This is a genomic window from Desulfococcus sp., from assembly GCF_041737845.1.
Taxonomy (GTDB): Bacteria; Desulfobacterota; Desulfobacteria; order Desulfobacterales; family Desulfococcaceae; genus Desulfococcus.
On sequence record NZ_JBGSQX010000112.1, the window covers coordinates 1 to 51787 of the forward strand.

Consider the following 51787-nt stretch of genomic DNA (forward strand, 5'->3'; position numbering starts at 1 on the left):
GAGGCTCATCTGGTTCGATTCAGCCTGTGCTGCAGCCGGGAAGGGTGCCGGCGCCGGACCTTGCCGCCCTCAGCCCGTTTCGATGGAAGACGGGTTTATTGGGGCTGTGTCATCCTTGTTGTGATGGCCCTCCGGCAGAACGCCTACAATTCATGCGGCAACCGCCACTGCCCCAAATGCCGGGCCATGGCACGGGAACAATGGCTCGCAGCCAGAAAAGCTGAACTGCTGCCGGTCGGGTATTTCCACAATGTCTTCACGCTGCCCCACGATCTCAATCCCGTCCTGCTTTGCAACATGAAACCGATGCTTGAAATGCTGTTCACGGCCGTCAATGAGACGCTCCAGGCCTTTGCCGCGGACCCCCGGTGGCGGCTCGAAGGGCGCCTCGGCTTCATCGCGGTTCTCCACACGTGGAGCCGGACGCTCATGGATCATTTCCACCTTCACTGCCTGATACCCGGCGGCGTTCTTACATTTGACCGAACAGCGTGGCGGCCCGCCCGGAAAAAATTCCTGTTCCGAAAGGATTCCCTGGCAAAGGAATTCAAGAAACGCTACCTCCGGAAACTTGAAGACGCCTATCGAAACAACGAATTGATCTTTCCGGGGAATACCGCTGAAACAGGGACCTCGGAAGGGTTCAACAGGCTTGTCCGCAAATTGCGGTCTTCAAAATGGGTGGCGTACGCGAAACGCCCTTTTGCAGGCCCGGCGCAGGTTCTGGAATACCTGGGCCGGTACACCCACCGCGTGGCCATCTCCAACAATCGCATTCGATCCATAGACGATGGAAAGGTCACGTTTACCTACAGGGATCGAAAGGAGCGTGACGCCATCAAAGAGATGACCCTCGATGCGGATGAATTCATACGGCGGTTTCTTTTGCATGTGCTGCCGAAGGGGTTCATGAAAATCCGATACTTCGGCTACTTGTTCCACAGGGATAAAAAGGCGTCCATCGCATTGATCCGGAACCTCATCGATCCTGATGGGAATTATGGTTTCACGGAAAAGGAATCGGTTCAGGAGATCATGCTCCGCCTGATCGGCCTCGATATCACCCGCTGCCCCAGTTGCGGAAAGGGGCAAATGGTTCATGTCGTCGAAATTCCGAAAGGGTCGTCACCTGTGAACGAAACCCGGGGACGGTATTGCCGTTCTCCCTGATCGTGTCGTGTGTGAAAAACCGCCGCCATCGTGTCGCGATAAACGGCGACTATTGGCTTAAATGCCTGCCGGTTGAGCCAACGGGACAGGTGCGGCTTCATGCAGAATAACCTCTTGAAAATGCATAACAAACGCTACGAGACTCCTTAAAATGACGGGAAACATGTTTTTTAAGTGCTTCGAAGCAACGCCTTCATCTGAGATAATTCCATATTTTCCCTTGCAATTATCGCCTCGCCAATTATATAAAATCCATAAGAATAAACACAGCCGCTACCTATAACCCGCGGCTCAGTTCAACCACATTTTATCCGTCATCCCGCTTTTGTCATCGATCTATCGCCTGTTTTTGGCGGCCTGCCCTCCGTAACCAATGCCGCTTTGCGGGACGACGGATAAAATGCTATTTGTTGGGCAGGCCTATTCCATACGATAAAAAAACCCTTGAAATACTTTAAGTACTTCAGTATCATCCACCCAAATTAAGGAGGTGGATGATATGAGATTTCACAAAGTCGAGATTGATGATGATGTATTTCAGTATGTTAAGGAGAATTCAGAGCCTCTCGTAGACACTTTCAACTCAACTTTAAGGAGGTTGCTACTTGGCAATAGCCTAAAAGCTAAGAAACTAAGCAAGAGGGATCCTGAATCAACTACAAAAAATGGGCTTTTGCCGATTTTGCCAGGACAAACGCCGCAGGCATTACGGCATACTCTTGAAGTTGCCTATCTGGTTCAAAGTGGCGCATATGATAGATCTGATGCAACTCAATTTGTAGCAAAACAACACGGCGTTTTTCCACAAACTGTTCTTGATAAATATTGTAGGCAGCTCAATCTAAAGGCAAGGGAATTTGATCGGCTACTAGAGCAGCCAGGACTAATAGATTTAAAGCACACCCTAAAAGCTAAATTCCCTCAGTATAAACAGCTCATTGATGAAACGCTTTCATGATACGATAGGAGATTTGCTTTATGCATAGCCCCTACAAAAAATTCTATCAAGAAATACCGAGGATTTTGAAGTCAGGTCCCATGGCACATAGATCAATTGCCCGCGAATTAAAAAGAATACTTCCTATGTATTGTGACGATTCAATTCCATGCCCACATGTTAAAGACAATTCAGGACATCCTGAATGGAATCACTTGGCTCGGAGTGCAGAACAAGGTTTAAAAAGAAATGGCATAATATCTTATAACCATGGAATAAGAAAATGGGAATTGGCGTAAGACCTGTCTATCGGGATAGGGAGTAGCCTCACGGCTACTCCCTCCCACGCTACCGCATGAAAGGGTCAAGGTTCCGGCGGTTCGGCGGATCAGGCAGAACGAGGTCCTGAGAGAAACAAGCCGAGCGGGTCAAAACAGGCGTTTGGCATTGCGATGACGACCCACTTGATCTTGCTCATTCTCCACGCCCCTTTCCGGGAACATCCCTTCAGGAGGGCGTGGAGGTATGAAATACCCCGTTCCTGGGGTTCGTTGACACGCGTGCGCGGGTTCTTCCACTGTGCCCGGATGATGGTCAGCAGGGGTCGCCGCTTCGAGCGCCTCGGCGCACCCTTTAGAATACGTGCCGTCCCCGGCACACAAGAAACCGCTTGAGAGGAACTCGGCAAAAATCCGCTGCCGCCCCTCATCCTTTGAGCTATAACTTGTTAATATCAAATCAGATAACAACATAATGCTTGACGTTATTAGCGTGTTGCGTTATTATCCTATCCATGATAAAATCCTTTCGAGACAAAGAAACGGCAAAAATATTCAGCAGGCAAATTTCAACCAAGTTGCCACAGAATATTCAGCGTATTGCACGGAAAAAGCTGGTAATGCTTGATGCTGCAGCGCAATTGAATGATTTACGAACGCCGCCGGGCAACCGATTAGAGGCATTGGAAAGAGACCGGAAAGGTCAACATAGCATACGCATCAACGACCAATGGCGAATTTGTTTCACGTGGCGAGACGGTGATGCGTATGATACAGAAATAACAGATTATCATTAGGAGTTTATATGAACAAGCAGCTTCCCCCCATCCATCCTGGCGAAATTCTTATGGAGGAATTTTTAGCGCCCATGGGAATCAGTCAGTATCGTTTGGCAAAGGACATAAGTGTGCCCCCAAGACGCATAAATGAAATTGTGCATGGCAAAAGAGCCATTACCGCAGATACCGCTCTCCGGCTTGGACGCTTTTTCGGTATGTCACCCCAGTTTTGGTTACATCTTCAAACTCGATATGATCTTGAGGTAACCGAGGATTTTTTAGCTAACAGGCTTGACGATGAGGTTCATGCCTTTCAAGCTCAGACAGCCTAAAATGTGAAGAAGTTATATCGGGATCGGAAGCAGCCTCACGGCTACTTCCTCCCACGCCACCGCACGAAAGGGTCAAGGCCCCGGCGGTTCGGCGGGTCCGGCTTGCCCCGCGAAATTGCACACTCCTGTAAAACCATTCTCAAGCCACTGCATGCGTTGCGGCGCCCAGACCCTTTGGGAAAAAGGAGAGGACCATGGATATGTCCCTGTTCGAGAAGCTGGAAGCTCCGGAGCTGCGGGATCGCTTTTCTGCTGTGGCATTTCCGGGTCGTAGACGCGTTCTGGTCCATCAACATCGCGGACGCGTCAGGTCGTAAAGGCTTCGGGGTGGGATGACGGGCAAAGCGTTTTTGGTCATGAGTTGGGTTGATCCTCCCACTGCCTTGATCGGTGCCGGCTTGCTGACACAACCAATAACACTGCCTGCCAAGGACTGGAAACATGCTGCGACCTATTCGCAAGGGGGAATATCACGTGCTGCCGGAGTTGGCCGAGCATGTTTTCAGGCAGCTCCCGGGTGCCCTTTACACAACGTTTTTGCTCTCTGCATTGATGGTCCGGGTGCTCTGGGACCTCTTTCCTGCGGGAATCCTTCTCTCCTGGCTGACGGCAGTGTATGCCGTTTCCCTGCTGCGGCTCATTCTGTACCACTGGCACCGACTCCGTCCGGACAGTCGGTTCACCCCCGAACTCTGGCTGTACCTCTACTCCTCGGGTGCAGTACTTGCCGGGGTTACCTGGGGGATGGCACCTCTTCTTTTCTATTCCGGCACATCGCCACAGACGAATGTCTTCATCGCATTTGTCCTCGGCGGCCTGATCTCCGGGGCATCCAGTTCGATGGCCCCGTTGAAGACTACCATGCGAGTATTTACAGCGCTGCTTTGTCTGCCGATCGCGACGCTGTTCATCCTCCATGGAGACAGCCTGCACCTGGCCATGGGGTTGATGCTGCTCATTTATGGTGTTGCATACCTTGTGATTTCCGCCAACACGGCGCAAATGATTGTCGACTCCCTGACATTACGGCATGAGAATCTCCTTGAAATAGAAGAGCGCAAGAACGCCGAGACACAACTCCGGTTGATTCAGAAGGATCTTGAGAAAACCGTGGCCGAGCGAACCGTTGAGCTGAGGACTGCCAATGAGGAGCTGTCACGGGAGATCGACGAGCGGCTGCAGGCCGAATCGAGGTTGAGGGTGAGCGAGGAACGCTACCGCAGTCTGGTCGAGTCGTCGAGTGATTGGATATGGGAGGTGGACCGGGATGGGAGATACACCTATTCGAGTCCGAGTATTCTCGCCATGCTGGGATACACCCAGCAGGAAGTTCTGGGGCGCATGTTCTACGACTTCATGCCACTGGACGATGCGGAGCGAACGAAAGCAATCTTCAACTCGAGCAAGTCCAGTGGAAAGTCCTTCGAGCGGCTGGTCAGCTCCTGCCTTCACAAGGATGGGACGGAACGTATCATGGAAACCAATGGTGAGCCGGTTTTTGATGATTCGGGCACGCTCGCCGGATACCGCGGCATCGATCGCGACATCACCCTCCGGGTGAAGCATGAGGACGAAAAGAGGAAGGTTGAGCACCTGAAGTCACTGGGATTGCTGGCCGGCGGGATCGCTCATGATTTCAACAACCTGCTCATGGCTGTCTTTGGCAACATCGAACTGGCGCGGATGGAGATCGATGCCGGTTCGGGAGCCGGGCGGGCTCTGGCGAACTCGCTTGCGGCAATAGAGCAGGCCCGGAAATTGACCGGCCAATTGCTGACCTTCTCCAGGGGCGGCAGCCCTATCCTGGAAGCCACATCGGTTCGCGACCTGATATTCGATTCCTGCCGCTTCGCGCTCAGCGGCACAGACGTCAGGTGCGAATACGACATTCCTGACGACCTTTGGATGGCGGACATCGATCCGAATCAGATCTGGCGGGTACTCAACAACATTCTCACCAATGCCCGAGAGTCCATGCCGGGCGGCGGAACCCTGTGGGTAAAAGCGGAGAATGTCACGGTGGATGAGACATACTCGCCCGCGCTGGCGCCGGGTGACTTTGTCAAGGTGTCGGTCCGGGACCAGGGCGTGGGTGTCTCCAAGACTGACATCCCCCAGGTGTTCGATCCGTATTTCTCCACCAAGATCCGCAGTTCGCAAAAGGGGACCGGTATCGGGCTGGCCGTATGCCATTCGATCATCGAAAAGCACGGCGGGTACATCACGCTCGAATCCGAGCTCGGCCAGGGCACCACGGTGACATTCTTTTTACAGGCGCTGGGCGCGGAACATCCGCCGACGACCCGAACGGGGGATGAACCGGAAATGGGGCCGGCAGGCCATTCGATCTCGTGCTCCTCGATTTAACCATTCGTGGGGGGATGGGCGGCCGAGAAACCCTCGAGAAACTAAAAAATATGGATCCGGGCGTTGTTGCGGTGGTGACCCCTCAAGAACATCGCGCTGGCAAGACGCCCCGAGCTGTTGGGCGGCGGGTTGATCCGGTCGATGGGCGGCTGTTCGGCGGTCAAGACATTGCGTGGCCACGGCGGTCTGGAGAATTGCTGGGGCAGGTGAATAAGTCGATTGAAAGCAAAAAGGGACCGGGGGTCAGCTGGATGCCCGGTCCCATTTTTTTGTGCCCTGGGCAGGTTAATTCGGTGACACATATCTGCTTACAGTGTGGGGAACATCAACTGCATCTTCGCCGTCATTGCCGGACTCAGCTGTTTGAGCAGCTCGGCATTATACGAACCCGTCGGCATCGGCCGAATGCTCGGATCCATCATGATCTCACCGTCCGAGCGAGTTTCGTTCTGGGTGACTGGATCGACAAGGTAATTGGTCGTATTATCCGCTTGATATATACCCTCTGTGTTGACAATCTGCTGCGCCGCGACGGCATACTTGCGCGAGGTCCAGGCAGGTGTTCCCTCTTTGGCTGCCGGATCGACGTTGGTCGTAACGATGGAAATGGTGTAGTCGCTGTTGAGCTTGATATCAAACGTGCGAAACTGCTGCGGAAAATCATGGAACGATGAGGTTTCAACCTGCCAGAACCCATTTTCAGGAGCGTTGACCGGATCAGGTGATTCAAATGCCTTGACGGCATTCACATGCCGATGACCGGCAATCCACAGCAGCAGATTGGGATGGCGGTGAAGTTCTTCAAGCAATTCGGGCAGGTCTACCGCATTTTGCGGCTCATCGGGGTTGGCTGTATTATCAAACCACTCCATAAATGTACCTGTTTTCATAACGCAAATGGGCACGTGCGCCGCGATGATCATGAGTTGATCCTGATCATCACCGTCTGCAAGCTCCGCCTTAAGCCACTGCCAACGGGCTTCATCAAGAAAACCATGCCCATGGATGGCGGTGGATTGGTCGTCTTCCCTTTGGGTGTTATCCAGGACAATCACTTTGATGGGGATATTTGCTTTTGGAACGAAACTGTAACAGGCAAAACCGGATTCCTGTCCTGAGGGCACCCGATCAAAGCCGTGACCGACCGGTTCGGTCGAGGTGTTAAAAAACTCTTCAACCCACTCCGTTTTGGTTAGTGAATAGCGGTCCTGGTCGGCGACAACCCTGGGCGGCTCGCTGAAGTTTTCGACTTGACCGTATTTAATGATCTCCCCGTTCGGGGTGGCGCCATCAATGACGCCCATATAGTATTTGGTCTCTTCAGGGTCTTTGTAGCTGTAAATGTTGTTAGCACTGAAGAGGATATCGGACATGGCAATGACTTCGCCGCTGGTGCAGGATTCTCGCAAGCTCGGGTCGTTGCCGTCTTTGCCGTCCGGCGGGATGGAGCCAAGCCAGAAATGATCGTGATTGCCGATGGCTTGATACCAGGGAATCGACGGGTCGAGCCCCGCGGCTTTATAAGGTCTCTGATAATCGATGCTGTCGGCGCCCACATGAGCACCGGAACTGGGGTGGATGACCTTGCCGTCAATGACATCGATATACCACCGCAGTTCGTTGTGCTGGGTGCTGTTGCAGGTGTCCCCCAGAGAGATGCCGAAGTCGATGGGATTCCTTTGGTGCAGGGCGTTTACCGTTTGGATTGCCGCGTCGAGCACATGGGTTGTATACATCATGATGGGCGAATAGACCGATGTGGCGCCGGCCTCAAAACCATGTTGATCCAACGGTTGCAAATAGATCAACTGGGAAGGCGATTCTTTATCCGTGATATGGATGTCGGTGATGGTAAAAAATCTTAGCAGGGTCGCAGGCTGATTGCTTTCCGGAGGGACATACGTACCCATGATATCGACGCGCTGTTCGGAAACCAGCGGTCCGCCATAACTCCAGACGCCATATCCGTTTTGATCGTATTCTGAAATCCGGCTGAGAAATTCAGGTGCAATCGCCCCGGAGGTTGAGCCGGGCTCGATCGTCCTCTCGAGGGTCGTATAAACATTGGAATCAATCGGGTAACCCGGGACCTGGGTTACCCCGTTGCCATGATCGCCGCATCCAAGCATCCATGAACCCAAAGAAATAGATGCGACGGTGCCGGCGGTAATTCTTATAAAGTCACGGCGCGATACGCCGCTGCCCTGCTCTCTATTTCCGCCGTGTTTCGGTTCGTCTTTTATCATCACTACTCCTATTTTTTTCGCCAGACTTAAAGTCAATCTGTAATTATAGAGACGATATCAGCCTTCGTGCCTGCCCGTCCCATCTGCCACTCCTTTTTCCTATATCGGCCTGTTGGATCATAACTTGAGCGGAAAGATTGATGGTCTCGTAAGCGCTTCACGGGCTGTCCAATTTTTTTCGGTAGTTATGCATTCGGAATGCCTCGATTTTTCAGGCGCACTTCGGTACAATTATCCTGAGATGTCTGATCCACGCCGAATATACCCTTTGAACACCAGGAGAGAACCATGGATATGACCCTGTTCGAGGACATGGAGGCCCCGGCGCTGCGGGAATATATCGCGTTCCTGCTGTGGCATTACCGGGTGGTGGACGCGTTCTGGTTCATCAACATCTCGGATGAATTCGACCAGGCGACGGCCGAACGGATCAATGAACGCGTCTGGGGACAGGTCGGCGGCATGGGAGCGAAGGATCTCATCACCCGGTTCGACATCCGGGAAAAAGGGCTTGAGGGCTTTGTGAAGGCCTTGCGTTATTTTCCCTGGACGATCCTCGTGGGCTATGACATCGAGGTGAGCCCCGACGAGGTCCGGCTCTCCGTGCCGGTCTGCCCGACCCAGGAAGCCCGGAAAAAGCGCGGCTTGGGGGAGTATGTCTGCAAGGAGATGCACCGCCGGGAATTCGAGGGTTTTGCCCGGGTGGTCGACGACCGGATCCGGGTGGAATGCCTCTTCGCCCCGCCGGACCCCCATCCGGAGGGGATGTACTGCCGGTGGCGCTTTACCCTGGAGGATCAGTACACATGTCATTCAGATCCGCCGTCTCCTGAAGGAACCGCCGCCGGATGAACGCTGGGGGCCTTACCGCCGTTTCTGCCGATGCGGATGGCTCTCCACGCCAAGAAGTGTGGCGCTTTTCTGAAGGCTGCCGGTTGCCGCCGCCCTGAAGTCGTCGGCCGGGAAGAGGATGTCGCCCGTGGTCCGGTTCCGGGTGACGGCCTATCGATCGGGTTCCCTTGAGAGATGACTTCAAACTGCAACGCTGGCCAGAAAGCGCATGTTCTGGTATACTCAGATCTATCTTCACAGTCAGCCGCACCCTCAGCGCCCGGGAGAAGAAAGGTTGGATCATATTCGGCGCGTGTGGATCATCATCGCCGATCCCTATGCCTTGGTAGCCTTCACGGAAGGCGAATCATCGCAGCTCGGCCGGGTCGAAAAGACCGATATCATTGATGCCTTTTTTAGAAAGGAGGGCATCGCAATCATGGATATCCGTTTGTCGATGCGCATGACCTTAGGCAAACTCCTGGACGGCCGCCTTCAGGCCCTTCCTGCGCCGACTGCGCCGCAGAGGCCTTCCACACGCCGGCGGATGTCGCCTTGGACTACCCGATTGATCCCGAACACTTGCGCCCGTGTTTTCCGCTCGCCATCGAGGACACAGAGGCGCTCGACCCATTTTGGTAGACACCTTCAACCCAAACATAAGGAGATGTCAGCATGGAAGAAACAGGCTCCAATCCTCCGTCGCTTTCTTTATGGTGGCGCCGCAGTGTTGTGCTGGTCTTCGTCATCGGCATGGCGGTTCTGGGCTTCATGTCGGTTCAGGCCTACCGGCATGCCCCTCCGATTCCTGAACGGGTGGTAGACACCGGCGGCCGAACGGTTTTCACCCGTCAGGACATCGAAGGCGGGCAGCAGGTTTTCTTGAGATACGCCCTGATGCAGAACGGGTCGATCTGGGGTCACGGGGCCTACCTGGGACCGGATTTTTCCGCGCAATACCTCCACGAGCTTTCCATGGATGCCGGCGAGGTCTTAGCGCGGCGGGAATTCAACACGGAGCTGGCAAAGCTTGACAGCGGACAGCGCCTCCTGGTCGATGCCATGATCCCCGCTCTCCTCAAGGAAAACCGCTACGATCCCGCCACCGGCCGACTGACCTTCCTGGATGTCGAGGCCGCCTCCTTTCAGGAGCAACTCTCCCTCTGGGCCGATTATTTCAGCCGGCCGACGACCAGCATGGGGCTTCCGACCCGATACATCAGCGACCCAGAGGAGCTCCGCCAGTTGACGGCCTTTTTTGCCTGGACCGCGTGGGCCAGCGTCGCCAATCGCCCGGACAAGCCCTATTCCTATACCAACAACTTTCCCTATGACCCGACCGTGGGTAACCGCCTGACCAGCGACGCGGTGCTCTGGAGCGCCCTCAGCGTCGTCATGCTGCTGGGCGGGCTGGCCCTGGTGCTGGTGGCCTTCGGAAAGTTCGATTACCTCGGATGGAAGGGCGGTCCCGAGGGCGGCGTCCCGAATCTCCTGGCCGGAGAACCGACCGCCGGACAGAAGGCGACCATCAAATATTTCGTCATTGTGGCGCTGCTTTTCCTGGCCCAGGTCCTGATCGGCGGAGCCCTGGGGCATTATCGCGCCGATCCCGGCGATTTCTACGGCATCGACCTGGCCCAGTACCTGCCGAGCAACATTCTGAGGACCTGGCACCTCCAGCTGGCCATCTTCTGGATCGCCACCGCATACGTGGCCGGCGGTCTCCTGCTTGCCTCCTCCCTGAGCCAAAAGGAGCCCCGCAGGCATGCGGCGGGAATCCATCTGCTCTTCTGGGCACTGGTGGTGCTGGTGGTCGGCAGCCTCCTGGGAGAATTTCTCGGTATCCGGAAATTCTTCGGCCGCCTCTGGCCCTGGTTCGGGCACCAGGGATGGGAATTTCTCGAACTGGGGCGGTTCTGGCAGATCATCCTGGTTGTGGGTTTCACCTTCTGGCTGTGGCTCCTGTACAGGGGAACTACGCCGGCCTTGGAGGATCCGGAGCGCCGGGAGATCACCCAGCTCTTTCTATTGGCCGCCGCCGCGATTCCGATTTTTTACCTGCCGGCCTTCTTCTTCGGCACCACCTCCAACTTCGCGGTGGTCGACATGTGGCGCTTCTGGATCATCCACCTGTGGGTGGAGGGCTTTTTCGAACTGTTCGTCACCGTCCTGGTCGCGCTCACCTTCTACCAGATGGGGGTCGTGAGACGCATCACCGTGGTCAGGATCATCTATCTGGACGCCATCCTTTTCCTGTCGGGGGGCATCATCGGTACGGCGCATCATTGGTACTGGACGGGGCAGACCAATTTCACCATGGCCCTGGCCGCCATGTTCTCGGCCCTCGAGGTGGTGCCCCTCACCCTCCTGACCCTCGATGCATGGGATTTTATCAAACTTACCGGGACCGGTCATACGACGGGCGCCGAAAAGAAGGTCATCCACCACAAATGGGCCTTCTATTTTCTCATGGCGGTGGGGTTCTGGAATTTTGTGGGCGCCGGCATCTTCGGATTCCTCATCAACATGCCGGTGGTCAGTTATTTCGAGGCGGGCACCATCCTGACGCTGAATCACGGGCACGCCGCCCTTTTGGGCGCTTTTGGCATGCTGGCCATGGCGCTTCTGGTCATGGGCCTGCGCCATGTGCTGACGGACGAACAGTGGGTTCTGCCGGAAAAGCTGGTCAAGCTGTCCTTCTGGGGAATCAATACCGGCCTTGCCCTGATGGTCATCACCAACCTGTTTCCCGAGGGAATCCTGCAGATCCGGGATGTTCTGGACAACGGCTACTGGCATGCCAGGAGCCTTGAATTCATGGGGCAGGACCGCATCCGGATGATGGAATGGATCGGCATGCCCTCCCACATGATCCTGATCTTTCTGGGCGTCGTCCCCATGGTGGGCGCTTCGACGTTGACGTATCTGAGAATGCGGAAATCCTGAGTCCGCCGCCGTCGGGTTCCCTGAATTGCCGGCGACCCGACGGCTTCAGTGATATCGGCCGGCCGGAATTCTGGAGGTATACTTTGAGCGGTCACAATCTTCTCTTTATTCCCCTCACCCCAACCCTCTTCCGGTGGGAGAGGGGGGTAAGGAAAATCGCAGATGATGACCGTGAACGGTATATGTGGAAGTCGAATCGTGACGCCGTGGGCGAAATGACAATATGCGTGCCGCGGCAAATGCGCGGTTCCACGAAATTCCCCTCGCCGGGCTACGCCGGCCCGGCGTGGATCTACGCCATTCGCCTACCCCTGACTCAACAAGGCTTCGATACCGAAGAATGGCAGACGCAAGTCGGTGGATTGTGGCAGCCGGGAGAAAAGGCCCTCTACAGGATTGAACCCTCGAGTATTATGGCGTCGGTGCCGATGGGGATCCGGGTGATGGCCACCTCCCCGCCGAAGCAGACGTCCACGTCCTTTCCCGGGTCCCGACGCCGCTCGTGGATCGTCCCCTGATAGATCAACTGCCCGCCCTCCGCCCGGTAGCTGTAGGCATGGGGATGGGTGTCGAGGTCGCAGAACCGGTAGGCAGGAGCCCGGTCGCAGGCGATGGGATGGGGCAGGTTGACGTTCCAGAAGGTTTTTTCGAAATGGCCGTCGGCAAAGAGCATGCGGAGAATGGGCCCGGCATGGCACATGGTAGCCTCCCAGTCGATGGGCTGGCCCCTGGAGATATACTGGGAGACGGCAACCGACCGGCATCCCAGGATGGCTGCTTCCCGGGCCGCGGCCACCGTTCCGGAATTGTAGACATCCGAACCCAGATTGGCGCCGGGGTTGATGCCTGAAACGAGCCAGTCCGCATCCGGAACCAGGTGCTTCAGGGCGACCCGGGCGCAGTCCGCCGGCGTCGCATCCACCCACCAGCGATTTTCCCCTGCCCGGCCGAACGGGATCGGCGACCGCGCCGTCACCCGGTGGGCCACCCCCGACTGTTCGGTCCGGGGCGCCACCACGACGGGCGTGGCGAACTCCGAAATGATCCGGATCAGGGCCGCAAGACCCGGGGCTTCAAAGCCGTCGTCATTGGTGAGAACAATCTTCATGCGTGACATTCCTCCAGCAGGTTCAAGTAATTCCGTTTGATCCCCATCCCCATGAGAGCAAAACCATCCGAAAAAATCAAGACGACTTTTTTTAGGATGTATCGGAAAAATAAACATTAAAACTTGCCGCGCTGCAAAAAACAGACTATTATATTTAGTTTTTAAGCTAGTTATCATCCACATTCTTTTCATGAGGAGCGTTATGGTTGACCTGATCGAAAGTAAATTTCGGAGCATTTGCATCACCTCTTTACTGTTTTTCTGCCTGGCGGCCCTGCCGGCGGGAACAGTTTTTGCCGGAAGCGTCTCCCCCGGGGACCTGGACCGGGCGGCCAATGACCCCGGCAGCTCCGGCCTCGTCACCGTCCAGCGCCAGGGCGAACCGGCATCCGTCGAAATCGAGGAATACACGGAGATCGTCCTTCAGATCCACATGAACGACCCGGACACGCCGGCATCGGTGCTGGGGTGCGTGATCGTGCGGATGGACGCCGAAACCGAACCCTTTCCCGTGAGCGTTCCCCTCATTGAGGAGGCCTCCCCGGGTACCGTGCTTCCCATCGTTCAGCCGAACCAGACCGGCAGCGCCTGGGCCCGTTCGAAATGGGCGGCCGTCGTGGATGAGGACGGGTTTACCGCCACCTTCGAGACCGGGTCTCCGGGAGTCTACGCGGTCTACAACCCCGAACGGGAGGCGGCGGAGCCGCAGGGCGCGGCCTTGAAGTCCTTCACCACCGTGGCGCCCTCCCAGGAGGAAATCACGCTCATGGACGATCCGGGCGAGTGGGGCCTCCTCCTGCAAAACGGCCCATCCGAAACCAAGATTCCGCTCATTATCGTCCACGGCGACAACAGCTTCCGTCATAAAGGAGACCGGTGGGATGATTTTTTAGACTGGGTCTCCAGCAACCCGGAATTCGATTCCCGGTATGAAATCTGGCGGTTCCGTCACAACACCGAAACCGTCATCGGGTACAACGGCCAGACCGGCAATGCCAAGGAGCTGGGAGACGCCATCCTCAACCAGTTCGGGCCGGACCGGAAGATCATGCTCATGGCCCACAGCCGCGGTGGACTGGTGTGCCGGGCCTACATGAACCGTTACGGGGATGGAAACGAGGGCGACCGGGTCCTGGGGCTTGTGGCCCTGGCCACCCCCCACCATGGGTCGCCGGGGGCCGTCCCCGAGTGGGGCCTGGAAACAGTCAACGCCTCGTTCAAGGACACGGAGCTCGCCAAGGCGCTTTATGGAACATCATATGAGGCGGCGGCGGTCAACATTTCAAACGAGGGTACCATGGGGCTCGCCTGGGACAATTTCGACGGGCCGGAGAACGGTGCCCCCTATATCCAGTTCGATCTGGAATCGAATATCGGAAACAGCCATACCCTCTCGGTCCTGGACACCAATCTCAGCAATCCAACCCTGCCGGCCTCCCAGACCGATGACACGATCTATCTTCCCGACCGTGCCTCCGGGACATTGGAGGAACTCAACCAGGACGCCCGGTATTTCGGAAAGATCATCGCCTACGGCGGCTACGACACCGACCTCGGGGTCACCGACCAGTTGAAGTTCTCCTGGCTCGACATCTCCTTTCAGGACCACATCGGACTGGAAATCTTCACCCAGCTCATGGCCGACATGCAGTCCAAAAACGGCGACAACCCGGAACTTAAGAAGCTCTTCATGGCCAACGACGGCATGGTGCCGCTCCAGAGCGCCTTCCTGCTGAAAAAAGACCCGGGGGCCGAGCCCATGTACGAGACCAAGGAAGATACGGATTTGGGGTTGATCAAATCCATTGAGATCCACCTCAAGGATTTCACCTCCCGACTGAATTTTCGCAAATCCTATGTCTGCGAGGATTTCGACCACCTCCACCTGGTGGAGGGCAAGGGCGGAATCGCCTACGACAAATCAGACTACTGGGATCACGTCTCCCGCAGCATCGACGAACTGGCTTCCCTGTCCGAGGAGGAGGCCCGAAACTTTACGCCCCAGAGCGAGATCCTCTATGATATCGATGGGACGCCCTCCTTTTCGGAGGTCATCGAAGGTGATAACTGTTTCATCGGTGTCATGGGCGGCAGGAATGCCGTCGGGATGACCGGACTCCTGATCGCCGCAGCCGTTTGCCTGGGAATCCTCAGCGCCGCACGACGAAAGGAATGAGCCAAAACCCGATGGAAGGGTGACATGACGGCCGACCCCAACGTGCTTCTCATCCTGTCCCGAAATGCGGCCCGCTACGGAGGTCTGATCGACTCCGCGGGCCTCACGGGGCTTACGCGGCATGTCTCGGAGTGCGTCGATGATGCGCGGGACGCGGCCCGCCGCGCCACCATCGTCCTGGGGGACCCGCCGCTGGTGTCGGGCATCCTGGCGGATGCCCCCAACCTCCGGTGGATCCAATCCACCTTCGCCGGCGTGGACGCCCTCCTCCCCCTGCCCCGGGAGGGGATCCTCCTGACCCATGTCAAGGGGGTGTTCGGCCCCCTCATGAGCGAGTATGTCTTCGGCTATATTATCGCCCTCACGCGGAACCTCTTTGAGATGCGCGAAAACCAGATGCGCGGCGCCTGGTGCGAGATGCCCTACCGCAGCCTCAGCGGAAAACGCATCGGCATCTGCGGCACGGGGGACATCGGCCGCCACCTGTCCAGAACCGCCCGTCACTTCGGCATGGAGGTCTGGGGCTACCGGCGGAGCATCCGCCCCTGCCCGGATGTCGACCGCATCTTTTACCGGGACGATTTTGCGGTTTTTCTCGCAGGCGCCGATGTCGTGGTCATCACCCTTCCCCTCACCTCCGCCACCCGGGGGCTCTTCGATGCAAAAGCCTTTGCGGCCATGAAAGAGACGGCCGTCCTGATCAATGTCGGCCGGGGCCCCGTCGTCTCGGAAGCAGACCTGGCCCGGGCCATCCAGGGGGGCCGGATCCGGGGGGCCGTGCTGGATGTCTTTGAGACGGAGCCGCTGCCGCCGGACAGCCCCCTCTGGACCCTCCCGGGCGTTTTCATCACCCCCCACCAGGCGGCCTTCAGCTTTGCCGAGGACATTGCCGCCATCTTTCTGGAAAACTACCGCCGCTTCACGGCTGGGGACCCGCTGAAATATGTCGTGGATTCGGGCCGCGGATACTGACCGCCGCCGTCAGGGGGCGGCGGGGCCGACAAGAAGCCTCCGGCCGTCCGTCTGAAGCACCAGGGCGCCGTCAATGTCGGTGCGCAGAACGCGTGCGCCCACGGATCGGTACCGGGCCAGGACCTCGGGATGGGGACATCGGAACCGGTTGTCCCATCCTGCGGAAACCATCACGACCTCCGGCCGGACGCATTCCAGGAAGGGCGTCGAACTGGAGGTCCGGGAGCCGTGATGGGGCGCCACGAGCACACGGTGGTGAAGCCGGTCCCCCCACATCTTCACGAGATCCAGCTCCGCTGCCTTCTCGATGTCCCCGGTAAACAGGATCCCGACCCGGCCCGAACGGACCGCGATCACCAGGGAGCGGTTATTGGCCTTTCCGCGCCATTTCTCACGGTCCCGCAGGGCGTCATCCTCCAGCGCAAACCCGGGCGGCGGATAGAGGATCTCCATATCCACCCCGTTGATGCGGTGTTGGCGCGGCAGGTCATCGAACGCCGGGGCCGGGATGCCCCTGGCTTCAACGAGTTTCATAAAGTCCCTGAAATGATCCCCGTCGCCTTCGGCACCGCTCGTCCATATAGTTTTCACACGGAATTCCGCCACGATCGCAAACAGCCCGTTCAAGTGGTCGCTGTCGGGGTGGGTGAGCACCACCGCATCCAGGGTGAGGATTTTGCGTCGGCGGAGAAACGGCGCCACCACCCGCGCGCCCACGTCAAACCCGTCCCGGTCGTAATAGCCGCCCCCGTCGATCAGCATACGGTATCCCGCAGGAAATTCGACAAGGGCGGAGCCTCCCTGACCGACATCGATCAGCGTGACCCGGAGGTCCTCGCGGAAAAATCGGTCATGGGTCCAGTACAGCGCATCCCCCAGTCCGGCGATCAGAAGGAGGCCCCACACGATTGCAGCTCTTTTTCCGGCACCTTCGGGCCGGATTGCCCTGGACCTTTTCTGGCTTAGAAACACCAGGAAAGCCCATCCGGCGGCATAGTAAAGGCCGATCTCAAAGACCGTGGGCGTCACCGTCCGGAAGTATCCGAACGGCAGTTCCGAGAAAAGGGGCAGCACCTTCAGACCGGCATCCAGGAGCGCTCCGGAGACCTGGAGCCCGTACCCGCAAAGGTCCATGCTCACCGGAAAGAGAAAAACGGACAGGAGGCCGATGGGCAAGACAAGGCATCCCACGAGGGGGATATAGAAGAGATTGGCCAGGACGCCGATGAAGGATGCCTGGTTGAAATAGTACATGGTGAGCGGCAGGGTTCCCAGGATGGCCAGGAGCGAGACGGCCATGAAGGCCGCCGCCTTCTCTTTCAACCGGCCGAACCGGGCCTCATCCGACGGGGCCTGACGCGAAACGGCCCGCATGCCCGGGATAATGGCGATGACCGCCGCAAACGAGAGCTGGAAGGAGATGGCGAAAAGGGCCGGCGGAAACACCACGAGGACCGCCAGGGCTGCCAGGGCGATGTTGTTTTCACCGTCCGATGGACGCCCGAACCAGAGGGCGAGGCAGACCGCCCCGGCCATGCAGACCGCCCGCTGCGTCGATGGCGGCCACTGGGCCAGGGTGGCGTAGGCCAGGACGGGGATCAGGGACGCCATGGCCGCTGATTTTCGCTGCCAGCCGTGCCACAGGAGGGGCGGGACAAATGCGAAAAGCCGCATGAACGCCCCATAGAACAGGGCCAGGATCATGCCGATATGGAGCCCCGAGATCGCCAGCAGGTGGCTGATGCCCGCCCGGTTGAACTGCTCCCGCAGCCGCGGCCCGATCCCGCTCGTGTCGCCGATCAGGAGTGCCGACAGGACGGCGCCGGCATCCCCCGGGCATGCTTCGCCCATCCGGGCATGAATCCCGGACCGGAGCGCCGATCCCGCCGGACTCGCAAGCGCTGCCGACAGGGATCCCTTCGGCAGCGGGCGGGGCCTTTCCCATCCCTCGGGCGTCAGGACCGCAAGGCTGCCCTTGCGGACATAGGTGGCGCAGTGGATCTCCTGGAAGGCCATGAAGCGCCCGTAATCGAAGCCGCCGGGGTTCCGGAAGCTCCGGATCCTGCGGATCCGGCCTGAAAAACGAACCGCATCCCCCTGCCGGAGGAGCATCGCATCCCCGGTCCCGACGCTCACACGGATCCGCCCTGCCGCGGCTTTCCCCTCCTCGCCCAGGGATTCGACGGCCGCGATGAAGGAGATGCGGCTCCCGCGCGTCTCGGGCCAAGTCAACAGCCGGGCCTGGATGCATTCATGGGTGAGGTCCGCCTGGTGAACGATATGGCTGGATGGGAAGTGGGGGGAGACCCACTGCTGAATCGAAAGATAGCCCAGCAGAAGAAACAGAAGAAGCGGCGAAAAGAGGCCGGGGCCGACCGCGGCGACATCCCGGATGAGCCACAGGAGGCAGATCCCGGCCGCACCCCACGCATAAGCGCCGCCCCCGGGGAAGCGTTCTCCCATGAGAATTCCGGCCCCGAATGCGATCAGCAGCGGAACCGCCGGCCGGAGAAAGCGCCTCTCGTTCACCGGGTCCGCAGGGGGTTATTCCCGACGGATGGCCGCACCGAGGCCCGCCATCTTCTTCTCGATGGCTTCGTATCCGCGGTCCAGGTGATAAACCCGGTTGATGACCGTGGTGCCCTCCGCCACCAGCCCGGCCAGGATCAGCGAGGCGGATGCCCGGAGGTCGGTAGCCATGACCGGCGCGCCCGACAGCCTGGGCACGCCCTTGACCATGGCCGAATTGCCGGACACCGTGATGTCCGCACCCAGGCGGCGCAGCTCACTGACATGGATATATCGGTTTTCAAATATGGTTTCGGTGAAGAGGCTCAATCCCCTCGCCACCGACATGAGCACCATGAACTGGGCCTGCATGTCGGTGGGAAAGCCGGGATACGGCAGGGTTTTGATGTCGACGCTGGCGATTTCCTCCGGGCCTTTCACCCGAACGGACCGGCCGTGGATCGTCACCTCGGCCCCGACCTGGGCCAGCTTGTCGATCACGGCCCGGAGATGCTCCGGTTCGCATTGATGGAGGGTCACATCCCCGCGGGTCAGGGCCGCCGCCGCCATGAAGGTCCCTGCCTCGATGCGGTCGGGGATCACGGTCACCTCGACGGGGTTCAGGCCGGCGACGCCGTTGATGGTGATGACCGACGACCCCGCACCCTCGATGTCCGCCCCCATGCGGCTGAGGACATCGGCAAGAGCGATGATTTCAGGCTCCCGGGCCACATTCCGGAGCACCGTCGTCCCCTTGGCCAGGACGGCCGCCATCATCAGGTTTTCCGTCCCGGTCACCGTCGGCATGTCAAAATAGATGTCATCCCCCACCAGTCGGTCCGCCGATGCCTCCACATAGCCGTGTTCGAGCGTGATGGAAGCCCCCAGCTTCGCCAAGCCCTTGAGGTGGAGGTTGATGGGCCGCGCGCCGATGGCGCAGCCTCCGGGCAGGGACACCCGGGCCTTTCCGACCCGGGCCAGGAGCGGCCCCAGGACCAGAATGGAGGCCCGCATCTTCCGAACCAGGTCATAAGGCGCCTCGGATTTGCACAAACCGGCGGCTTTGATATGGACAGTGCTTCCCTCGGTGTCAACATCCGCGCACAGGTAGGCGAGCAGCTCCTTGATGCTTTCCACATCCTTCAGGTTCGGGACATTATGATAGGTGTTGCGGCCCTCGGTCAGCAGGGAGGTTGTCAGGATGGGCAGCGCGGCATTCTTTGCGCCGCTGATCGCGACCTCCCCTTTCAAGGCGCGCCCGCCCTCTACGATGATCTTATCCATGATGCTTGATCACTTTCTATGAGACTGCCAGGTAATGATGCCGGTCTGGGCCGCGCCTCGCCGGCGGACTCCCCATCCGCCCTCCTCGCGCCGCCTTCCCGGCGTCTGTATCGGCAATCTGTTCCATCCGGATCCGGATAAACAAAGAAGCGCTCCTCCACTGGAATTCTCCGGAGTGAGCGCTTCCTGCTATGCTATCGTTTATTCAGCTTCGGCGTGTTGACGGAGGCCGTGGATCCCGTGTGCCGGACAACTGTTCCTGCGCTTCCGTCAATTATGATCGTCGTGGCCGTGGCCTGCGCCTTTTCCCTGGGCCGTTTCAATGGCGGCTTTGAGAATGCAGTAGGTCAGGCCCATTCCAATGATCGCCAGCGCATACCAGAGGCCGCCCATGAATACGACATGGCCTCCGTCCCAAATCCACTCAAAAAATCCTGGAAACATACCTTCCTCCTATCAGGTCAGGAATTCAACTCTTTTTCCTGGGGAAAGACCGGCAGGTAACGATATGAAAGCGCCACCAGAATCACGCCGTAGGCAACCGGGAGAATCGTTGTGGCCACTTCCTGCCAGCTCGGATAGTACATGGCCCACGTATCGAAGGGCATGACCGGGACCGCCATCACCTGAAGCACCATCACCCAGCGGTTGACGCTGACACCGATGCAGCCGCAGATAATCGCCGTGACGAGAAGGAAAGAGCTTTTTCGGCCCTTTTCCGTGATCAGAATCAGGGCGGGGACGATACCGCCGATCACGATCTCGAGTACCAGGATCCAGATGCCGTAAAACGGGTTGTTGGAGTAGAAATCCATCAAGGTCTGGCCGGCCTGCGGAGCGGTCACGGTCGCCCAGTAATAGGTATCGGCGATCTTGGCGATGATGTAGGTGAAAATCATCCAGCCGGAGATCTTTGCCAGCAGCTCCACGCACTTGTCTCCCACCAGCTTCTTCCCCGTCACCTTCTCGATCAGCTTGGTGAGGCTGAGGGTGAAGCACGGGCCGTAGGCCGCCGCAGACCAGGTGAAGAGGAAGAATGTCCACGGCCAGATGAATGCGCCCTCGCGGACTGCGAAAGGACGGCCGAAAAGAACGCCTGCCACGCCGCCCAGGGAGCCCTGGTGGAAGAAAGAGAGAAAGGCGCCCGTGGCCGCGAACACCGCCATGATCTCGTGCATGTTGTGGGCCAGGTTGTGGAAGAACGGCACCTTGTTGAGCTGGCGGTTTTCAAGGACCAGGGGCAGGTATTCAATGCTCAGCACGGCGAAATAACAGCTCAGGCAGAAGGCCACTTCCGTCAGCATGGAATGGACGTTGGCATGCCAGAAGATGAACCATCCCCGGAGGGGCTGCCCGATATCGATGGCCAGGATCAGAAGGGCCGAACTGTAGCAGATGAAGCCGATGAGGACCGCGTAGTTGATGATATTCTTCAGTTCATCCTTGCCGACGATGTACTTCAGGAATCCGGTGAAGAATGCGCCGCCGCCCAGGGCTATCACTGCAAGATCGGCCCAGATCCAGAGGGCGAACCCGTAATAATCGTTCATGTTGGTCTGGTTCAGACCCTTCAGCCAGCACAGCAGCATGGCATACACGCCCCATAGAAGGACAGCGCCCACTATCCCGATAAACAAGGAAAATTTCCCCAAAGAACAGCGCTTGACGCCATGGGGGATTAACGCAGAATCCATAAGCTGTACTCCTCATTATGTGCAGTTTCTGTTTTCATTGCTCACCTCGGAAAACCCGATACGGACGACTAGTGCTTCGGGCCGACCTTGCCTTCGCCCTTCAGATAATTATCGCCGTTCTTCCTTACCCATTCGCGGCTCGAAAGGTAATAGACCTTGGGGTTGGTCCCGAGCCGTTCCAGGAGGCGGAAGGTATTGGGCGCAGTGGGACGACCGCTGTGCGCGTTGTCCGGCTTGACCATCTGATACACCTTGTGGTCGGGGTTGTTGAGATCCCCGAAGACGATGGCGCCCGCCGGGCATGCCTGGGTGCAGGAGGTCTGATATTCTTCCTCTGTGATCTCCCGGCGACCCTCCAGATGGGCTTTATCCATGGCGCGCTGGTACCGATGGAAACAGAAACTGCATTTTTCCACGACACCCCGCACGCGGACCGAAACATCGGGGCTCAGCATCTCTTCCATCCCCGCGGGCCAGACCGGATCCCACCAGTTGAAGTAGCGGGCGTGATACGGGCAGGCTCCCATGCAGTACCGGCATCCGAAACAGCGGGTATAGATCTGGCTGACGATGCCGGTGTCGGTGCTGTAGTCTGTTGCCGTGGCAGGGCAGACGGAGACGCACGGAGAATGTCCGTTGTGGCCCTCGCAGTGCATGCAGGGCCGCGGCAGGTAGCAGGTATCGCCTTCGGGAAACGGCTTTCCGTTGGTCAGCTTATACACCTTCATCCAGGTAATGCTGTCCCGCTTGTTCGTCTCGTCCTTCTTGAACGGCACGTTGTTTTCCGCCATGCATGCCACCATGCAGGAGCCGCACCCGGTGCACTTGTCCAGGTCTATGACCATTCCGTATTTCTTCGGTTGAGTATGTCCTTGTGATTTATTCATCAGAACCTCATCATCAGATTTCATTTATCAGGTACCGGACCCGCCGCCAAAGGCCGTCTGCCGTTCGGGGGCAGGGCGCCGATATCTGACCTCAGGCGATGGTCAAATTAGCCCTGATCCCCCATGCCGCATCCAAGCCGGAAACGGGGTCCTCCACCGGGCCGATAAGATCGTTTACATTGATCCCCTTGCCGCCGACGTACGATTCGATCTCCGCATGCCCCAGCCCCCGCGGCATGGCCACCACGCCGGGGACGATGCCTTCGGACAGGTGCACCCGGACCTTCACCGTGCCTTTGGGCGTCGTGAGATTGGCATAGACGCCCTCCTCGAGGCCGCATTTTCCACCGGTTTTGGTGTTCACCTCGACAAAGATATCTGTCCCCAGAAGGACGGTGTCATCCACGGTCTTGAGCACGAAGGGGGTGGTGGCAGTGGCGCCCCCGGCCAGACGGATGGCATCGTAGGGGATGAGCGCCAGCGGAAATTCGTCCGGCTTGCCTTCGATATGAACCACGGCATCTTCACCGCCCTCGATGGCACAGGCATCGGACATGAACGCGAACTTTCCGGAAGGCGTCTTGAAGGAGGCATCCCAGCCTTCGGGCTTGTATTCGGGATTGTGGATGAAACCGTTCTCAAGGAGCGGCTGCCAGTTGGCGCCCATGGTCTGCTCGAGGCATTCCTGATAGCTCTCCCAGGGGAAGGCATCGGCCACCGGGCCGCCCACCGCCTTGGCGATCATGAGAAGGGCGTCCCCGGTATGGCGGGTATTGCGCCGCGGCTGGACCACGGGCCGGCAGAGCCCGATGAGGGGCGTGTTCATCCCGGCCAGGACAGGAAAATCTTCATACCGCTCGAGATGGCCGTGGTTCGGCAGGATCAGGTCGGCCATCAAGGCTGTTTCATCCATGTGCGACGCGAAGCTGACGATGAAGGGTATCTTGGAAAGAACCGCTTTGGCGGCGCGGGCGTCCGGCAGGGTGTAGCAGGGATTGGCGCCTGAAACGAACAGGACTTCAACGGGAGATGCTTCGGCCTCGTTGATAACCGCGGGAAGGCGCGTCAGGATATATTTGGCGTGGGGATAACGCTCGCTGCCCGCCCCGTCGATTCGCGCGGCCGCCAGCCCCTTTTCGGCAATGCCGTCCAGCTTGGGTTCGGGCCATTTGACGTAATCGGGAAGCGGAACAGCCCATACCCCGCCTTTTTGATTGATGTTTCCCACAAGGGCATTCAGGGCGTGCACCGCCATGACCTCGTGGAGCGCACCGGGGGACAGCCCCTGGCCGCGGCCGCAGAGCGCCAGGGGATGCGATGCCTTGGCGAAGGCGGTGGCGATCTCGACGATGACGTCCGGATCGACCCTGGTGATGCCCGCAACCGCGTTCGGCGCGTAATGCTTCAGGACGATGGACTTGAATCCGTCGTGTTTCTTGCCGTCCTTTCCGACCCAATCTTCAAATCCGAACCCATAGCTGTCAGTGAAGTTTTTCTTGTAGAGGCCCTCTTTGATGATGACATGTGCGATCCCCAGCGCCAGGACGGCTTCTGTGCCGGCCTCGACGGGAATCCACTGATCCGCCTTGGCAGCGGAATTGGAGAGGCGGGCTTCCGCCTGAACGACCTTGGCCTTCTTGTCGAGCCAGAGCCCCTTGGCCTTGAACATGCGGACGGAGGATCCCCAGCCGTCCAGGATGCCGCTGCCCAGGCTGAGAATATAATCCGCGTTTTCGAGGTCGAATCCGACCGACGCATCGACCCCCTGCATGAGCTTCAGCGCAAGTTCATAGGTGTCTTCGAAACTGGGGGACCGCATAAAATTGGGGGAGCCATGGGCTTTCATCAACCGTTTGAACAGCTCGGGGACGGTTCCGTGATCCCTGTCCGTGATGCAGGCGAGGGCATCGGGCCGCCCTTTCTCCCTCAGGGTGCCGATCTTCTCTGCGATCTCTGCAACCGCAGCGTCCCATGATATTTTCTGCCATTTCCCTTCGCCCCGTTCGCCGACGCGCTTGAGCGGCGACCGAACCGCCGTGGGGCCGTAAAGGAGCTGGAGGCCCGAGAGGCAGTGGATGCATGCCTTTCCGTCGTTTCCGGGATACCCCTTCATGCCCTCAATCTTCACCGCCCGGTCCTCGACCTTCCGAACGGAGATGCCGCAGCCGCCCGCACAAAGGGTGCTGACCGAATTGACAATATTCACTTCACCGCGTTTTGGCACCGGCGTCCAGGGCCACATCTGCGTCCAGATCGAAAGATCATCCGTCAGTTTCCAGGGCAATGGCGACAGCGCCGTTCCGGCGGCGGCACCAATCCCAAGAGACAAGAAACTTCTTCTGTCTATTTTCATAGAGTTACCCCTTAAACCTGAATTTATTGGTGACACACAAAGCAGGCGCCTTTTTCGGTTTGAACGCTATTCTGCTGAACGCCGAGCTTGACATGGCACTCGGAGCAGTCATCCATCTTCATCCGGTCCCAGGTGTTCTTCTTGAATCCAGCGATGTTTTTGCCCCAGATATCCCGGCTGTATCCCGTGATGCGGTTTTCCTCGTACACCTTCAGGCTGGTTGACGTTCCGATATCGCCGTGGCAGGTTTTACAGTCCATTCCTGCGGATTTGACGTGGGCCGCATGGGAGAAGAAGACACAGTCAGGCTGCCTGGAATACACCAGCCAGGGGACCTCTCTGCCTGGCGTGACGTAGTCGTTGACAAAAGTGGCTTCGTCTTCGGTTTCCCCCTGAACCGTTTCGTGGCATTCGACGCACTGCGCGAGTTTCGGGACGCCGGCATAGCTGCCGTCTTCCCTGAAAAAGTGGCAGCTTTCACATCCTTCGCCCACCAGTTCGTTGTGCTGCTTGTGGTTGAAGTCAAAAGGCTGGTGTTTCTGGGAGTAAAGAAGTTTCGGGAAAATGACCCATCCGACAATCAGGCTTGCGACTAGTCCGACAATAAAAAAAAGAAGCGCGAACCCGCCCCCGTCGGAAACCGCTTGTGCTTTTTCCTTTAATTCACTCATGAACACTCCATCACGCTGTGGTTAACGATTCAACAACAACCTTACATTCAGGCCCCCCTGACAAAAGACACAAAATGGAAAGAATCCCAGAGCCTCTCTACCCATTGAGGACATTTTTGTCAAGGAGAAATCATGGTGAACCGTAGCTGTGAAGGCCCGGCAGAAGGTTTACGCCGAAATAGGTGAACAGAACCGCCGTGAATCCTACAATCGAGACAAAGGCGATCTTCCGGCCCCGCCATCCGCGCATGAGGCGGGCATGCAGGAGCGTGGCATAGATGAACCAGGTGATGAGCGACCATGTCTCTTTGGGGTCCCATCCCCAGTACCGTCCCCAGGCGGAATTGGCCCAGACGGCACCCGTGATGATGCCGATGGTAAGGAAGAGAAATCCGAACTGGACCATCTTGTGGGTCATATCGTCCATGACGCCGAGTTCGGGGAAGCGGGCGAGAAAGGAATCCGGTGATACGGCGGGCCTTTCCCTGAAAACGTACATCAGGCTGATGCCGAAGGCGATGGCAAAACCCGCGTATCCCAGAAAGCAGGTGACGACGTGGGCGATGAGCCAATTGCTTTTCAGGGCGGGGATGAGCGGCTGAATCCGGTCGCTGATGTTGGGTGACAGCGATGCGTACGCCATAGCCAGGAAGGCAAGGGGCATCACAAACGCCCCGACGATGCGGTTCTTGTATCGGTATTCCATGAACAGGTAGATGGCTGCGATGGCCCAGGCAAAAAAAACCAAAGATTCGTAGAGGTTCGACAGGGGGGCGTGCCCATAGCCAAGTTCGTAGGACTCCACCCACCGGAGCCCCACGCCCAGAATGTTTCCGACGATTCCGACGACCGCCGTCCAGGTCGCCAGCCTTCCGGAGACATCTTTCTTGAAAATCAGGAACACGATATACAGCAGGGCCGAAAGGCCGTACACGAACGTCGTGATTGACAGGATGTTTGAACTGTTCATAACGCTATCCTTACCGCCCCGATCGGGGCGTCATCATGGTTGCATTTCCCGCCGGGCGACCGGCGGCACATCAACATTGACGAGACCATCAATATTACATCATTGCATCAAGACGCGCCGTGATCATCGGCCGCCGCCAAGGCCGGCAAGCCGCCGGGCGACCTGCCGGACCGTCTCTTCCATGCCGGACCGGTTCCTGCCGGATGCGCCGTAAACGGTCACCGTCGTCTGCCGCCCCCTGCCCGCGACCTCGATGCAGAGCCGCTGATGGGACATGAAAAAGGTGACGATGCATCCCAGGATCATCAGCACAAAGCCGAGGTAGACCACCGGAACCCCGGGATCGCTGGTGACCTGAAGGCCGGTGTAATAGCGCTCCTCCGCGGCTTCCGTCACCGCCATGACGAACCGGGCCCCTTTCCGCATCTTGTCGAAACGGGAAAACCGCACCGGGAGCTTGATCTCGGTCTTCTCGCCATCGGGCGATACCAGTTCTCCCACGAGGGTCTCCCCCAGGTCCCGCTGCCCCATGAACAGGTAGGACGAGAGCATCTCCCTGGGCGTGAAGGTGCCGCCCCCCTCGGGCATCGCCAGGGGCTTCCCCAGAAAAACCTTCTCCTTGTACACCATGCCTGAAACGCTGCTGGTGAGGGAGAGTTCGATGCCCTTTTCGGCCTTTGCCTTCAGATCGCCCGGCATCTTGCCGTAGCTGGACTGGAAGATATTGATCCCTTGATATCTCAGGGGATCGTTGACGATGATCTCCTTCTTGAGGACCTCCTTGCCGTCTTCCAGAATGACCAGGCTCGAACGGAACTCCTTCGGAGCGCCCGTGTCGTAGAAGGAGACCTCGAAATCGTCGCAGCGGATGGCGAAATCGAGGGGCTTGTCCGCGGCGCCGCTTCTGAGATTCACTGCCTGAACGGTCTCGCCCTCCGGGATGGTGACAAAGCCGTCAAATCCGAAAATGGACCCGATGAGGCCGCCGATGAGCAGGCAGACCACGCTGAGATGGACGATGTAGACCCCCAGCCGCGTCCAACGCCCTTTTTCGGCGAAAATGCAGAATCCCGTGTCGGTCGTCTCGGTGCGGCTGTAAGTAAAGGACCGCGACATGGCTGCGGCATACCCATCTTTGAACTGATCGGGCGCGCCGTCCACGTCGAACGCCTCCCGGTTCGGGAGGCTTTGAAAGGCGGAGAGCCGGAAGGCGGGGGTTTTCACGAAGATCGTCTTCCACAGGGATGACAGGCGGTCGATGGAGCAGGCGACGATGTTGGCGGTCAGCAGCAGGAGAAGCGTCTGGAACCACCAGGAGCGGTACATGTCGAAAATGTCGAGCACGTAAAACACCCGGTAGAGCAACTCCCCGTATGCCCGGATGTAATCCTGCGGGTCGGCGTTCTGGGGCACCAGGGTCCCGATGATGGATGTCCCGGCAAGGGTCAACAGCACCGCCACCGTCAGTCGGATCGATATAAAAAACCGCCAGATGCGGTTGGATGCGCGATGGGCGTCGTCTTCGGTTTTCATTCACATTCCTTTCTTCACAAAAAATTAAACGCGTATCCATAACAAAACCGGGAGACAGAATCAACATCAATGAAAATAATTGCCAAATCTTGACAATTATGAAAACATTTGCATTATTATACTGCTTTTTCCGCAGGACGGCCGGCCGCAGGGTCGCCATGTGTCAACCCATACAGCAGGGAGTTTCAGCGCGAATGATCGAGGTGAAAAATCTGAGCAAATTCTTCGGACCCATCCCGGCGGTGAACCGCATCTCTTTCAGGGTTCAAAAAGGGGAAATACTGGGTTTCCTCGGCCCTAACGGCGCGGGAAAATCGACCAGCATGCGGATGATCACCGGATTCGTTCCGCCTTCCGAAGGCACCGCCGTCATCGGCGGGCACGACATCCAGACGGCGCCCGTCGCCGCCAGAAAAAAGATCGGCTACCTCCCGGAAAACGCGCCGGTCTACCCCGACATGACCGTATTCGGTTACCTCGATTTCTGCGCGCAGATCCGCGGATTCTCCGGGGCCGAAAGGAAACAGCGGGTCTGGGAGACCATCGAGAAGTGCTTCCTCACCGGCGTCGAGCACCAGACCGTCAGCACGCTGTCCAAAGGCTTCAAGCAGCGGGTCTGCTTCGCCCAGAGCATCCTCCATGACCCGGAATACCTGATCCTGGACGAACCCACCGACGGCCTGGATCCGAACCAGAAGCACGAGGTCCGCCTCATGATCCGCAGGATGAGCCCCGAAAAGGCCATTGTCCTGTCCACCCACATCCTGGATGAGGTGGATGCCATATGCAGCCGGGCCATCATCATCGCAAAAGGCGTCATCGTCGCGGACGATACCCCGGATAACCTGAGGGCGAAATCCCCGGTTCACGGCACCGTCTCCATCACCCTCGGCCCGGCCGATCCCGAAGCGCTTGTTGCCTGCGCTTCGGCCCTTCCAGGCATCAAAAACGTCACGATCATCGAAACCTCCGAGGCCGGCCTGAAAGCCCGAATCTTTCCCCGGGATTCCGATCCGCTCTTGACGGAACAGCTCGTGTCGGCCCTGTCCAGGAACCACTTCGATGTAAAATCCCTGTTCGTCGAACAGGGACGGCTCGACGAGGTCTTCCGGGACATCACCACCCCTTAGCGGCCGGCCCCGAACCCAAAATCAACCCCATCAGGTGCAACAATGAAATTCCAAGAGATTATCACCCATGTTTCCGCGATCTTCAAACGAGAGATCATGGCCTATTTCGGATCTCCGGTCGCATACGTCTTCATCGCCATCTTTCTGCTCCTCATCGGTTTTTTCACCTTCAACATCAGCAACTTCTTTGAAATGGGCCAGGCGGACCTCAGGGCCTTTTTCGAGTGGCATCCCTGGCTCTATATGTTTCTGGTGCCGGCGGTGGCCATGCGCCTCTGGGCCGAGGAGCTGCGCATGGGCACCATCGAGCTGGTGCTCACCTTGCCCATCACCCCGCAGGAGATCATCCTGGGCAAGTTCCTGGCGGCCTGGGCCTTCATCGGCGTCGCCCTCGCCCTCACCTTCCCCATGGTCATCACGGTTTTTTATCTGGGCGATCCCGATCTGGGGCCCATCATCAGCGGCTACATCGGCAGCTTCCTCATGGCCGGCGCCTTTCTGAGCGTGGGAAGCATGACCTCCGCCATGACCCGAAGCCAGGTGATCAGCTTCATCCTCGCGGTGGTCATCTGCCTCTTCTTCATTCTGGCCGGGTTCCCCCCCGTCACCGCCGTTCTGGCCGACTGGGCGCCGAGGTGGGTGATCGGGATCGTCTCCAGCCTCAGCTTTCTGTCCCACTTCGTTTCGATGCAACGGGGCGTCCTGGACCTCAGGGACATTCTCTATTTCTGCTCCGTCATCTGTTTCATGCTGTTTGCAAACGGCATCATCCTGCAACAAAAAAGAGCCTAGCGGGCAAAGCGCCGCATCGAATATGGGAGGCCAAGCATCATGACCCAACATCAACCTTCGTCCGGACGTGCCGGCAAATCCTTTTTTTCCGTGGGGGGGCTCCTCCTGGTGCTCATCATCCTGGTGCTCGTCAACGTGATTTTTTCCAGGGTGAACGTGAGATGGGACGCCACAAGGGACAAGCTCTACTCCCTGTCGGCGGGCACCCGGGAGATCCTGGCCAACCTCAAGCACGATACCGCGATCAAGCTCTTCTATACCCGCGACGACACCCGCACCCCGGTGCACATCAAAAACTACGCCAGACGCATGATGGATTTTCTGTCGGAATATGAAAAGTACGGCGCAGGCAGGCTCGCCATCGAGTACATCGATCCCGAGCCCGACTCCGAAGCGGAGGAGGAGGCCGCGAGGTACGGCATCAGCGGCGTCGACCTGCCCACGGGGGAGCGGATCTATTTCGGCCTGGCTGCCGTGGCCGCCGACCAGGAGGCGGCGATCCCCATGCTCGACCCGAACCGGGAAGAGCAGTTGGAGTACGACATCACCCGGACCATCGCTGCCGTTCAGTCGCCCGAAAAGCAGACCATCGGGATCATCACCTCCCTGTCGGTGTTCGGCATGCCCATGATGAACCTCCAGCAGGACGGCGGCATGGAGCCGTGGATGTTCGTCAGCGAACTCAGAAAGAACTTCGAGGTCCGGGAAATCAGCCCGACGGGGGACAAGATCGACGACAGCGTCGATCTCCTCATGATCATTCACCCCAAAGACCTGAATCCCGGCCTTCAGTATGCCGTCGATCAGTACGTCATGAAGGGGAAGAACCTCATGGTATTCGCCGATCCCTTTTCCGTGAGCGATCCCCCCCAATCCCCGGACAAAGCCTCATCGACCATGGAGACCCTGTTCAAGGCGTGGGGGATTGAGATGGACCTCGGCAAGGCGGTGACGGACTTCGACTTCGTCACCCGGCTGAGGGGCCAGGACAACCAGGTGGAGAGCAATCCCCTCTGGCTGTCTATCCCGTCCCAGTCCCTCAACCGGGAGAATATCATCACCGCCCAGCTGGAAAGCCTCCTGCTACCGGTGGCCGGAGCCGTCGCCAAGGCGCCGGGCAGCCCCCACGCCTACGAGACGCTGGTCCAATCCAGCGCCAATGCCGCCCTGTCCGACACGATGATGGTCCGCTTCGGCGCCGAGGGCCTGCGCCGGGACTTCAAGCCGGCCGGAAAGCCCTTCGACCTGGCGGCCCAGATCACCGGCACCTTCAAGAGCGCCTTTCCCGAAGGGAAGCCTGACACCGCCGGAGAGATCCCTGCGAACGGCACGGCCGGGAAGCCCTTCGAACGCCCCGGCCACCTCAAGGAAGGCAGCGGCCCCGCCGCCATCGTGATCGTCGGCGACGCGGACCTGCTCTTCGACAGCTATTACGTCAGCCATCAGAACTTCCTGGGCTTCAAGATCTCCCAGATGTTCAACGACAACCTCAATTTTGTCCTCAACAGCGACGAGATGCTCATCGGCAGCCGGGCCCTCATCGACATCCGCTCCCGGGGAAAATTCGAGCGCCCCTTCACACGGGTCCAGGAGCTGGAAAAGGCCGCCCAGGCCCGGTGGCTGGTCAGGGAGCAGGAGCTGATGGGCAAGGTCGAGGAAACCAACCAGAAGCTCGCCCAGATCGAACAGCAGAAAGACGCCTCCCAGCGGCTCATCGTCAGCGAGGCCCAGGAAGCCGAGATCCGGAAATTTCAGGAGGAGCGGCGGCGGATCAACCAGGAGCTGAAGACGGTCCGGCGCAACCTTAGGGCCGACATCGAATCCCTGGGCAACACCGTGAAATTCATCAATACCTTTCTGATGGTCTTCGTCGTGGCCGGGGCGGGGATCGTCTACGGCCTGAGGCTCCGGCGCATGAGCCGCCGCCAGGCCCCGAACCCATCGGAAAACAGGGACAGCGAATAGCCGTTTCCGGAGAAAGACAAGACAAGAGGGAACAAGATGAAGTCAAAAACATTTCTCATCCTGCTGGTCATCTGCGCGGTCCTTGCCGGCGCGAGCTGGTTCGTCCTTGAGCCCGGCCGGGAAAAAACCGATACCGGCAGCGGGCGCCTCCTGGCGGACCTGCCCGTGAACGACACCCTTCGCATCGACATTGCCGGCTCCGGCAGCGGCGTCGTTCTGGAAAAGAGCGATGCGGTCTGGGTCGTGAAGGACAAATTCGGCTATCCCGCCGATTTTCAGAAGCTGACGGACCTCGTGGTGAAACTGCGGGACCTGAAGATCGATCGCGCCTTCCCGGCATCCGAGGATATCCTGGACCGGCTTTCACTGCGCGCGCCCGACGCCCCGGCCAAAAATGCAGCCCTCCATACCGGGGGGACAAGGATCACGCTGAAGGGCCGGGACGGCAAGCCGCTGTCCGACATCATCATCGGAAAGGCCCGGGAGACCGATGCCGGACGGGGCGGAAATTTTGTGATGCCCGCCGGGGAGAATACGGTCTATGTGGTCGACCAGGAATTCAGCTTCCTGAAGGCGGACCCCGAAGAATGGATCGAAAAGCAGGTCCTGGACATCCCGCCTGAAATGGTGGCCCGGGTCGACCGGATCGATGTCAAGGGAAAGGCGCCGCTCTACACCGTCCGGCGTCCGGCAAAAGAGAAACCCGCTGAAATGGCGGACGCACCGAAAGACCAGACGGTCCTCCCGGCCAAGGTCAACCGGCTCATGGACGCCTTGGCGGCATTTCAGATCGATGATGTGATCGACCCCGGGACCCCCGCGGAAAAGACCGGGCTGGGGGACGGCCCCTGTTTTGCCTACGCGCTTTTCGACGGCACCGTCTACACCCTCTGCCTGGGCAACACCGTGGAAGGCAATCCGGACCGGACCTATCTCAAGGCAAGCGTCGGCTTCACCCCGCCCCCGCCCGCCGGGGATGAGGCGAGCGCAGCTGGGAAGGCCGCCCCCGGAGAGGCGCCTCCCGCCGGGGCCGATAAGACCCAGCCGAAAACGGATGCGGCGCCTGAAAAAACGGAGGATCCGGCCCGCGCCGCGGCGGAGCGGAACCAGAAAATCAGTCCCTGGATCTTTGCGGTCCCGAAATGGAAGGCCGACCAGTTCATTTCCGAAAAGGCGGATTTTTTCGAGGTCCCCGAGCCGGAGAAGAACGACTGAAGACTGAAGGCTGAAGGCAAAAAACGAACTCGCTGCCGTCTTCCTTCAGTCTTCAGCCTAACTCATGAAAAACGGGTCCACGTCGATCACCACCCGCACCTTCGAATGGCGGAAGAGGGCCGGCGCCGCGGCCGACACGGCCCGGACAAACCGGCGGAGGGGGGCGACCCGCCGGCCCTTGATCAGCATCTGCCAGCGGTGACGCCCCGCAATCCTCTGGATCGATGCCTCCACGGGCCCCAGGATCTCCACCCATTTTTCATAGGTCTCCTCCCCCCCACGGATCTCCCGGCAGACCCCGCCCAGGGACTCGGCCACCTCCCGCGCCGCCGCCTGCTCCACGCTGGAGATCTTGAACTGAATGATTCGGGACACGGGGGGGTAGGCCAGGGCTCTGCGGAAACCGATCTCGACCTTGTAAAACGCCTCGTAATCCTGCATCGCCGCGGCGACGATGCTGAAGTGATCCGGGGTGTACGTCTGGAGGATCACCCGCCCCGGCGCATCCCCGCGGCCGGCACGCCCCGCCACCTGGGCCAGAAGCTGGAAGGTACGCTCCCCGGCCCGGAAATCCGGAAAGCTGAGGGAAAGGTCCGCGCAGATGACCCCCACGAGGGTGATGTTGGGAAAGTCGTGGCCCTTGGCCACCATCTGGGTCCCCACCAGCACGTCCACGGCCCCCTTCCTGAGGCTTTTCAGAATCCTGACGACGGACCCCTTCCGGGTGGTCGTGTCCCGGTCCATCCTCGCGACGCGGGCCCCCGGAAAGAGCGCCGTGACCGCGGCCTCGACCTTCTCCGTACCCAGCCCCAGCAGCTTGATGTGGGACGGCCCGCATGCCGGGCAGTCGGACGGCACCGGCCTTGTATAGCCGCAGTAGTGGCAGCGGTAGACGCCTGCCAGGCGGTGATAGGTGAGGGTGATATCGCAATGGGCGCATCGGATGGCGTTGCCGCAGCTCGAACAGACGGGAAAGCTGGCAAACCCCCTGCGGTTCAGAAAGAGCAGCACCTGCTCGTTTTTTCCGAGGGCCGCCTTCATGGCGTCATGCAGGACCGGGGTGATATAGCGCCTCGCCCCCCGGGCGTCCTGGACCTTTTTGAGATCGACCACCGTGATCTCGGCAAGGGGGCGGGATTCGACCCGCTTTCGGATCCTGAGCTCCTTGAGCTTGCCGATGCGGGCGTTGTAACAGGAGTGGACGGAGGGCGTCGCGGACCCCAGGACCACGACCGCCGCCGAGAGCTTTGCGCGAACCACGGCGATGTCCCTCGCATTGTAGAGGAGGTCCGCCCCCTGCTTGTAGGAGGTGTCGTGCTCTTCGTCCACGATGATCAGGCCGGCGTTGTCGAGGGGCGCAAACACGGCCGACCGCGCACCGATGACCACGGCGGCCTCCCGGTTCAGGATCCTGAGCCACTGGTCATACCGTTCACCGGATGAAAGGCCGCTGTGCAGCACCGCCACGGCGTCACCGAAGCGGGCGCGGAACCGCCGCTCCATCTGTGAGATCAGGGCGATCTCCGGCACCAGCACCAGCACCGAAAGGCCCGTCTCGATCACCTTCCGGGCGAGGTGCAGGTACACCTCGGTCTTTCCGCTGCCGGTAACGCCGGCCAGGAGGTAGGGGCAAAACCCCTTCCCGATGGCGGCGCCGACCTCGGCGGCCACCGCCGCCTGCTCCGAATTGAGAACCCGGGGTTCGTCCGGCGGGATCGGCTCGCCGAAGGGGTCCCGGTACATGCGCTTTTCATAGACGCGGACCAGGCCCTGATCCGCCATGGCCCGGATCAGCCGGGGCGCCGTCGGGACAAGCCCCGCAAGTTCGCCGACCGGCATTTCGCGGCGGGCCTCGATCATCGACAGGATCTCCCGCCTCGCCCGGGACAGGGAAGGCGGCGCGGGCTGGTCGCCCATTGCCGCGAACCGCTCCATCCGGAGGCGGGTCGCCCCGCCCTGGAGGCGTCTCTCCCGGCAGAGCCACCCCCGATCCTCGAGATCCTGGATCAGGGCCGCGGGGACGCGCCGGTCCGCCCGCCCCGCCAGGTCCCTCAGGCGGATCGGCCCCGATCTCAGGCGGGTCATCACCTCCCGCGCCAGGGGAGAAAGGTGCGTGAACTCCACATCCGCGGCCGCAAGCCCTTCGGGGGTGGCCGCCACGGTGACAAGATCTACAACATTCAACCCGCCGGGCAGGGCGCTCTGGATCACCTCGCCCAGGGGGTGCATGTAATATTCGGAGACCCATTTGAAGAAAGGGATCATCCCGGGGGGGAACAGGGGGACCGGGTCCAGGACATCCAGTATCCGCTTGACGGCATAGGCTCCGCGGCAGTCCGTCTCTCCCAGCACATATCCCGTGACCCGCCGCCGGCCCATGGGCACCAGCACCCGCTTCCCCGGCATGACGGAAGAAGCCAGGGACTCGGGGACGCCGTAGGTGTAGGTCTGATCCAGCGGAAGGGCGACGGCGACATCGACATGGCAAGAATAGGTTGTCATGCTATATAAATTATGTTATACGGCTGGTGGATGACGGGGGATTTCTATTGACACTTCCCCCTCCATTTTCTACGTTCGCCGGAGCGGATTCCCCATGCGACATCGGTGACATTCTGTGATACCCCGTGGCCTCTGACCCTGTGACCCGGAACGTGAGATGCGAAAGATACCGACGATTCAATCCGGATTCATCCCCCCGTCACCTCAGCACGCCTTCCCGTCCGCACAGGGGGCCCCGCCCCCGCCGGAGGGAGCTGGATTTCATCGATCCATGAATAAGCGCGGCGCCCCCGGGCGGCACGTGAACCCATACCGTAACCCATCACCGAAGGAGACAACATGAATATCCTGAGACAGCAAACCCTTATCCTTATTCTCATCGCGGCACTGATGGTCGTGCCTTTCGGCTCGTCCGCCCTGGCGGAGGACACCTTTACCGAGACGGAGGAGACGACCGGCGGCCAGATGGCCGTGGACCTCCTGCTGATGCGGCCCGCCGGCATCGCCGCCACCCTGGTGGGCTCGGTCGTCTTTGTTCTCGCGCTTCCCTTTACGCTCATCAGCGGGGATACGCAACATTCTCTTGACAAACTCATCAAAGAACCGGGAAAATATACGTTCGACCGCCCGCTGGGCTATTTCTGAACGATTCTCAATCACCGGTAAGGAGGTTTCCGTGCCCGTATTCATTGCCGATCACCCCCTCATCAAACACAAGCTGGGGCTCATCCGAAAGAACGACATCTCGACCAAGGACTTCAGGGATCTCGCCTCGGAAATCGCCCGGCTGCTGACCTACGAGGCGACCAAGGACCTGGAAACGGAACGGATCACCATCGACGGCTGGGCCGGCCCCGTGGCGGTCGAGACGATCAAGGGGAAGAAGATCACCATCGTTCCCATCCTGCGGGCCGGCATCGGCATGATGAACGGCGTCATCGACATGATCCCCTCCGCCAAGGTCAGCGTGGTCGGCCTTTACCGGAACGAGGAAACCCTGGCGCCCGTGCGCTACTACGTCAAGCTGACCAGCAACATGCAGGAGCGGATCGCGCTGATTCTGGACCCCATGCTGGCCACGGGCGGAACCCTCATCGCCACCATCGATCTCCTGAAAGAGGCCGGCTGCCGGCACATCAAGGGGCTCTTCCTCGTGGCAGCGCCGGAGGGCATCCGGCGTCTGGAAGAAGCCCATCCGGACGTCGAGATCTATGTGGCGGCCGTCGACGAAAAATTAAATGATGTCGGATATATACTGCCAGGTCTGGGGGATGCCGGAGATAAAATCTTCGGCACCAAATAACGGCTCATCCCATCCGTCATCCCATCTGAGATGATCACCCGCACGCTGAGGACGCCAGCGCGGCCGAAATTTCCCGGCCGATGCGGCGGGCCGCCTCCCGGGGGTCCGCCGCATCCCGGATGGGCCGCCCGATGACCAGGTAGTCGGCCCCCACGGCAACGGCATCCGCGGGCGTGGTGACGCGCCTCTGGTCATCGGATGCGCCGTCCGCGGGCCGTATTCCGGGCGTCACCGCCAGGAAATCCTTTCCGAAAGCCGCCTTGACGGCGGCCGCCTCCCGGCCCGAACAGACGATCCCGACACATCCCGCGTCCCGGGCCATCGCCGCCCGCCTCATGACCAGCCGGGTCACATCGGCCGCAAAGCCCGCCTCAAACCCGGCCTCGGCAATATCCCTGGGGGTGACGCTGGTCAGGACGGTCACCCCCAGGACGCCCACCTTTCCACCGCTCCCCGCCACGGCCGCATCGAGCATCCCCCGGCTTTCCCCGCAATGGACCGTCGCGAAATCGACATCCAGGTCCGCCACCCGGCGCATGGCCCGCGACACCGTGGCCGGTATGTCGTGGAGCTTCAGGTCCAAAAATACCCGCGCTCCCTCGGACCGAATGAAGCGGACGATCTCCGGGCCCGCCTCGATAAAGAGTTCCAGGCCCACCTTGAACATGCCCACCTCTCCCGACAGCAGTGTCACAAGGGTTTTTGCTTCCGCCGCCGACGGGACATCCAGGGGGAAAATGATATAATCCTTTGCAGTTCTCATGGTCTCCTTTTCTTAGCCTTCCACCTTCACAATCACGAGGGTGACATCGTCCGATTGGGCCTCGCCCCCCCGGAATGCATCCAGGTCCGAAACAACCCCTGCCAGAATTTCCGCGGCGGTGTTGTCGCGACGGGACCGGATCGACGCCTTGAACCGCGCCTTCCCGAACATCTCCCCAGGGGCGTTCCGGCTCTCCCAGATGCCGTCCGTGCCGACGGCGATGATCCGGCCGGCCTTGAGGCCCATCAGGCGGTTCGCCGCCCAGGCCATGTGCGCGTCAACGCCCAGGGCCGCGCCAACGCCCTTCAGCTCGAAAAAGGCGTCCGACTCCGGATCGTACACCACCCCGGGATCATGGCCGGCACGGACCCAGTCCAGGGTGTCGGCCCCCTCCCCCATCTCCATGAAAAACAGGGTGACAAACTGCCCGGTGTCGTCGGTGTCCCGGCACAGCAGGCGGTTGACGTCCCCGATCATTTGCGCAAGGGATCCGGGCTGGGTCACCCTACCTTTCAGGAATGCCCTGGTTGTGGCCATGAGCAGGGCCGCCGAGATCCCGTGGCCGGACACGTCCCCAACCGCGATGCCCAGCCCCGGGGGGCCGCCCCGGTTCAGGGCGATAAAATCATAGAAATCCCCGCCGGTCTCGTCGCAATACCGGCTTATGGCCGCGATGTCGAAGCCGGAAAGGCGGGGCGGATGCTTCGGGAGGAGGCTCTGCTGGACGCTGCTGGCCACCTCGATCCCCTGCTTGAGGCGTATCCGCTCTTCCAGAGCCGGAACCATCCGGTTGAACGCCCGGCCCAGTTCGCCGATCTCGTCCCGTGAGCGGATGTCGATCCGGGTGGTGAAATCGCCGGTCGCGAGCCTCCGGGAGCCGTCGAGCAATTTCCGGATATTTTTCGTGACATACCGGGAAAGGACGAAGGAAAGAAGGAAAACGCCGAAGAGGACCACCGATATCATCGTTCCCGTCTTCTTCATCTCCTCGATGAGGCGGTCCTGGACATAGCGCTCCATCTCCTCGGCCTCCGCGATCAGGTCCGATTTGGGAACGATCAGGAGCAGCGACGTCCCTTCCGCGCTGATCACGCTGTAGGCCATGAGGGTCGTTTGCCCCTCATGGGGGACCTCACTGATGCCCGAACGCCGCTTCATGAGATCATCGATCACCGGGTCCAGGGCGCCGGGCGTGTCGGAGGAGAGCCATCGGACCGTGTCGAGGTAGCGCCACCCCTCGTGCCGCGCCTGGTTCACGCTTTCGCTCGCAAGGACCTGAATGCCGGTGCGATCGACCTCCGGCCCGGCTTCCGACCGGGGCTCCGCCCGCACCAGGAGGGAGGTCACATGCTCGGAGAGCCTCCGGATATGCTGATTTTCGTGCAGCAGGGTGCTGACCGGCACCATCACCGCCACGGCACCCAGAAACACCCCCCCCGCCCCCTGGATGGGCGCAGCCACGGGAATCACGATCTCGCGGGTCAGGGGATCGACGATCGGCATGCTCCAGACGACCGCATCCATCCGCTTGACCTGCCGGTACCAGGGCATGTCGCGGCCGTCATCTATCGAAACGGCCGCCGGCCCGGGGTAGACGGACTGCACCCCGCTTTCCAGCACCATCACCTGCCAGAGGAAGAGGCCGGGAAATTCCCGATCGAAAGCCTCCCAGACGGCCGCCATCCCCCGGGTTTGGCCGACCAGTTGATCCCGCTTTGCCGGATCCATATCGGGCGGCAGGGTCCAGCGGGGAACCCCATGGGAAACGATGAGGGGCTCGCATTCGCCGTCCGGCCCGAGACGGCAGTAGGTCGTCGGTTTCCGGACGGCCGGAACGCCGCCGTACCCGCCCGCATCGGGGGAAGTCGGGGCCGCTGGGCCGGAGATCCGATTCTCCAGTTCCGTCGACTGAACCTCGAGCGCCATTTCGATGAGCTGCCCCTCCCGTTTGAGGACCCGGGCGTGGTCCTCGACCAGACGCTTCAAGGCCTGGGTCGACTGCCGATAAAGCGCGTTTCCCGCCTGGTCCGCCAGCTCGCCCGCAAGCGAATGGAACAGGCGGGCCGCATTCCAGCGCAGGATGATCATGGGCAGCGTGGAGATCGCCAGTAGAACCGCGAGTATCTTCCATCGGATTCGCATGGTGGCCTGAATTCAGTTTCCGGACCCGGTTTCGGATCCGTTTTGGCGTTCGTATTCAAGTCGGGGATCGGATGCCGGTTCGCCGCCGGGCGAAAGGCCGATGATGCCGCGCTTGCCAAGCTCCCGGATAAACAGGGTGACGGAGACCTCCGCCTCCTTGGGATGAAGCTGGTACCTCTCGGAAAATTCCCGGATGATCCCCGCAACGGTCCGGCGGCCGTCGATCATGCCAAAGGCGGCGCTCCCCATTTCGTCGAGCTGGAGTTTCCGGATGACGGGCGTTTCCCGGCCCGATGCCAGATATCGCGCAATCCCGGCAATCCAGGGGCGGGGCCGCAGGGGATAGGACAGGAGGACGACGCCCGCCGCGACGGTCTCCTCGGAGATCCCCGGATGCTTCACGGGACGGCAATTCAGCGCTTCCGTCCGGCTGACGGACAGCGGGTGCTTCTTTTTCCCGAACGCTCGGATCATTTTTCCCCCCAGTGCGACGGCATCTTAGCCTACTCCCCCGCCGGCGTCAAGGCGGAGGGGCCGGTCCCTCACCGCCCGGCGGCAGGCAGTGAAACGAGCCGCACAGGTCGTCCAGGACATTTCCCGGCGGCAGCGCCCCAGCCTCGATCTGAACGGCCAGGATCTTGTTTTCTCCAGGCAGACGCCATGCCTTTCCCATTCGGGCCTGACGGCGCAAGACCGCCTGAATGAGGCGCTGAAGCGCCCGCGGGGGGGCATGCCCGTCCATCCACCGGACGGCTTCCGCACCGGCGGCGGGGTCGCGTTCAAACCTGTCAGAGGGAACGGTGAATCGGGTCGATGCAAAGGCTTGAAGGGTGGTGTTCCGGAGCAGGACCGATGCAGGCCCCCACCGGCATAGCCTCACGGTTGCGGCCCCGGCGCGGAAGACGAGTTCAAAGGCGCCGGGCATGAACCGGTGGCGCACGAGCCGGAGCGCCTCGGGAAGTTCGGCCCGGATGTCATATACCGCCCACAGGATGCGGCCGCCGCAGGCCCCGTCCCTGAACGAGGCCAGGACCCCCGGGGGGAGGGTCGCGTGGACGGCGGATCCGACGCGGTGAAAATGGAGCAGAAAAACCCTTCGGGTCTGTCGGGAGCCGAGAAGAAGTCCTTCGCCGCCCCCGGCGCGTCCGCCCCAGGCAAACGCCCGGGCGCCCTCGACATCCGCCTCTTCAAAACGCCCATCGAGGGCCTGCCGCCAGGGGTCCGGCAATGCGGCGCCGCGCAGGGTACGGCGGAAATTCCCGGGGAGCCCCTTTCGGATCCGGGAGATCCCCGGCCGAAACGCGTCTCGAGACCTCGCCGGTTCCCACTTGAGGGTCAGCACGGGGCTTGCGTCCTTCTCGAACACGAGGGAATCGGCCGCAATGCCGGAGGGGTGCCAGCTCACCGGAACGGACAGGCGGACCCCGTTCCACCCCACCTCTCTCCAGAGTTCCATCGGGATCGCATTGCTCTCCAATCGATGCCTCCTTGCTCCACGGCCGATCCGGCGGTCATCGCGGAAGGAGCCGCTCCCAGTCCGGGGCTTTCCGATCCGGGGGCGCCTTGGGTTCTGCCTTCGCGCGGCTCTCGCGGCCATGCCGGATCTCCGCCGCCATTTCATCGGACAGGGTCATCTTCACCGAATTGCCGATCTTCTCCTCCTCGTCCTGGCTGTTGTGCTGCAGAATCAGGCTGACCCGCCTGCCGTCCGGGTCCTTGAAGCTCCATTTCCAGGCGATGACCACGTGAAACGGGTCTCCCTTCCACTCGGTCGGTTCCCCGAACCGCTGTTTGTATCGTTCGAACAGCATCCTGAAGAATTTTTGGGAACCGTCCTCGTATTTGAGCTTGATGCGGACGATCCGGTTCCGGGCCGCACAGGCACCGTAATTGATGCTGCCGCTGTCGAACCCCTCCCCGGGGACGATATTCACCTCCATCAAACACCCCGTCTGTCGGACCGGGGCGGCGGTATCCATCTGCAGCCGGTCCGCGACGGCGTCGATGGGCGCCCCGAGGACGAATCCGCCCAATGCCCGGGGGGCCTCGACCGCCCCTGCCCATGGGGCCAGAAGATGGATCATGACGATCCCTGCGATGACCTGAATTTTCATGGCGCCTCCTCGAGTTCTTGCCCAATCCCCGGATGCGGATGATGCCCGCAGGCTTCCGGGGCAGGTGATGCCGCATCCGGCTCCGCCGGTCCGCATATTCAAACAATAGGCATCGCCTCGCGCCTTGCAAAAAAAGACGACATCTTTTGCGGGATGGCCCCGGCCGGCGCCCTAATACAGCTCCCCGATCTGCGGCGTCCCCTCGCCCACCCGCATCAGGAGGCTCATGTGGGCCTTCATCCTCCCCATCCGCATCTGAACGAGGCGCTCCACGATCAGAAAACCTTTCTCCGGATATCGAATCAGAATTTTCCGAAAGCTGTGGCGGTCCAGAATCAGCAGCTCCGACAGGTCAAGGGACTGGGCCGCCAGGGGCCACTCGTATTCGGCCAGAAGGGACATGTAACCGAAAAAACCACCGGGTGAAAGGAGCTGAAGATCCACCCTTCGCCCTTCCGCATCATTCATCAGAAGCCGGACCGAACCGGACAGGATGATAAAAGCCTCATGGGCCGATTGCCCCTGATGGAAAACGAATTCATCCTTTCGATATTTCCTTCGCCGCGCCATGTAGGCATAGAGCTTGGTGATCTCGAAGGGGATATCCTGGAATATGGAAAGCCGCCGCAGGGCTTCAAGGTTTTCAACCAGCTCGGAGCGCCGGGGCGAGTCGTCCGCCGCGTCACCCCTGTCCGTGAAAAAGCTCATAAAAGGCTCCTCTTGCGTTCATCAACGCCTCGAATCTTCCCGATTCCACGATCTCTCCGTTTTTCAATACCATGATCCGGTCGTAGGCGGGGGTCATGTCCAGGCGGTGGAGCACGGCGATAACGGTGGTTTTCCCGCCGAGATCGGTCTCCAGATACCGCTGAATCCTTCCCTGGGACAGGTTGTCGAGACTGGCCGTCGCCTCGTCCAGGATGAGAATCGGGGTCTCCTTCAGAAAGGCCCGGGCAATGGCGATCTTCTGTTGCTGGCCCCCCGAGAGGCGGTCGCCCTTGCTCCCGACCGCAAAATCGAGGCCGAGATCCATGACCTCGTCCAGGAGCCCGGATGCCTGAAGGTGGCCGACCACCATTTCCCCCAGGGCCGAATTTTCGGCGGGGTCATCGGACCGGGGGGTGCCGAAAACGATATTTTCCAGGACGCTCCGGGAAAATAGATATTCCGTGGGGCAATAGAGCATATGGCCTTCGCCCGTCACCTGACGCGGCGGCCCGGGATTCTCCCCCCGGATGAACCGCTCGGTGGCCCTTCGGCAATAGGCGATGTCCATGCCTGCGACCTCGCGGATGAACCGATGCCGGGCCGCCAGGATCCTTGCTTCGAAATGGCCGGAGACCGCTGTCATTTTGTGGCGGGCCGGGGTGTAGAGAAGGGCCAGACGCAGGAGCAGCCTCCGGTCGGCGGGATCCGACGGCCGCCCGCCTGCGGCCTCGATGCGGGACACGAGGTCCCGGTAGGCGTCGAACCGATCCGGCGCAATGGGGCTGCTGTTAAAGAAGAAGGCATCGTCCTGGAGCCCCCGAAGCAGATGAACCGTCTCCCGGGCCAGGTCCCACCCCAGCCGAAGGAGGGGCTCATCGAGGCCCTCCTCCTCCAGGAACCGGACGAACCTGGGGGTCTCCGTAATGTTTTCCAGGATGAATTCATCCGCCGCCGCATCCCCGAACAGGAGATTGCGGTAGAGGGTCACATGCCGGAGGAACCGGTTGACGTCGTAGAACTCCACCGCGTCGGCCTGCGACGCCAGGAGCTTTTCATGGACAATGCGACGCATTTCAAATATTTTTTCCATCAGGCTGTGGTGTCGGCCCCTGGAGATCACGGTGTTGAGCCCCCACCGGATGACATCGTCCGCCAATCCCACCTTCTGAACCATGTCGAGCAATTCTCCCCGATCCGGGAAATCGGTCGCCCCGCGGCGCGCATCGTAGAGGGCCAGGGCCTGAAAACCATAGAGCAGATTCTCCCGGATGCTCCCGTCGAAGATGAACGGATGCTGAGCCACAAAGCCGATATTCCGGGCGACATCGGTCTTGGACAAGGCCGATAGGTCCCGGCCGTCAATGAGGATCCGCCCCCGGCGGTGGCGGTACAACTGGCCGACCAGCATGGCCAGGGTGCTCTTGCCGCTGCCCGAAAAACCGACGAGGGCCATCTTCTCCCCCGGCGCCAGATCGAAATGGATATTTTTCAACAGGTCCATCTGCCCCTCGATGGTATACCCGAGCTGACTGACCTGAATCCGGCCCTCCAGGTGATACGCCGCCCGGTTCTCCGGAGACTCCGAAAATTCGGGGGCCGCGTCAAAATAGCCCATGACCCGGCGGTACCGGACGCGGGCGTCCTGAAGCTCCTGGTAATATTCGATCAGCTCCTTCCAGGGGTCGTAGACCTTTTCATAGGCCGACAGGAACGCGATCAGGGAAAACCTTCCGTGAATGGCCAGGTAGCCGCCCACCAGAAACAGGATGAAGGGGCCGAAATTCTGGAAGAGGTTGTTGGTGAACTTGATGCCCAGTTTCAGCACGGAGAGACGGTTCATCAGGGAAAACAGCCTGCGGAAATCCCGCCCGGTCTTTTCCCCTTCGAGACGGTAGCCCGCGTTTCCCTGAACCTCGTGGATCCCTGAAATCGCCTCGCCGATGCTGTTGGAGGCAGACCGGACGGTGTCGACCCGCCCAGTGTTGTGCCGGTTGTAGCGTCGCTGGAGCACGGGGACGAAGATCAGCTCCAGCGGGTAAAGGGCCATGCTGATGCCCCCCAGCATCGGATCGAGCCAGATCATGTACCCCGCAAAGGCCAGAAGCGTCAGGATGCCGGTGACGGGGACAACCACGGCGCCTCCGATGAAATGCCCGACCACGCTGAGTTCGCCGGTCATCGCCGTGATGACCGTGCCGGGCGGCGTCCGCCTGAAAAAGTCCAGGGGCAGCTGCAGGATATGGGCATACAGTTTGGTTCGGATCTCCAAGAGAATCTTCTGGCCCAGGTAGTTCTGGAGGACGCCTGCGGCATATTTCAGCAGGCCGGCCAGCAAAACGGCCCCCAGATAGAGGCCGCAGTAGAGCATCAGGCGGTCCGTCTGTTTCAGGTGGATGGCGATATTGACGATCCGTTTCTGCATCTCCAGGGGAAACACCCGGAAAAAGAGGCCGGCTGTAATCATCAGCAGCAGACATGCCTGGAGCAGCCGATGCCGGTGGAATACCCAGTAAAAAAGGGGCTTTTGGGTTATCAACTTCAGGACCTCCCGAAAATGCGGGCGTTGGTGCCGAGGATCTAATGAGATAAATACAATAAATCAGCCTTCCGGTCAATTCGCTTTTTCGGGCTGCCGCCCCGGGAAAAGTCCGGCGCGCTCCCCGCGTTGATTTATGGGGCCCGGATGATTACTATGGCGCTGGAACACCGCCACTCAACAACAGCCCCGATCGCGGAGGGTCAACGGAAAGGTGAGGGATTCATGACTCAAGAGGATTATTATCAGGTTCTGGGCGTCGGACCCGACGCAGCCGCCAGGGAGATCAAAGAGGGATATCGAAAACTGGCCTTCCAATACCATCCCGATCGAAACAAGGACAACCCGGATTCCTCCGAAAGGATGAAGCGGATCAACGAAGCCTACGCCGTCCTCTCGGACCCCTCCAAAAAGGGCGCCTACGACGATCTGCGGCGCAGGTTCGGGTCCGGCGCCCACCAGCACTTCCGGCAGAACTACTCCGACCAGGACATCTTCAAGGGATCGGACATCAACCAGATTTTCGAAGAGATGGCCCGGTCCTTCGGCCTCCGGGGGGTTGACGCCATCTTCAAGGACTTCTACGGGCAGGGCTACCAGACCTTTCAGTTCAAGGGCTCCGGCATCCGCGGGGGCGGCTTCTTCTTTTTCGGCGGCCCCGGAGGCCCCCGGGCGGGCCGCGTCCCCCACAGCCGCACCATGGGGGTCATCGATCAGATCGCCCGGCAGCTCCTCGAAAAAAAAATGCGGCCCGGAACAGGGGGCGCCCGGGGGCCGGATGCGGAGGAGACGATCCTCCTCTCGCCTGAAACGGCCCGGGACGGCGGTCCGTTCGCCTATCACATCAAGGCGCAGAACAAGAAGCTGGTGGTCAAGATCCCGCCGGGAACCCGGGAGGGGCAACGGATCCGGCTCGCCGGCATGGGGCGGCCTTCCTTTGCCGGAAGCCCTCCGGGCGATCTTTACCTCAAGGTCAAGATCCGGAAGCCCCTCCTGGACAAGGTCAAGGGCTTTCTCGCCAGACTGACGTCATGACGGTTCCGTAAAAATCCGATATCTGCGTTACGCGCATCCCCCGCCACTGCGGCGTACCAGGAGTGCGCCGCGTTCCCGGGGATTTGCAGGCCTGGCTCTCGAACTCCCCGCGAAACGGGCACATCAGGTTTGGCGGGGATTCGTGCTCGGCACCGTCAGAGCATCGGGGCCCATCCCCAGCGGCGCGGTGCCGCCCCCGGACCCGTCCCCCGAAAGGTCTGCCAGGGCCTTCAGCATGGCCTCGCCGTCGGGGTCGACATCGCAGAGGCGGAGCACCCGCGCCAGGCTCCGCTGCTGGTCGCAGGCTTCCCGGAGGTCCCGTTCGTGGCGCTGCCGATCCCGCCCCCCGGAAAACCGCACGAGCAGATGAAGCGCCTTGAGATTGCGGGGATCCTCCTCCAGGAGGCGCTCGGCACGCGCCGTCAGGTCCGCGGCCCGGTCCGCAAACCGGTCGAAAAGGATCGCCCCGGCCTCCTCGTCAAACCGGACGCCGTCGGCCTCGAGCCAATCCCGCAGAAACCCCTCCAGCGCTTCCGGCGGCCGCGGCGCCCCGGCCGGAGAAGATCCCATGAGGTCGCCTGCCGGATCCGGACGGCACCGGTCGCAGGCATCGCACCGCCACTCCGCATCCACGGCGTGGACGCTCCGGATCAGGGCCGCTTGGCGGCACAGGCGCGCCCTCATGAAGCTTTTCAGGTTCCAGAGCCTGCGGTACCGCATCCTTTTCAGGTTTTCGGATACATAGTGAAGCGTCGGGGAAAGGTATGCCGCGACCCGGTGAAATAGGCCGGGGTGCCGCTCATATGCGGCAAAGGGGGCATCGGCATGGGCCTCCCTCAGCCAGGCAGCCGCTTCGAACCCCTCCCCCATGATCTCGAAGGAGGGATAGACCCGGCTTTCCGGCGTATCCGACGGTGGTTCGGGGGCACCCGCAGTCGGGGGGCCGGCATGGGAGACGTCATGCTTTTTCAGGAACCGCAGCAGCCGGAGGGCCAGGGCCGTCCCGGCGATCTCCGGCTTGAACCCGTAGATCTTGAATGCCGGGGGGGATTCCCGGTAGTCCACGAAAAAGATATCGATCACCCCGAGCAGGGAGAGCCGGTGGAGGGCCGTCTCGGTTCGGCCGCCGTCGCCGTCGGGCAAGGGAATCCTGGCCGGCGGATCTCCGGATGCGCTGATTGTCAGCAGGCCGTCCAGGGTCCGCAGGATGTCCGAAAAGGCCTCCCGGATGGCCGGGTGGGACCGCTGGATGAGGTGGTGCTGCTTGCCGTAGTCGCAGAGGGCCCCCCGCCCGAAGGCGCAGACCTGCCCGCTGCATCGGGGAATCCGGGTTTGCCGCGCGTCGAGGTCCGCCTCGCAGTCGTCGGAAGGCAGGTCCGCCAGCCGGATGCAGTGCAGACGGCGACGACCGCGCCCGGCGTCTCCGGTTTTGTAAAGCCAGTCGGTCACCCGATCCCCCATGCCGGTATGGATCAGGATGTGGCGGCTTCCCGAATCCCCGAAGCGGCGCTGGGCCACGGCAACATCGGCGGGCGCAGCGCGGCCGGCCGGGGCCAGCTCAAGGCATGGGGCGTAGGGATCCCGGTATTGGGGAAAGGCCTCGGCGGCAGGGTCCACGACTCCCTCCCGGGCCAGAAGCGCCGGGATATCCCGCCACAGAAGCTGTTCATAGGCCGCCTCCTTTTCCTCGGGGCTACGGACCACCGCCGCCTGGTGGCTGACACGCTCCCGGTAAACATTTCGCCGGAGGGGCGGGCTCCGATCCTCCAGGTCGAGCATCGCCCGGACATCCCGGCCGATCCATTTCCCGGAAGCCGCCGTCACCGCCAGCACGGCAAGGCGGGGGTTTCCGCGCCTCAGATCCTCGATCATCCTTGGGATTCGCTGGTATGCGGAGCGGAAGCTTCCGCCCCATTCCGATATGGCGTGGGCCTCGTCGATGATGAGGCCCCCCGGGGGCGACCCTTTGATGATCCGGCTCAAGTCCTCACGAAATGTCCGGCTGATGAGGCTCTCGGGTGAAACATAGAGCAGGCGGAGCCTGTCGACCCAGAGTTCCGTGTAGACGATGTGGGTGCCGTCATCGGAAAACCGGGGCGTCATCCTCAGGGATGTCTGCCCCCGCCGATCCAGGGAGTTGAGGGGGCTGACCATGATGTGGCATTCGGCCCTCGAGGCGGAAGGCATCTGAAAGGAGAATGCCCCGGCCGCCGGGGGCAGTTGAAAGAAGAGGCGATCCCCGCGCAGGATCTCCACCGTTTCGACGGGGGCGTCCTCGGCCCCGGCCCGGCGGATCCATCGCCCGAAGGTCCCAAGCCGGTCATGGGCGGCCGCCGCCTCGAAGCGGAACAGGAGGCGGTCGGGGGCCAGCTCATTCTGAATCGCGTGTTGAATATGGATCAGCAATCATCGCCTCCTCGGGTCTCGGGCCGTGTCAGTGTTCGGGGATATCCCAGCGGGCGCTGTTGCCGGGGATGACTCGAAGCATCGCACGAAAGGCACCATACCGAAAAACGCGGCGGCGATCAACGCCCCAGAGAACGCGCCTGCAAAAATGCCCCGTGAATTCATCAAAGGGCGACTGTCCAGATGGGGTGTGCATGGAGCGGAGCCCCCCTGGTTGGCGCATTTTCTCCCCAAAATCTCATTTTTTCTTGACGTTCCACCGAGGCAGTCTCATATTTTAAGATGAATTTTACGGAATATGAGACATTCCGGCTTCTCGATCGGCCATGAGAGGCCCCGCCGCAGGTGTGGATCACCGACGGAATGCGCCGCTCCGCCCGCCGATTGACCGTTTCCGCCCCGAGACACGGCGGCGGATCGGACCGACACCAGATCCTTCCTTCGCGCAGGCGAAACCCCTTTGCCCGTGCTCAAGCATCCATGAAGGAGACCCGACATGCCCAGAACCCCCATAGACATCCCCGGACGGATTGATTACCTTTCCATCCTCGACCAGGACGGAAAGGTCGACGCGGCCCTGGACCCCCATCTCCCGGACGACCTTATGATGCGGCTTTACGACGCCATGGTCCTGGGCCGGGAATTCGACGGCCGGATGCTGAACCTCCAGCGGCAGGGCCGTATCGGCACCTTTCCCCCCATCACCGGCCAGGAGGCCGCCCATCTCGGGGCCGCGGCCGTCCTGGAGCCCTCCGACTGGATGGTGCCCTCCTTCCGGGAGACGGCCGCGGAGCTGTGGCGGGGGAGGTCCATGGAGAGCGTTCTTATGGCCTTCAACGGATACAACGAGGGCTGGCAGGTGGAGGAGGGCCGGAACGACCTGCCCAACTCGGTCCCCGTAGGGTCCCAGACCCTCCACGCCGTGGGCATCGCCTGGGCCATGAAATACCGGAAAGAAAAGCACGTGGCCATGACCTTCTTCGGCGACGGCGCCACCTCCGAAGGAGACGTCCACGAGGCCTTCAACTTCGCCGGGGTCTTTCAGGCCCCGGTCATCTTTGTCTGCCAGAACAACCAGTGGGCCATCTCCATCCCGAGATCCCGGCAGACCCTCTCCAAGACCATCGCCCAGAAGGCCCTGGCCTACGGCATCGAAGGCATCCAGGTCGACGGAAACGACATCCTGGCCGTCTATGCCGCCGCAAGCGAGGCGGCGGCGCGGGCCCGGGCCGGCGACGGCCCCACCCTCATCGAGTGCGTCACCTACCGCCTCATGATGCATACCACCGCGGACGATCCCAAGCGGTACCGCACGGACGAAGAGGTGGCGTCGTGGCGGAAGAAGGACCCCATCCCGCGCTTTCAAACCTACCTCAAGGCGAAAAACCTGCTCACGGACGACGGCATCGCCGCCGTCGAACAATCGGTCAAGGAACGGATCCAGGCCGCGGTGGACGAGGCCGAGCGGCGGATGGACGGAACGCCGGATCCCCTGCATATGTTCGAACATGTTTACGAGGCCATGCCCCCCCACCTGCGCATCCAGCGCGACGCAGCGGCGCGGTGGCTGGACGAATCCGCGGAGGAGGTCTGATATGGCGAAAATGACGATGGTGCAGGCCCTCAACCTGGCCCTGCGCCAGGAAATGGAAAGGGATGACGGGGTGATCGTCCTGGGCGAGGACGTGGGCGTGGACGGCGGGGTCTTCCGGGTCACCGAAGGCCTGCATGAACGGTTCGGAGAGATGCGCGTGGTGGATACGCCCCTGGCCGAGACCGGCATCGTCGGGATGTCCATCGGCATGGCGGTCTACGGGCTCAAGCCGGTGTGCGAGATCCAGTTTTCCGGGTTCGCCTACCAGAATTTTCACCAGATCGAAAACCACGCCTCCCGCCTCCGATGGCGGTCCCAGGGGCGGTTCCACGTCCCCATGGTGCTCCGGGCGCCATACGGCGGCGGCGTCCGGGCACTGGAGCACCACTCCGAGAGCCGGGAAGCCTTCTGGGCTCACATCCCGGGGCTCAAGATGGTGATCCCCTCCGGCCCCCGGAACGCCAGAGCATTGCTGGTGAGCGCCATCCGGGACCCGGATCCGGTCATCTTCTACGAGGCCAAGGCGCTCTACCGGGCGTTTCGGGAGGAGGTGCCGGAGGAAGAAGAAACCCTCCCCCTGGGCGTCTCCCGGATCGCCCGGGAGGGGAACGACCTGACCCTCATCGCCTACGGGGCCATGCTGCGCCCCGCCCTGGAAGCGGCGGAGCGGCTGGAGCAGAAGCGGGGCGTCTCCGCCGAGGTCATCGACCTCCTGACCATCTCGCCCCTGGACGACACCCTCTTCGTTGCATCCGTGAAAAAGACCGGGCATGCCATGATCGTCCACGAGGCGCCCATGAGCTTCGGCCCCGGGGCCGAGATCGTTGCCCGCCTGGTGGAAAAAGCCTTCTACCACCTGGAGGTGCCGGTCGGACGGGTCACCGGCTACGACGTGGTCATTCCCATGTTCAGCCGAGAGAAGCACTATATTCCGAGCGTCGAGCGCATTGCCCACGAGGCGGAAAAACTCCTGGACACCTGATGGTTTTGTAAAAAGTCGATTTTGAGACGGTTTCGTAAAAAGGTCGCGATCAAGGCTTGCGGATCCCGAGAAATGAGGCGTATTCAAAGTACGCCGCAGTGACGAGGGATAGGCGTAACGCAGATATCGGCCTTTTTACGGAACCGTCAAACCTGATTTGGAGGGAAATCATGATCCAAGCGTTCAAGCTCCCCGACCTGGGAGAGGGCATTCATGAAGGGGAAGTAACGGCCGTGACGGTCTCCGTGGGAGACAGCGTCCGGGAAGGGGAGATCATCCTCGAGATCGAAACCGACAAAGCCGCCGTGGAGATCCCCTCCCCCATCACCGGAACCGTCACGGAGATCCTCGTCAAGCCCGGGGACGTAGTCAACGTCGGCGACGTGCTCCTGAACTTCGACACGGGCGAGGCCGCAGCCGCAGCACTGGAAACCGACGAAAAACCGGCGGCGGAGACCAAAGACAAAGGCGGAGCGCCTTCCCCGCCCGCCCAGTCGCCCCCCGAGACGCCCGGGAAGCAGCCGGTGCCCGCATCGCCCGCCACCCGGAGGCTTGCGC

At 60.5% G+C, this 51787-nt stretch carries 40 protein-coding genes; 20 read left to right on the forward strand and 20 right to left on the reverse strand.

Annotation, left to right across the window (positions count from 1 at the left end; all coding sequences use genetic code 11):
* The 6 genes from ACEW8N_RS12710 to ACEW8N_RS12735 form a co-directional block, all read left to right on the forward strand.
* A partial coding sequence (locus tag ACEW8N_RS12710; protein WP_373500202.1) for an IS91 family transposase occupies positions 1-1170 on the forward strand: 1170 nt, incomplete at its 5' end.
* A 499-nt stretch (positions 1171-1669) separates the two neighbouring features.
* Positions 1670-2128, forward strand: a complete 459-nt coding sequence (locus ACEW8N_RS12715) for a hypothetical protein (RefSeq protein ID WP_373500203.1) — start codon at positions 1670-1672, stop codon at positions 2126-2128.
* Positions 2129-2148: 20 nt separating this feature from the next.
* Positions 2149-2406 (forward strand): hypothetical protein, encoded by a 258-nt coding sequence (locus tag ACEW8N_RS12720; RefSeq protein WP_373500204.1) that lies wholly within the window; start codon positions 2149-2151, stop codon positions 2404-2406.
* A gap of 494 nt (positions 2407-2900) precedes the next feature.
* A complete protein-coding gene (locus tag ACEW8N_RS12725; RefSeq protein ID WP_373500205.1) occupies positions 2901-3182 on the forward strand; it encodes a type II toxin-antitoxin system RelE/ParE family toxin in 282 nt (93 codons plus the stop codon).
* Between the two features lie 8 nt (positions 3183-3190).
* Entirely contained in the window at positions 3191-3496 is a 306-nt protein-coding gene (locus tag ACEW8N_RS12730) for a HigA family addiction module antitoxin (RefSeq protein ID WP_373500206.1), read from the forward strand.
* A 441-nt stretch (positions 3497-3937) separates the two neighbouring features.
* A complete protein-coding gene (locus tag ACEW8N_RS12735; RefSeq protein WP_373500207.1) occupies positions 3938-5863 on the forward strand; it encodes an ATP-binding protein in 1926 nt (641 codons plus the stop codon).
* 308 nt (positions 5864-6171) lie between these two features.
* On the opposite strand, the gene ACEW8N_RS12740 is transcribed toward ACEW8N_RS12735, so the two are convergent.
* Complete coding sequence (locus tag ACEW8N_RS12740; RefSeq protein ID WP_373500208.1) at positions 6172-8109, reverse strand: TIGR03768 family metallophosphoesterase; 1938 nt, start codon at positions 8107-8109, stop codon at positions 6172-6174.
* Positions 8110-8397: 288 nt separating this feature from the next.
* Here ACEW8N_RS12740 and ACEW8N_RS12745 point away from each other — a divergent pair, with 288 nt between their 5' ends.
* Together ACEW8N_RS12745 and ACEW8N_RS12750 are read left to right on the forward strand one after the other, a co-directional pair.
* Positions 8398-8961, forward strand: a complete 564-nt coding sequence (locus ACEW8N_RS12745) for a DUF6125 family protein (RefSeq protein ID WP_373500209.1) — start codon at positions 8398-8400, stop codon at positions 8959-8961.
* Positions 8962-9615: 654 nt separating this feature from the next.
* The gene (locus tag ACEW8N_RS12750; RefSeq protein WP_373500210.1) at positions 9616-11886 is read left to right on the forward strand and encodes a nitric-oxide reductase large subunit; all 2271 of its coding nucleotides are present in this window, start codon (positions 9616-9618) and stop codon (positions 11884-11886) included.
* 388 nt (positions 11887-12274) lie between these two features.
* Here ACEW8N_RS12750 and surE read toward each other — a convergent pair whose 3' ends face one another.
* A complete protein-coding gene (surE, locus tag ACEW8N_RS12755; RefSeq protein ID WP_373500211.1) occupies positions 12275-12994 on the reverse strand; it encodes a 5'/3'-nucleotidase SurE in 720 nt (239 codons plus the stop codon).
* A 202-nt stretch (positions 12995-13196) separates the two neighbouring features.
* Between surE and ACEW8N_RS12760 the strand changes: the two genes are divergently transcribed.
* Entirely contained in the window at positions 13197-15170 is a 1974-nt protein-coding gene (locus tag ACEW8N_RS12760) for an esterase/lipase family protein (protein ID WP_373500212.1), read from the forward strand.
* A 24-nt stretch (positions 15171-15194) separates the two neighbouring features.
* Positions 15195-16142, forward strand: coding sequence for a D-2-hydroxyacid dehydrogenase (locus ACEW8N_RS12765; RefSeq protein ID WP_373500213.1), 948 nt, complete (start codon positions 15195-15197; stop codon positions 16140-16142).
* 9 nt (positions 16143-16151) lie between these two features.
* Here ACEW8N_RS12765 and ACEW8N_RS12770 read toward each other — a convergent pair whose 3' ends face one another.
* The 9 genes from ACEW8N_RS12770 to ACEW8N_RS12810 all read right to left on the reverse strand — a co-directional run bounded on the left by ACEW8N_RS12770 (position 16152) and on the right by ACEW8N_RS12810 (position 28042).
* Entirely contained in the window at positions 16152-18605 is a 2454-nt protein-coding gene (locus ACEW8N_RS12770) for a DNA internalization-related competence protein ComEC/Rec2 (RefSeq protein ID WP_373500214.1), read from the reverse strand.
* An 81-nt stretch (positions 18606-18686) separates the two neighbouring features.
* Positions 18687-19934 (reverse strand): UDP-N-acetylglucosamine 1-carboxyvinyltransferase, encoded by a 1248-nt coding sequence (gene murA, locus ACEW8N_RS12775; RefSeq protein WP_373500215.1) that lies wholly within the window; start codon positions 19932-19934, stop codon positions 18687-18689.
* Between the two features lie 270 nt (positions 19935-20204).
* A complete protein-coding gene (locus tag ACEW8N_RS12780; RefSeq protein WP_373500216.1) occupies positions 20205-20378 on the reverse strand; it encodes a hypothetical protein in 174 nt (57 codons plus the stop codon).
* 17 nt (positions 20379-20395) lie between these two features.
* Positions 20396-21628, reverse strand: coding sequence for a menaquinone reductase integral membrane subunit QrcD (gene qrcD / locus ACEW8N_RS12785; RefSeq protein WP_373500217.1), 1233 nt, complete (start codon positions 21626-21628; stop codon positions 20396-20398).
* 68 nt (positions 21629-21696) lie between these two features.
* The gene (qrcC, locus tag ACEW8N_RS12790; protein ID WP_373500218.1) at positions 21697-22515 is read right to left on the reverse strand and encodes a menaquinone reductase iron-sulfur cluster-binding subunit QrcC; all 819 of its coding nucleotides are present in this window, start codon (positions 22513-22515) and stop codon (positions 21697-21699) included.
* A gap of 91 nt (positions 22516-22606) precedes the next feature.
* Positions 22607-24868: a menaquinone reductase molybdopterin-binding-like subunit QrcB gene (gene qrcB, locus ACEW8N_RS12795; RefSeq protein ID WP_373500219.1), complete on the reverse strand. Its 2262-nt coding sequence runs from the start codon at positions 24866-24868 to the stop codon at positions 22607-22609.
* A 23-nt stretch (positions 24869-24891) separates the two neighbouring features.
* Positions 24892-25539 (reverse strand): menaquinone reductase multiheme cytochrome c subunit QrcA, encoded by a 648-nt coding sequence (gene qrcA / locus ACEW8N_RS12800; RefSeq protein ID WP_373500220.1) that lies wholly within the window; start codon positions 25537-25539, stop codon positions 24892-24894.
* Positions 25540-25669: 130 nt separating this feature from the next.
* Positions 25670-26509: a c-type cytochrome biogenesis protein CcsB gene (ccsB, locus tag ACEW8N_RS12805; protein WP_373500221.1), complete on the reverse strand. Its 840-nt coding sequence runs from the start codon at positions 26507-26509 to the stop codon at positions 25670-25672.
* 123 nt (positions 26510-26632) lie between these two features.
* Positions 26633-28042 carry a cytochrome c biogenesis protein ResB gene (locus ACEW8N_RS12810; RefSeq protein WP_373500222.1) on the reverse strand — a complete coding sequence of 470 codons (1410 nt, stop codon included), beginning with the start codon at positions 28040-28042 and terminating at the stop codon, positions 26633-26635.
* Between the two features lie 194 nt (positions 28043-28236).
* On the opposite strand from ACEW8N_RS12810, the gene ACEW8N_RS12815 reads away from it, so the two are divergent.
* Genes ACEW8N_RS12815 through ACEW8N_RS12830 form a run of 4 tightly spaced genes read left to right on the forward strand, consistent with a single transcriptional unit; the run spans position 28237 to position 33144 of the window.
* The gene (locus ACEW8N_RS12815; RefSeq protein ID WP_373500223.1) at positions 28237-29172 is read left to right on the forward strand and encodes an ABC transporter ATP-binding protein; all 936 of its coding nucleotides are present in this window, start codon (positions 28237-28239) and stop codon (positions 29170-29172) included.
* 42 nt (positions 29173-29214) lie between these two features.
* Positions 29215-29964 carry an ABC transporter permease gene (locus ACEW8N_RS12820; RefSeq protein WP_373500224.1) on the forward strand — a complete coding sequence of 250 codons (750 nt, stop codon included), beginning with the start codon at positions 29215-29217 and terminating at the stop codon, positions 29962-29964.
* 39 nt (positions 29965-30003) lie between these two features.
* Positions 30004-31929 (forward strand): Gldg family protein, encoded by a 1926-nt coding sequence (locus ACEW8N_RS12825; protein WP_373500225.1) that lies wholly within the window; start codon positions 30004-30006, stop codon positions 31927-31929.
* Positions 31930-31965: 36 nt separating this feature from the next.
* Complete coding sequence (locus tag ACEW8N_RS12830) at positions 31966-33144, forward strand: DUF4340 domain-containing protein (RefSeq protein WP_373500226.1); 1179 nt, start codon at positions 31966-31968, stop codon at positions 33142-33144.
* Between the two features lie 57 nt (positions 33145-33201).
* Here the strand turns inward: ACEW8N_RS12830 and priA are convergent, their stop codons facing one another.
* Complete coding sequence (gene priA, locus ACEW8N_RS12835) at positions 33202-35646, reverse strand: primosomal protein N' (RefSeq protein ID WP_373500227.1); 2445 nt, start codon at positions 35644-35646, stop codon at positions 33202-33204.
* Between the two features lie 339 nt (positions 35647-35985).
* Between priA and ACEW8N_RS12840 the strand changes: the two genes are divergently transcribed.
* Both ACEW8N_RS12840 and upp read left to right on the forward strand, forming a co-directional pair.
* Positions 35986-36291 carry a hypothetical protein gene (locus tag ACEW8N_RS12840; protein WP_373500228.1) on the forward strand — a complete coding sequence of 102 codons (306 nt, stop codon included), beginning with the start codon at positions 35986-35988 and terminating at the stop codon, positions 36289-36291.
* Between the two features lie 31 nt (positions 36292-36322).
* The gene (gene upp / locus ACEW8N_RS12845) at positions 36323-36949 is read left to right on the forward strand and encodes a uracil phosphoribosyltransferase (RefSeq protein WP_373500229.1); all 627 of its coding nucleotides are present in this window, start codon (positions 36323-36325) and stop codon (positions 36947-36949) included.
* A gap of 34 nt (positions 36950-36983) precedes the next feature.
* On the opposite strand, the gene pyrF is transcribed toward upp, so the two are convergent.
* From pyrF to ACEW8N_RS12880, 7 genes are all read right to left on the reverse strand, one after another.
* Positions 36984-37712 (reverse strand): orotidine-5'-phosphate decarboxylase, encoded by a 729-nt coding sequence (pyrF, locus tag ACEW8N_RS12850; RefSeq protein ID WP_373500230.1) that lies wholly within the window; start codon positions 37710-37712, stop codon positions 36984-36986.
* Positions 37713-37724: 12 nt separating this feature from the next.
* Positions 37725-39854: a SpoIIE family protein phosphatase gene (locus tag ACEW8N_RS12855; RefSeq protein ID WP_373500231.1), complete on the reverse strand. Its 2130-nt coding sequence runs from the start codon at positions 39852-39854 to the stop codon at positions 37725-37727.
* A 12-nt stretch (positions 39855-39866) separates the two neighbouring features.
* Positions 39867-40328, reverse strand: a complete 462-nt coding sequence (locus tag ACEW8N_RS12860; protein WP_373500232.1) for a PqqD family protein — start codon at positions 40326-40328, stop codon at positions 39867-39869.
* A 46-nt stretch (positions 40329-40374) separates the two neighbouring features.
* Positions 40375-41331 (reverse strand): hypothetical protein, encoded by a 957-nt coding sequence (locus tag ACEW8N_RS12865; RefSeq protein ID WP_373500233.1) that lies wholly within the window; start codon positions 41329-41331, stop codon positions 40375-40377.
* Positions 41332-41365: 34 nt separating this feature from the next.
* Complete coding sequence (locus tag ACEW8N_RS12870) at positions 41366-41968, reverse strand: hypothetical protein (RefSeq protein WP_373500234.1); 603 nt, start codon at positions 41966-41968, stop codon at positions 41366-41368.
* A 171-nt stretch (positions 41969-42139) separates the two neighbouring features.
* Positions 42140-42676, reverse strand: coding sequence for a Crp/Fnr family transcriptional regulator (locus ACEW8N_RS12875; RefSeq protein WP_373500235.1), 537 nt, complete (start codon positions 42674-42676; stop codon positions 42140-42142).
* Positions 42651-45212 carry an ATP-binding cassette domain-containing protein gene (locus tag ACEW8N_RS12880; protein WP_373500236.1) on the reverse strand — a complete coding sequence of 854 codons (2562 nt, stop codon included), beginning with the start codon at positions 45210-45212 and terminating at the stop codon, positions 42651-42653. Before ACEW8N_RS12880 ends, ACEW8N_RS12875 begins: the two co-directional genes overlap by 26 nt.
* Before the next feature lie 225 nt (positions 45213-45437).
* Here ACEW8N_RS12880 and ACEW8N_RS12885 point away from each other — a divergent pair, with 225 nt between their 5' ends.
* A complete protein-coding gene (locus ACEW8N_RS12885) occupies positions 45438-46247 on the forward strand; it encodes a DnaJ domain-containing protein (RefSeq protein ID WP_373500237.1) in 810 nt (269 codons plus the stop codon).
* Positions 46248-46370: 123 nt separating this feature from the next.
* Here the strand turns inward: ACEW8N_RS12885 and ACEW8N_RS12890 are convergent, their stop codons facing one another.
* On the reverse strand, positions 46371-48653 hold the full coding sequence (locus ACEW8N_RS12890) for a hypothetical protein (protein WP_373500238.1): 2283 nt from the start codon (positions 48651-48653) through the stop codon (positions 46371-46373).
* Positions 48654-49149: 496 nt separating this feature from the next.
* On the opposite strand from ACEW8N_RS12890, the gene pdhA reads away from it, so the two are divergent.
* From pdhA to ACEW8N_RS12905, 3 genes are all read left to right on the forward strand, one after another.
* Complete coding sequence (gene pdhA / locus ACEW8N_RS12895) at positions 49150-50247, forward strand: pyruvate dehydrogenase (acetyl-transferring) E1 component subunit alpha (RefSeq protein ID WP_373500239.1); 1098 nt, start codon at positions 49150-49152, stop codon at positions 50245-50247.
* A 1-nt stretch (position 50248) separates the two neighbouring features.
* Positions 50249-51229: an alpha-ketoacid dehydrogenase subunit beta gene (locus ACEW8N_RS12900; RefSeq protein WP_373500240.1), complete on the forward strand. Its 981-nt coding sequence runs from the start codon at positions 50249-50251 to the stop codon at positions 51227-51229.
* Between the two features lie 170 nt (positions 51230-51399).
* Positions 51400-51787 (forward strand): biotin/lipoyl-containing protein (locus tag ACEW8N_RS12905; RefSeq protein WP_373500241.1); only part of this gene is annotated, 388 nt, incomplete at its 3' end.

Excerpts from the sequence above, each read along its gene's own strand:
- ACEW8N_RS12715 (WP_373500203.1), top strand. The coding sequence starts at position 1,670 with ATGAGATTTCACAAAGTCGAGATTGATGATGATGTATTTCAGTATGTT.
- ACEW8N_RS12720 (WP_373500204.1), top strand. The coding sequence starts at position 2,149 with ATGCATAGCCCCTACAAAAAATTCTATCAAGAAATACCGAGGATTTTG.
- ACEW8N_RS12725 (WP_373500205.1), top strand. The coding sequence starts at position 2,901 with ATGATAAAATCCTTTCGAGACAAAGAAACGGCAAAAATATTCAGCAGG.
- ACEW8N_RS12730 (WP_373500206.1), top strand. The coding sequence starts at position 3,191 with ATGAACAAGCAGCTTCCCCCCATCCATCCTGGCGAAATTCTTATGGAG.
- ACEW8N_RS12735 (WP_373500207.1), top strand. The coding sequence starts at position 3,938 with ATGCTGCGACCTATTCGCAAGGGGGAATATCACGTGCTGCCGGAGTTG.
- ACEW8N_RS12740 (WP_373500208.1), bottom strand. The coding sequence starts at position 8,109 with ATGATAAAAGACGAACCGAAACACGGCGGAAATAGAGAGCAGGGCAGC.
- ACEW8N_RS12745 (WP_373500209.1), top strand. The coding sequence starts at position 8,398 with ATGGATATGACCCTGTTCGAGGACATGGAGGCCCCGGCGCTGCGGGAA.
- ACEW8N_RS12750 (WP_373500210.1), top strand. The coding sequence starts at position 9,616 with ATGGAAGAAACAGGCTCCAATCCTCCGTCGCTTTCTTTATGGTGGCGC.
- surE (WP_373500211.1), bottom strand. The coding sequence starts at position 12,994 with ATGAAGATTGTTCTCACCAATGACGACGGCTTTGAAGCCCCGGGTCTT.
- ACEW8N_RS12760 (WP_373500212.1), top strand. The coding sequence starts at position 13,197 with ATGGTTGACCTGATCGAAAGTAAATTTCGGAGCATTTGCATCACCTCT.
- ACEW8N_RS12765 (WP_373500213.1), top strand. The coding sequence starts at position 15,195 with ATGACGGCCGACCCCAACGTGCTTCTCATCCTGTCCCGAAATGCGGCC.
- ACEW8N_RS12770 (WP_373500214.1), bottom strand. The coding sequence starts at position 18,605 with ATGGGAGAACGCTTCCCCGGGGGCGGCGCTTATGCGTGGGGTGCGGCC.
- murA (WP_373500215.1), bottom strand. The coding sequence starts at position 19,934 with ATGGATAAGATCATCGTAGAGGGCGGGCGCGCCTTGAAAGGGGAGGTC.
- ACEW8N_RS12780 (WP_373500216.1), bottom strand. The coding sequence starts at position 20,378 with ATGTTTCCAGGATTTTTTGAGTGGATTTGGGACGGAGGCCATGTCGTA.
- qrcD (WP_373500217.1), bottom strand. The coding sequence starts at position 21,628 with ATGGATTCTGCGTTAATCCCCCATGGCGTCAAGCGCTGTTCTTTGGGG.
- qrcC (WP_373500218.1), bottom strand. The coding sequence starts at position 22,515 with ATGAATAAATCACAAGGACATACTCAACCGAAGAAATACGGAATGGTC.
- qrcB (WP_373500219.1), bottom strand. The coding sequence starts at position 24,868 with ATGAAAATAGACAGAAGAAGTTTCTTGTCTCTTGGGATTGGTGCCGCC.
- qrcA (WP_373500220.1), bottom strand. The coding sequence starts at position 25,539 with ATGAGTGAATTAAAGGAAAAAGCACAAGCGGTTTCCGACGGGGGCGGG.
- ccsB (WP_373500221.1), bottom strand. The coding sequence starts at position 26,509 with ATGAACAGTTCAAACATCCTGTCAATCACGACGTTCGTGTACGGCCTT.
- ACEW8N_RS12810 (WP_373500222.1), bottom strand. The coding sequence starts at position 28,042 with ATGAAAACCGAAGACGACGCCCATCGCGCATCCAACCGCATCTGGCGG.
- ACEW8N_RS12815 (WP_373500223.1), top strand. The coding sequence starts at position 28,237 with ATGATCGAGGTGAAAAATCTGAGCAAATTCTTCGGACCCATCCCGGCG.
- ACEW8N_RS12820 (WP_373500224.1), top strand. The coding sequence starts at position 29,215 with ATGAAATTCCAAGAGATTATCACCCATGTTTCCGCGATCTTCAAACGA.
- ACEW8N_RS12825 (WP_373500225.1), top strand. The coding sequence starts at position 30,004 with ATGACCCAACATCAACCTTCGTCCGGACGTGCCGGCAAATCCTTTTTT.
- ACEW8N_RS12830 (WP_373500226.1), top strand. The coding sequence starts at position 31,966 with ATGAAGTCAAAAACATTTCTCATCCTGCTGGTCATCTGCGCGGTCCTT.
- priA (WP_373500227.1), bottom strand. The coding sequence starts at position 35,646 with ATGACAACCTATTCTTGCCATGTCGATGTCGCCGTCGCCCTTCCGCTG.
- ACEW8N_RS12840 (WP_373500228.1), top strand. The coding sequence starts at position 35,986 with ATGAATATCCTGAGACAGCAAACCCTTATCCTTATTCTCATCGCGGCA.
- pyrF (WP_373500230.1), bottom strand. The coding sequence starts at position 37,712 with ATGAGAACTGCAAAGGATTATATCATTTTCCCCCTGGATGTCCCGTCG.
- ACEW8N_RS12855 (WP_373500231.1), bottom strand. The coding sequence starts at position 39,854 with ATGCGAATCCGATGGAAGATACTCGCGGTTCTACTGGCGATCTCCACG.
- ACEW8N_RS12860 (WP_373500232.1), bottom strand. The coding sequence starts at position 40,328 with ATGATCCGAGCGTTCGGGAAAAAGAAGCACCCGCTGTCCGTCAGCCGG.
- ACEW8N_RS12870 (WP_373500234.1), bottom strand. The coding sequence starts at position 41,968 with ATGAAAATTCAGGTCATCGCAGGGATCGTCATGATCCATCTTCTGGCC.
- ACEW8N_RS12875 (WP_373500235.1), bottom strand. The coding sequence starts at position 42,676 with ATGAGCTTTTTCACGGACAGGGGTGACGCGGCGGACGACTCGCCCCGG.
- ACEW8N_RS12885 (WP_373500237.1), top strand. The coding sequence starts at position 45,438 with ATGACTCAAGAGGATTATTATCAGGTTCTGGGCGTCGGACCCGACGCA.
- pdhA (WP_373500239.1), top strand. The coding sequence starts at position 49,150 with ATGCCCAGAACCCCCATAGACATCCCCGGACGGATTGATTACCTTTCC.
- ACEW8N_RS12900 (WP_373500240.1), top strand. The coding sequence starts at position 50,249 with ATGGCGAAAATGACGATGGTGCAGGCCCTCAACCTGGCCCTGCGCCAG.